The sequence below is a fragment of the Desulfovibrio psychrotolerans genome, from assembly GCF_013340305.1.
GTDB classification, from domain to species: domain Bacteria; phylum Desulfobacterota; class Desulfovibrionia; order Desulfovibrionales; family Desulfovibrionaceae; genus Halodesulfovibrio; species Halodesulfovibrio psychrotolerans.
The window spans coordinates 57672-115342 of sequence record NZ_BLVP01000005.1; the positions used below are offsets into that span (position 1 = coordinate 57672).

A 57671-nucleotide genomic window follows, 5' to 3' on the forward strand; every position below is an offset into this window, starting at 1 on the left:
GTCGGACAACGCCTTCGACATCACCGTCAAACCCGTGGTAGATCTCTACCGCGCCAAGAAAAACCTGAACGGCGCACTTACCCTCTCAAAAGATGAGTTCGAACATGCCCTGTCTCTGGTGGGACATGACGGCGTGCGGGTTTCCGGCAGCAACGTGCGCCTTGCCCGTCAGGGCATGGGCATCACGCTGGACGGCATTGCCAAGGGCTACATCGTGGATAAGGCTTCCGCCGTTCTCGCAGCGCACGGAGCCTCAAGCCACATGATCAACGCAGGCGGCGACATCCGTACCATGGGCGAAAACGCCAAGGGCACCGCGTGGACCATTGCCATTCAGGACCCGGACAAGCAGGGGGTGCATCCCGCTGTCATCACCATGAACACCGGTGCCATAGCCACCTCCGGCGGCTATGAGGTGTTCTACGATAAGCAGCGCCTCTACTCGCACCTTGTCAGCCCTGTTTCCGGCAAAAGCCCGAACAACATGGCTTCCGTGTCCGTCACCGCCCCCTCCGTCATGGAGGCGGACGCACTGGCAACGGCTGTCAGCATCATGCAGACCCGCGCGGGGCTGCAGTTCATGAACAGCCTGCCCGGACGCGAGGCCCTCATCATCACCAAATCCGGCGAGATGTTCCCCACGCACCGCTGGGGTTAGCATCCGCAGGCAAGACCATCCGACAACGCAACAAAGGCCGTCCCATCCGGGGCGGCCTTTTCTCATTTGATGCATCCATGCTGCACCTTACAACACGGGGCATAGCATCACCCCGCCAGTGCCAACGGCACGTCACCCCCTGCCCGGCAGAACAGGCCGAGGCGGTTCGGCAGCAGGTCTGGCAAAGAGATACCCCTGCACAAGACGCGCCCCATGCGCCTTCAGCCACTGCCACTCGGCCACCGTCTCCACGCCCTCGGCAATGGAAGGAATATCCAACCGGGTCGCAAGTTCCAGCAGGTTTTCCGTAATACGTGCCTTGTAGGAATCGGAATCCACATTCCGCACGAGCTGTATATCCAGCTTGATGTAGTCCGGCCTGAGCTGCGAAAGCAGGTTCAATGATCCGTAGCCCGCTCCCAGATCGTCCAGCGCCACGCGGAAACCTCGTTCCCTGTAGTAATCCAGCACAGAAAGCAGATGCCCCACATCGCCCACATGATCGCTTTCCACTACTTCAAAGACCACATTGGCCGGAGTAAAACCAGCCTCTTCCATGGCCTCCAATGTGGTGCGCAGACAGAACTCCGGCTTGTAGATGGCCGTGGGATTGAAATTGATAAAGACCATTGCATCGCCCCGACAACGCCGCGCATCGCGAATTGCCGCAAGACGGCATGCCCTGTCCAGATTGAACAGAATGTCGGCATCACGGGCCACGGAAAACATGCGGTCCGGAGCAATAATGCTGCCATCGTTCTCCATCCCTCTGGCAAGGCACTCGTAGGCATACACCTCAAGCGGAGCCTCGGCGCGTACAATGGGATGAAAGTATGTGACAATGCGCTCATCGGCGATAATGCCGGAAAGCCACCGCCCGTGCATCCGCGCAAGAAGGGCAGAAAGGGGCTGCGCACGAAGTATATCGCACACAGAAACAATGCTGCCCCGCTTCAGGGTCAGGGTACGTGTATCACGGGCTTCAAGAGCACCCAAGGTGCAGAAATAGTCTGAACAGAGCCGCTCCACCCCTCCCGGTCCGTAAGGAATGGCAAACACTCCGTGCGTGACCAGTTCATACGGCATTCCCGCGCCGTCAAGATACCTCCCAAGCGACTGACGGGCCTCGGTGATAGGCGGAACAACATACAAAACCCCCTCATCGGGCGGGGAATCGGGCAGCATCTCACAACGGGGACAGGGGGTGCGCATGGTTCGTTCTCCGGCTCAGCGTCCCGCCCCGGTCGGGCGGTTTCCCCAGTATATACCTAAGAGCACACGCCTGCGCAACGGCTCTGTCAATACCATGCATGTCCGGACATTCGGTTCTTGGCCCCTTGTCCCGGCTGCTATGCAAGCCCTCCCGCAGCCCGCAAATAATACTGGCAAAACTACGGCCTTCGCATACAGTAAGCACTCCATCACCAGCCCGAACGGAGGAAAAACGATGCGGAACATTCTTGTGGCAACTTTTGTCGCCTTGGCACTGCTCTTTTGCAACGCGGCTCCCGGCATGGCGGAATCACAACGCCATGTCTTTGCCAACATCACCACAAACGATACCAACCGGGCCGCCATGGCCATTCAGTTCACACGCGCCATCATGAAAAACAAAGGCATGCAGGCCACGCTGTTTTTCAATACCTACGGCGTGGAACTCGTGCATGCGGGCAAGCCCTCTCCCCGCTATGCGGACGGGCAGACCATTGCCGACATGCTGCGGCAGTTCATGGATGAGGGCGGCACCGTGCTTGCCTGTCCCATGTGCATGAAGCATGTGGGCAGCATGACCACAGCCGATCTGCTGCCCGGCGTCTCCGCGCGGGAAGGCGGCGGCGTGGAGGCGGTAACAAGACCGGACACGCTGGTGCTTTCCTATTAACCACAACACCTGCCCCGGACACGACATGGAAAAGGCCCGCCCGGTTTTTTGACCGGGCGGGCCATGTGCATACGCTGTTCTCCGGACGGACAGGCAGCGTCATTCTCATGACGTGGCATGCGGTCTTCGTGCCACCGTCCGGCAGCCTGTCAAACAGAGATCCGGAAGACATCCGAGAAATATCTGAGAAACATCTGAGGAATATCTGAGCGACACCCGTGAAATATCAGAAAAATATCAGATGGTCAGTGCCTTCTTGGGCTTCTCAAACTGCACGGCTGTTCCATAACAGCAAAAATATTTGCTTCCGTCAGGATGGAAGGCCACGTTCTCCTTGTAGCCTATGATAGCCTGCGCCCCCTTGTTCACGGCACGGGCCGCCATGCCGAAAAACGCCTCGTCGGAATCATAGCCCCGGCACACAACCAGACCGAGCACCTTGCCCAGCACCCTTCCTTCCATCGATTCCGTGGTCACCACGGGAAAACGTCCCGTCAGAAAAAGGTCCTTGACCACTTCCATATTTTCCGTGCGACCGTTTTCGGCCTTGCGGGACTTCTTTTCATTACCGCCGAGTAAAAAAAGCATGGGCTTCCTCCTTGGTATCAAGCGCCTTGCGTCATGATTTTGCCAGTGTGCATTCATCATTGCAAAGTGCTTGCCACTCAAGACGCCCGCTCCGCCCTGCCGGTTACACGGCTGCGAAAATCCGTGAAAAGATGCAGGGTTGCCGTGCAGTCCGCACCCAGCCACGTCAGCCCAGCAGGGAGCGGCACATATCCTCCAGCACCTCATACAACCCGCGCTCCACAGCCCCCAGGTCTTCGGGTGCAAGCCCGGTGCGACTCCACGCGTCCGGGCTCAGCGGCGGCACATACGCCTCCGGCGTGGCACAAATCCCCAGTGCCTTGGCCATCACATCCGCCACATGCACAATAAGCGGCTCCGTGAACTGCGCAGACTTTTCCGGCAGATGATGGTGCAGCACCCCCGCCGCCAGCGGGAAGGGGAAATTCCATTTGCGCAGCAGCATACCGCCCAGACGGGCATGGTCGTAACCCATCACTTCTGCCTCGGCAACAAACAGGGGAACGGACCGCTCCTGCGCCACGCGCAACACCTCGGCGGCTTTACGCGGTTTTGCCGCGCACAGCATCACAAATCCGATATCGTGCAGCAGGCCGCAGACAAAAAACCTTTCCGGCTCAGGCAGCCGCACGCGTTCCGCAAGGCGGCGCGAAAGCATACCCACGGCTATGGAGTGCTTCCAGAACGCCGTCAGATCCATGACCTTGCCCGGCACATGCCGGAACATGTCCATGACACAGGCGCCTAGAGCCAGTTGTCCCAGTTGCCGCGTGCCCACAATCGCCACAGCGCGGGATATGGTGTCTATCTGAGAAGGAAAACTGTAGAACGCGCTGTTTACCAGACGCAGCAAAAAAGCCGTCAACCCTGCATCCTTGGCAACCACGGCTGCCACATCGGCTGCGGAACTCTCCGGGTCAGCCACGGTCTTCTGCAGTTCCATCACCACCAGCGGCAGCGAAGGCAGGCTGAAGTCGGTCTGCAACACGTCCAGCGGGTCCTCCCGCTCACCGGCGGAATCCTGCAAGCCATGCACACTGGGCAAGCCATGCAGACCGGGCGCACAAGGACGTCCGCCCCCTTCAGCACCGCACGCTCCCGTTGCCTCCGGCGTATGCACAAACGCAAAGGGACGCCTGCCCGCCGTCAAATCTCTAACACACCAGCGTTCCGCCAGCCGTCGCAACTCCTGCGTTGCCGGATGTCCGGCATCGGCGTGGCGGAACCGCCTCTCGCATATCCGTCCGGCTTCTTCGGCCAGCTCCTGCCCGCCGCCCGTCCGTGCATTGGCGGAAAATCGCGTTTCCCACATCATCCGTAGCCCCCCTTATTCCACAGTGCGCGCACCGCCCTTGCGCGCATCATCCTGATTCCCATACCTATTGCAGGAATCGCGCGGCATGGCAAGAAAACCGCGCCCGCCCTGTGCTTCCCGTCCTTGACGGAACCCTCCGGCTGCATCATTAATACCCCTCCGGACCGGCAGCCGTCCCCCCTGCTTCACAGAACACGGACGATACCGTAGAATAGGCGCGTACCATCATCACATCCGGCAATGCCGGAACAAGACCTCCGAGACCCCATGCACGGCTCCCGCCCCGCCATATATTCAGCCCTGCTTTTCGCCGCGCTGCTCGCCGCGTTCCTTGTGGTGTCGCCCGCCCATGCGCTGACGCAGAAAGAACGCAAGAACATCCTGTTCCTGAATTCCTATCACAACGGCTACTCGTGGTCAGACACCATCTTCGACGGAATCAAACAGACGCTGGAAGCAAGCGGCTACAGCATTGTCCTGCAAGTAGAATACATGGACTCCAAAAAGTTCCGGTATGAGGAAACGGTCCAGCCGCTGCTCAGCCTCTACCGCGACAAGTTCAGGGGCAAAAAGTTTGATGTCATCATCGTTTCAGACAACGCCGCCTTCGATTTCATCCTCGAATACGGCGAGCAGCTCTTTCCCGGCGTGCCCGCCGTATTCTGCGGCGTAAACGACTTCAACCCCGCTTCGGTGGCATCACGCAACATCACCGGCGTGGTAGAAAGCTTCGACGTTGCCGCCAATCTGGAATTCGCCCTGCGCATGCACCCTGCCATGCGCCGCATGGTGGTCATCGGCGACCAGTCCGTCACCGGGGTTGCCATAAGCACGCAGATACGCGAGGCACTCCCCGCCTTCCGCAACAGGCTGACCATAGAATTCTGGAACGACTACTCTCTGGACCAGATGCTGAACTGGGTGCGCAACGCCGGACCGGACACCTTCTTCTATTTCATCCCCATGTACCGCGACATAGACGGGCAGTTTTACTCCGCGCAGGAACTGCTCCAGCTGGTACGGGCAAGCACCGGCGCACCGCTCTATTCCAACTGGGCATTCCTGCTGGGCAGCGGCATCACGGGCGGCAAGCTGCTCTCCGGCGAGGCGCACGGCTCCACCGCCGCCAAACTGGCGATAGAGGTGCTCGGCGGCACGCAGCCCCCCGATATCCCCGTTATCCTGAGCGGCGAAGAGCAGTGGAAATTCGACTACACCGAGCTGAAACGCCTGCACATAAGCGAAAACCTGCTCCCCAAGGGCGCAACCATCATCAATGCCCCCAACCGCTTTTACGAACTGAACAAGCAGGTCTTCTGGACCATCATCGTCAGTCTGGTCATCCTCACCGTCACGCTGGTCATGCTGGTCATGAATATTCTTGAAAAGCGCTCGGTGGAACAGAAGATCAAAGACCAGCTTTCCTTCCTGCGGCTGCTTATGGACACCATTCCCATCCCCATCTACTCCAAGGATAAATACGGGCGATACAAGGAATGTAACGTGGCCTTCGAGCGGTTCTTCAACGTGACGCGCGAAGAGATACTAAACCGCAACGAATGGCAGTTGCAGGGCATGGGCCTTTCACAACTGCACGATTCCGTAGACAGCGCCCTGCTGCGCGAACCCGGCGTGGCCATATACGAGCAGACCATCACCCCGCCCAGCGGGCAATTGCACAATATCATCCTGCACAAGGCCACCAACATAAACGCCCGGTCAGAAATCGCAGGCCTTGTGGGCATCATCTTCGACTTCACCGACCGTAAGAAGGCAGAAGACAGCCTGCGTGCGGCGGAAGAAAAATACCGCTCCATCTTCGTCAATTCACCGCTGGGCATCTTCCGGCTCAAGCCGGACGGCGACCTTGTGGACATAAACCCGGCCCTCGCGCACATGGCCGGATATGCCACGCCGGAGGCCATGCTCGAATCGGATTCAGACATCCCCCGCCGCCTCATCAGCGACCTTACCCTCACGGGAGAAGGAGAAACAGGCGAAGAGGTGCGCACCTACGAAAAGGCCTTTTCCCGCAAAGACGGCTCCACCGTCATAGCCAACATTTCTGTCCGCATCATCCGCGACAGGCTGGGCAACGTAGACCTGCTGGAAGGCTTCGCGGAAAACGTGACCAAGCGCAAACGCGCGGAAAAGGCACGGCGCGAGTCGGAACGCATGCTCCAGTTGGTGCTGGACAACATCCCCCAGCTGGTCTCGTGGAAGGACAAAACCCTGCGCTACCTCGGCGCAAACAAATCCTTCTGCGCGTTTTTCGGACTGGACGGGCCGGGAGAACTCGCGGGCAAAACCAACCGCGACATCATGCCCTACCCGCCGGATGCGGAAGAACTGTTCGCCGCAGAACAGCGCGTGGTGGCAGAAAACAACGCCCAGTACCAGACCCGGCTTGCCATCACCGGGCCGCACGGCGAAATGGTATGGCTGGAGACCAACCGCGTTCCCCTGCATGGCGACGACGGCGAGGTCGTGGGCCTGCTCACGGCGGCAGAAGACATCACCCAACGCATCAATCTGGAACGCCAGTTGCTCCAGTCACAAAAAATGGAGGCCATCGGCACCCTTGCGGGCGGCATATCGCACGACTTCAACAACATCCTCACCTCCATCATCAACTCCGTAGAACTGGCCCTGATGGATATTGAAGAAGACTCGCATACATGGACCGACATGGTGCGCGCCCTGCGCGCAGCCCAGCGCGGCAGCCAGCTGGTAAAACAGATACTCACCTTCAGCCGTCCCTCCATGGAAGGCTTCATCACCACAAACATCAACGACGTGCTGAGCGAGGCTCTGGGCATCATCAAGGCCTCCATGCCCCGCAACATAGATATCCGGGAACACACGGAGCAGGTGCAGGCCGTAACCATGGCAGACCCCACCCAGATTCATCAGGTCGTCATGAACCTGTGCACAAATGCCTTCCACTCCCTGCGCAACTACGGCGGCGTGCTGGAACTTTCGCTGGACAAGACCCGTCTGGACGAAGAGGACGCCAAACTCATCAACGTCACGCCGGGCAACTATTTTGTGCTCTCCGTGGCGGACAACGGTCCCGGCATCGCACCGGAGATACTGGACAAAATCTTTGACCCCTTCTTCACCACCAAGGGCAAGACAGAAGGCACAGGACTGGGGCTGGCCGTTGTGCACGGCATCATCAAGGCCCACCGTGGCGGCATTCTGGTGCACAGCCGCCCCTTCCAGCGCACTGCGTTCGAAATATACCTCCCCAGCATGGAAGACGCGCAAAACCCGCAGGAAGCAGGCGTAAGCCAACCCCTGCACGGGGCAGGGCGCATCCTCTTTGTGGAAGATGACGAAGACCAGCTGCAGACCATTCCCCGTGTGCTGGAAAACCTCGGCTATACGGTGCAGGCTGCCGCCCACCCGGCCGATGCGCTTGCCATGCTGCAACACACCCCCACGGCGTGGGACCTGCTCATCACCGACTTTGACATGCCCGACATCAACGGGCTGGAACTGGCGGAAGAGGTGCTCGGCGTGGCCCCCGGCCTGCCCGTCATCCTCGTTTCCGGGCGCGATGTGGCCTCGCAGGGGGCGGGCACCATTCCCAACATCCGCAGCGTGGTCAGCAAGCCGTACAACCGTAATACGCTGGCAGAAGCCATCCGCAAGGTGCTTACCCGAACATGAGACCGGCCAAGAGACCAGTTGTGCGTCTGGTCATACCCTTGGCCATACCCTTGGTCATATGCACAGACATGCGCCCGGGCACAATCCCGGGCACGATTTGAGCCACAATATGGGGCATGCTCGCGGGCATGCTCTCTATGACCTCAGGCAAAGCAGGCCATGCCTCCCCTCTGTATGCTCCGACACCAAACAGAGGCTTTACAAGCGACCCGTTTCTGGGAATGATGCGGATGTGAGCATCACTGGCTTTTTGTAGAGCGGCATATGTTTGACCGCTCAACCCAACCACAAGACTTCCCAAGCAGACACCCATGCCCAACATCCTGATCATAGACGACGACCTCCACGTGTGCGAAACCCTCCAGAGTCTCGTCGCGCGTCTCAACTATACCGGCAGGGCGGCAAACACCATTGCCGCCGGACTCAAGGCGTTGCAGGAAGAACAGTTCGACGTGGTGTTTCTGGATATCCGCCTCCCGGACGGAAACGGCCTGAACGCCCTGCCCCAGATCCGCAGTGCCAAAGATGCGCCGGAAGTCATCATCCTCACCGGAAGGGGCGACCCGGACGGCGCGGAACTGGCCATTCAGGGCGGCGTGTGGGATTATCTGGTCAAACCCACCCCCATAAAGCAGACCACGCTCACCCTCAAACGCGCCCTGCAGTACCGTGAAGAAAAGCTGAGCAAAAGTCCGGCACCCGTGGTGCTGAATCTGGAAAACCTCATCGGCATAAGCGCCGCCATGCGGGAGTGCTTCAATCTGGTGGCACAGGCAGCCTCCACAGATGCCAACGTGCTCATCACCGGAGAGACCGGCACAGGCAAAGAGCTTACCGCCCGCACCGTACATGCAAACAGCCTGCGCCGTGACAACCGCTTCGTGGTGGTAGACTGCGCCGCCCTTACGGAAACACTGGTGGAATCAACCCTCTTCGGTCATAAAAAGGGGTCCTTCACCGGCGCGCAGCAAGATCAGGACGGACTGGTCAAGGTGGCGGACAAAGGCACCCTCTTTCTGGACGAAGTGGGCGAGATGCCTCTCTCCATCCAAAAATCCTTCTTGCGTTTCCTGCAGGAGCGGGTCTTCCGCCCCGTGGGCGGCACGCAGGAAATAAAGAGCGATTTCCGCCTCATTTCCGCAACCAACAAAGATCTGGACCAGATGGTGGAACGCGGCGAATTCCGCAAAGACCTGCTCTTCCGCCTGAAGACCATGCACATAGAACTGCCCCCGCTGCGCCTGCGCTGCGACGACCTCAAGCCCCTTGCCATGTTCTATGTGAACAGGCTGTGCGAGCAGTATGGCGTGCCCAACAAGGGCTTCTCCTCAGACTTTTTCGGCACGCTGGCAGGCAACGACTGGCCGGGCAACGTGCGCGAACTGTTCAACGTGCTGGAACGCGCCTTCGTTTCATCCGGCATGGAATCCATGCTCTATGCCATGCACCTGCCGCACGACCTGCGCATAAAGGTGGCCAAGGCCAACCTTTCCCGCACCCCCGGCGAGACATGCTCAAATACCTTTTCTCAGGTGCCCGCACCACCTGCTGCATCGTCAGCGGCCGGGGCATCCCCTGCTCTTTCGTCTGAAAAAACAGACACAGATTTCGAACAATCCCTCGCCGCGTCCCTTGCCGCCATGCACCTGCCGGAGCTCAAAGATATGAAAAAACTGCTCGAACGCCTGTATATCGAGGCGCTTATCGTCCAGACAGGCGGCAACGTGCAAGAAATCATCAGCCGTTCCGGGCTGTCCCGGTCGCATTTTTATGCGTTGCTCAAAAAGAATAATATCAACCTGTAATGTGCAGGCGGTAGACTCTGCAGGCTCCTGCGAGCCGGCCCTGCATCGGTTTTAGATATTGTTTGCGCATTCACTTTGCAGTATGATGTCCCACTCTCGCAGGGTGCGTCCGTTTTTTCAGACACACACCGGAGCATGATTTTTTCCTTCAAAGCCGCATCTGGCAAGGATACAGCCCGCATCATGCCAGCCAGCTAAGTCAGGCGCGCTTCCGGGGCATGCTTTTTTTCAGACTCGCAAAGCGGCTCTAGCCCGGCCAAATTCTGCCCAAAGGAGGTAACAAGGCGAAATAAAAACATTTTCTCATATCGCGCAATATGGCATATTTTTTGTTAAAGCACCCACGGTTCACCAGCCAACCAAACAGCCGGGGCGAGACGGGGAAAAACTCGCGCCGAAGCCGATGATCATATCCTGATCACTGCCTGGGGATGGCAACCGGGGCAGCATGACACCATGCTTCAAGGTTAGACAAAGGAGTTATCGAATGGCCAAAACGATGAAGACTATGGATGGCAACACCGCCGCCGCGTACATTGCGTACGCACTGAGCGACACCGCCGCCATCTACCCCATTACTCCCTCCTCCAACATGGGCGAAGTCGCCGATGATTGGGCCGCGCAGGGCAAGAAGAACCTCATGGGCCAGACCGTGTCCGTCCGCCAGCTGCAGTCCGAGGCAGGCGCAGCAGGTGCAGTGCACGGTTCTCTGGCTGCGGGCGCACTCACCTCGACCTTCACTGCGTCGCAGGGTCTGCTCCTCATGATCCCCAATATGTACAAAATCGCCGGCGAACTTCTTCCCGGCGTTTTCCATGTCTCCGCACGCGCTCTGGCCTCCCATGCACTCTCCATCTTCGGTGACCATCAGGACGTCATGGCTTGCCGCCAGACAGGCTTCGCCTTTCTGGCATCCAACTCCGTTCAGGAAGCAATGGACATGGCGCTTGTCGCCCACCTTGCCGCCATTGAGTCCAGCGTTCCCTTCTGTCACTTCTTCGATGGCTTCCGCACCTCCCACGAGCTGCAGAAGATTGAAGTCATCGACTATGAAGACATCGCCAAACTGGTGAACTGGGAAAAGGTTGAGGCTTTCCGCCACAACTCCATGAACCCGGAACACCCGCATATCCGCGGAACCGCCCAGAACCCGGATATCTACTTCCAGGCCCGCGAAGCCTGCAATCCCTACTACATGGCAGTGCCCGGCCACGTAGAAGCGGCGATGAAGAAGGTCGGCGACCTGACCGGACGCAAGTACAAGCTGTTCGAATATGTTGGTCACGAGGAAGCCGAGCGCGTCATTATCTGTATGGGCTCCGCCAACGAGACCATTGAAGAAGTGGTCAACTACCTGCTCGCCAAGGGCGAGAAGGTGGGCCTCATCAAGGTCCGCCTGTACCGTCCCTTCTCCGCAGACCACCTGCTGCAGGTGCTGCCCGCCACGGCAGAAACCATCACCGTGCTCGACCGCACCAAGGAACCCGGCGCACTGGGCGACCCCCTGTACATGGACATCTGCACCGCCTTCATGGAACGCGGCGAAATGCCCACCATCATCGGCGGCCGCTACGGTCTCGGTTCCAAGGAATTCACCCCCGCCGACGTGCTGGCCGTGTACAACAACATGAAGGTGGCCGGTCCCAAGAACCACTTCACCGTGGGCATCACCGACGACGTGACCAGCTCCTCCCTTGAAGTGGGCGGCGTGCTCGACACCGTTCCCGCAGGCACCGTGCAGTGCAAGTTCTTCGGCCTTGGTGCCGACGGCACCGTGGGCGCCAACAAGGAAGCCATCAAGATCATCGGTGACAACACCGACATGTACGCGCAGGGCTACTTCGCGTACGACTCCAAGAAGTCCGGCGGCTTTACCGTTTCGCACCTGCGCTTCGGCAACCAGCCCATCCAGTCCACCTATCTGGTGAACAACGCAGACTACGTGGCCTGCCACAAGTCTGCCTACGTGAACCAGTACGACGTGCTGGAAGGCATCAAGCCCGGCGGCACCTTCGTGCTGAACTCCAACTGGACCCTTGAAGACATGGAGAAGGAACTGCCCGCCTCCATGAAGCGCACCATCGCCAACAAGGGCCTGAAGTTCTACAACATCGATGCAGTGAAGATCGCATCCGAAGTGGGCCTCGGCGGCCGCATCAACATGGTCATGCAGACCGCGTTCTTCAAGCTCGCCAACGTCATGCCCTTCGAAAAGGCCATCGAACTGCTGAAAAAGTCCATCCACAAGGCTTACGGCAAGAAGGGCGAAAAGATCGTCAACATGAACGTCCAGGCCGTGGACAAGGCCGTGGATGCCCTTGCTGAAGTGAAGTACCCCGCCGCATGGGCCACCGCAGAATGCTGCACCGCCGTGGCGGACGACGCTCCCGACTTCATCAAGAACGTGGTTCGTCCCATCCTCGCCCAGCAGGGCGACAAGCTGCCCGTCTCCTCCTTCGAGCCGGACGGCCTGTTCCCCGTGGGCACCGCCGCCTTCGAAAAGCGCGGCGTGGCCATCAACGTGCCGCAGTGGCTGCCGGAAAACTGCATCCAGTGCAACCGTTGTTCCTACGTGTGCCCGCATGCCACCATCCGTCCCTACCTTGCCACTGCCGATGAACTGGAAGGCGCTCCGGCCTCCTTCGTCACCGTGGAAGCCAAGGGCAAGGAACTGAAGGGCCTGCAGTACCGTCTGCAGGTATACGCTCAGGACTGCCTCGGCTGCGGTTCCTGCGCCGATGTGTGCCCCGCCAAGGAAAAGGCGCTGGTCATGCAGCCCATCGAAACCCAGCTCGGCGAGCAGGTGCCCAACCTTGCCTTTGCCGAAGCCAACATATCCCTCAAGACCGACGTCATGGAGCGCGACTCCCTTAAGGGTTCGCAGTTCCAGCAGCCGCTCATGGAATTCTCCGGTGCCTGCGCAGGCTGCGGCGAAACCCCCTATGTGAAGCTGCTCACCCAGATGTTCGGCGAACGCATGATCGTCGCCAACGCCACGGGCTGCTCCTCCATCTGGGGTGCCTCTGCGCCCACCACGCCCTACACCGTAAACCAGGACGGCCACGGCCCGGCATGGGGCAACTCCCTGTTCGAAGACGCAGCCGAATTCGGCTACGGCATGGGCATGGCGTTCAACCAGCGCCGCGCACGTCTGGCCGATCTGGTGAAGAAGGCCATAGACACCGTTGAAACCGCCGAAATGAAGTCCGCTCTGGAAGCATGGCTCGCCGCCAAGGAAGATGCCGATGGCTCCAAGCAGGCAGGCGACGAAGTGCTCACCCTCATCGAAGCCGGCGTGGAAGAAAGCGCCCTGCTGGATGAAATCCACTCCATGGCCGACCTGTTCACCAAGAAGTCCGTATGGATCTTCGGCGGCGACGGCTGGGCCTACGACATCGGCTTCGGCGGCGTGGACCACGTTCTCGCCTCCGGCGAGGACATCAACATCCTCGTCATGGACACCGAAGTGTACTCCAACACCGGCGGACAGTCCTCCAAGGCTACCCCGCTCGGTTCCATCGCCAAGTTCGCCGCCTCCGGCAAAAAGACCGGCAAGAAGGACCTCGGCCAGATGGCCATGACCTACGGCTACGTGTACGTCGCCTCCGTTTCCATGGGCGCGAACATGAACCAGGTCATCAAGGCCTTCAAGGAAGCGGAAGCGTATAAGGGCCCCTCGCTCGTCATCTGCTACGCTCCCTGCATCAACCAGGGCATCCGCAAGGGCATGGGCAAGTCCATGGAAGAAGGCAAGCTGGCCGTGGAAACCGGCTACTGGCCGCTCTACCGCTTCAACCCCGAACTGGCCGACAAGGGTGAGAATCCCTTCAAGCTGGAAAGCAAGGCTCCCAACGGCAAGCTGCAGGAATTCCTCTCCGGCGAAAACCGTTACGCCATGCTGGAAAAGATGGCTCCCGAAGAGTCCAAGCGCCTGCGTACCCTTATCGAGAAGGAATACGAGGAGCGCTTCCTCTACCTCAAGGCTCTGAGCGAACTGCCGGGCATACATGTTGACGCATCCGCGGCAACCCCCGGCTCCGCTGCCAAGAAGGACGGAGGCGAGTTCTGCACCACGACCGAGACCCCTGAGCACGCCAAGCCGGAATCCGGCGCAGCCTGCGACGATGGCCGCGGCGCGAAATAACTGATTAATGGCCGTGCGGGCATGCCGGGCCGGACGTTCCGGCCCGGCACCCGCACTTGAATTGTAGCAACCGTATAACTGCCTGAAGACTCCGAGCGCCTGTTCTGTGGGTGATGCGCGTCACGAAGCATATGCCGGCTTCCGTGAAAAGCGATCTGGGCGCAACCGGATATTCGGCACAACCGTACCCGTAAGGGATGTGTGGTTTCGTTAGGCAGTTCGGCAAGGAATACGCAAAAACAACGCCGGGTACCACGGTTCAGGAAAAGCACAGGGCATCGCTGCAATTGTTGCCCCGTAAACTGCCCCGAACAAGATTGCGGTACCTCAGCGTCACAGCCTTTCCTGATCGATACTGCAACAAGAATTAACAGGAGGAGTTGGAAAAATGCATGCTTTCTTGGCTTTTACACCAATCCTGGTCGTCTTCGTTCTGCTGGTTATGATGCGCTGGCCCGCCAAACACGCCATGCCCGTTGTTTGGCTTTACACCGGTGCCATGGGCATCTTCCTCTGGGGAATGGACGTCACCAGGGTTGTTGCCTCCAGCCTTCAGGGTGTTTTCATTGCCGCCACGATCCTCTACATCGTGTTCGGCGCAATCCTGATGCTTAACACGCTTACCTTCAGCGGCGCAGTGACCACCATCCGTCAGGGCTTTATGGATATCAGCCCCGACCGCCGCATTCAGGCAATCATCGTGGCCTTCCTCTTCGGTGCGTTCATCGAAGGTGCAGCCGGCTTCGGTACTCCTGCGGCCATTGCCGCCCCCCTGCTGGTCGTGCTGGGCTTCCCGGCCATCGCCGCCGTCCTCATGGCTCTGATCATCCAGAGCACCCCGGTGTCCTTCGGTGCCGTAGGTACGCCCATCCTTCTGGGTGTGCGCACCGGTCTGGATGCCGCCCCCGTGCACGCCATGCTCGGCACTGAAAAGTTCACCGACCCGGCCTTCATGGCTTACCTGCTGAAGATCGCCTCCAACGTGGCTATCTTCCACGGCATCATCGGCACCCTGATTCCCACCTTCCTGTGCATCATGCTCACCCGCTTCTTCGGACAGAACAAGTCCTGGAAGGAAGGTCTGGAAGCAGCTCCCTTCGCCATCTTCGCCGGTCTGTGCTTCACCATTCCTTACATGATCGTGGGTGTGACCCTCGGCCCCGACTTCCCGTCCCTCATCGCTCCCCTCTTTGCTCTGCCCGTGGTCATCACGGCTGCCAAGAAGGGCTTCCTGGTTCCCAAGCGTGTATGGGACTTCCCCCCGGAATCCCAGTGGGGCTCCGACTGGATGGGCAGCCTGAAGGCCGACTCCAGCGAAAAGAACGGCAAGACCAAGGTTTCCCTGCTCGCCGCTTGGGTTCCCTACCTGATCGTTGCCCTGCTGCTGGTGCTCAGCCGTACCTGGGCCCCGCTCAAGGCTTTCCTGACCAGCCCTGCGGTGACCATCAACTACAGCAACATCCTCGGCACCGGCCTGTCCACCAACGCTCAGATGCTGTACCTTCCCGGTACCATCTTCATCGTGACCGTGGCCCTTACCTTCTTCATCCAGAAGATGCGTAGCGAAGATATGGTCAAGGCCATCGGCGTTTCCGCCAAGACCATGGTCGGTGCCAGCGTGGCCCTCGGCTTTGCCGTGCCCATGGTGCGTATCTTCATCAACTCCGGCGTGAACGAAGCCGGCCTTGCCAGCATGCCGCTGACTCTGGCCAACGGCGTTTCCGCCATTGCCGGTACCGCATGGCCCGCCTTCGCATCCATCATCGGTGCTCTGGGCGCGTTCATCGCAGGCAGTAACACCGTCAGTAACATGATGTTCTCGCTCTTCCAGTTCGGCGTTGCCGACCAGATCGGTGCCCCCGCCACCATCATCGTGGCCCTGCAGGCCATCGGCGGTGCAGCGGGCAACATGATCTGCGTGCACAACGTCGTGGCCGCATGCGCCACCGTCGGCCTTGTGGGCGTGGAAGGCAAGCTCATCAAGTTTGCTCTTATCCCCATGACCTACTACGTGGCATTCGCAGGCATCCTTGGCCTCATCGCGGTTTCCATGGGTCTGGGTTTCTAGCATGAATACAGGGGCGCGGAACACCCGCGCCCCTGTCCTAAATTTTGCACCGCAGCACCCGCCTGTACCAGTGCACCTGCGGTGCCATGAAGTTGAAATAACGCCGTATTCTCCGCACAGTCGCTTTTTCCGGGTGGTGCGCCCACAGCACACGGAAAAGGGCTGGCAGAAAGAATAGGCAGAAAGAGCAGGCCGCATGACACGGCTGTAAACGGAAAGGGCGTAACGCGGACGCAAGCCGCCCACCTCCCGCAGACCCCATGCCCCCAAGCTCTTTCAAGATATGTTCTACCCCCCGTCTCTTGTCGGGAGCGGGATGCGCGATACCCGCTCCCGGCAATCAAGACGGTGGTGCTCCCAGCAAACGTTGGTCAACGGAGCGGTCTACCACAGGTTGCTCCGTCTTTTTTCACCGCTCCTGCCTCCCGTTGCCGGATATCGGGGCAGAAAGCGGCAGACCCTAAAACGCCCTTTCGGAGGAACTTCTCCATGCTCAGTGAATCGCTCATCAAGGAATTCAAGTCCATCGTAGGCGACGAAAACGTCTTCACCACCGAAGCCGACCGTCAGTCCTACTCGTACGATTCCGCCGTGCTCGAACCTGTTGTCCCCGCATTGGTTGTTCGCCCGACCAATTCCGAGCAGCTCGGCAAGGTCGTTGCCCTGTGTAACGAGAACAACAACCCCATCACCGTGCGCGGTGCAGGCACCAATCTTTCCGGCGGCACCATCCCGGACAAGCGCGACGGCATCGTGGTGCTCACCAACGGCCTGAACAAAATTCTGGAAATCAACGAACAGGACCTCTACGCCGTGGTACAGCCCGGTGTGGTCACCGCCAAATTCGCCGCAGAAGTGGCCAAGCGCGGCCTCTTCTATCCCCCGGACCCGGGTTCACAGGCTGTCTCCACCCTCGGCGGCAACGTTGCAGAAAACGCGGGCGGCCTGCGCGGTCTCAAGTACGGCGTTACCAAAGACTACGTCATGGGCATGGAGTTCTTTGACGTGAACGGCCAACTGGTCAAGACCGGCTCGCGCACCGTCAAGTGTGTCACCGGCTACAATCTTGCCGGACTCATGGCCGCTTCCGAAGGCACCCTCGGCGTATTCAACGAAATCATCCTCAAGCTCACCCCGCCCCCGGCAGCCTCCAAGGCCATGATGGCCGTGTTCGACGACGTGAACAAAGCTTCCGAGGCCGTGGCAGGCATCATTGCCGCCCACGTGGTTCCCTGTACCCTCGAGTTCATGGACCAGGCCTGCATGCGTTACGTAGAAGACTTCACCAAGGCCGGTCTGCCTGTAGATTCCGCCGCCATCCTGCTTATCGAGGTGGACGGACACCCCGCACAGGTGGCCGATGAAGCCGAAACCGTGGTCAAGGTGCTGGAAAAGACCGGCGCCACCAAGATCGTTGTCGCCAAGGACGCCGCAGAAAAGCTCAAGCTGTGGGAAGCCCGCCGCAACGCGCTGCCTTCCCTTGCCCGCGCCCGTCCCACCACCGTGCTGGAAGACGCCACCGTGCCGCGCTCGCAGATCCCGGCCATGGTCGCCGCCATCAACAACATCGCCAAGAAGTACGACATCCAGATCGGCACCTTCGGTCACGCCGGTGACGGCAACCTGCACCCCACCATCCTGTGCGACAAGCGCGATACCAAGGAATTCCACCGCGTGGAAGCAGCCGTGGACGAAATCTTCGACGTGGCCCTTTCGCTCAAGGGCACCCTTTCCGGTGAGCACGGCATAGGCATGGCCAAGTCCAAGTGGATGGAGAAGGAAACCTCCCGCGCCACCATCGAGTACTCGCTGAACATGAAAAAGGCCATTGACCCCAAGAATATTCTGAACCCCGGCAAGATCATTGCGGGGAGGTAAATCATGGCCGATCTGAACAAACTCGCAAAAATGCTCCAGGAACTGGACGACATGATGGTCGCCTGCATGAAGTGCGGCATGTGCCAGGCTGTCTGTCCCGTATTCACGGAAACGATGAAGGAAGCGGACGTTACCCGGGGCAAGATCGCCCTGCTGGAAAATCTTGCCCACGAGATGATCCGCGACGCAGACGGCGTGCAGGAACGGCTGAACCGCTGCCTGCTGTGCGGCTCCTGCGCCGCCAACTGTCCGTCCGGCGTGAAGGTCATGGATATCTTCCTGCGCGGCCGCACCATCGTGAACACTTACATGGGCCTTTCGCCCGTCAAAAAAGCTATCCTGCGCGGCATGGTGGGCAACCCCAAGCTGTTTAACATGCTGCTGGACGTCGGTTCCAAGTTCCAGGGCATCTTCACCTCGCAGGCCAACGAACTGCTCGGCTCCTCGTGCTCCAAGTTCCTTTCGCCCATCATAGGCGACAGGCACTTCTCGCCCCTTGCCAAGCAGTCGCTGCACAGCAAATACGGCACCATAGACATCCCCACGGGCAAGTCCGGCATCCGCGTGCTGTTCTTCCCCGGCTGCGTGGCGGACAAAATGTACACCAAGGCGGGCGAAGCCTGCCTTAAGGTCTTCCGCCACCACGGCGTGGGCGTGTGGATGCCCGCCGCACAGGCCTGCTGCGGCATTCCGGCCCTTTCCGCCGGTGACCGCGTGGCCTACGACAAGATGGTCAAGTTCAACGTGAACATCTTTGCAGACGGCGACTACGACTACATTGTCGCGCCGTGCGGGTCGTGCATTTCCACCATCCACGAGCTGTGGCCCCAGTTCGCAGGCGAATACCCGGAAGACCTGCGTAACAAGATCGACCGCATTGCGGCCAAGGCCATGGATATAAACAAGTTCGTGGTAGATGTGCTGGGCGTCAAGCCTGCAGAGGCACCCAAGGGCGGCACCAAGGTCACCTTCCATGACTCATGCCATCTGAAAAAGAGCCTCGGCGTGGCCACGCAGCCCCGCGACCTCATCCGCATGAACCCCAACTATGAACTGGTAGAGATGAACGAAGCCGACCGCTGCTGCGGCTGCGGCGGCACTTTCAACCTCTATCACTACGATCTTTCCAAGAAGATCGGCGAACGCAAGCGCGAGAATATCGTTGCTTCCGAAGCAAAAATAGTGTCCACAGGCTGCCCTGCGTGTATGATGCAGATGACGGACATGCTGTCGCAGCATAATGACAGCGTGGCCGTGAAACATAGCATTGAGATATACGCAGAAACGCTCTAATGTACTACAATGCATCCGCCCCTCACGGGAGGGGCGGATGCCTGTCCGTCTCGGGAATGGGTCCCGTTACGCCCCGGAGCCGGCATCACGCCCGGCAAGTGTCTGGATATGCAAGGAGCCTCAACCGTGTCCAACAACCTGTACATCACTGCCACGGAATCCAAGAGCGGCAAATCCGCCGTCGTGCTGGGCATGATGCAACTACTGCTCAGGGATGTCCGCAAAGTCGCCTTCTTCAGGCCCATCATCAACAACCTCAAGCAGGAAACGCGTGACCACGATATCAATCTCATCCTCACGCATTTCGGGCTGGACATCCCCTACGAGGATACCTACGCCTACTCCCTGCACGAAGCACGCGAACTGATCAACCACGGTCAGCACGCCACGCTGCTGGACAACATCCTCAACAAGTACAAGAAGCTCGCAGACAACTACGACTTCGTGCTGTGCGAGGGAACCGACTTTCTGGGCAAGGATGCGGCTTTCGAATTTGACCTGAACGCAGACATCGCCGCCAACCTGGGCTGTCCCGTGGTGGTGGTAGCCAACGGGCAGGGCAAGGGAACGGAAGAGATCATCAGCTCCACCCAGCTTACCATCGACTCGCTGGAAGAGAAGGGGCTGGATATCGTCTCCGCCGTCATCAACCGGGCCGATGTCGCCTCGGTAAACGCCGAGCAGATCATCGGCTCGCTGCTGTGCAAGACCCGCTGCACCAATCCCCTGTGCGTCTATGTCATTCCGGAGGAGCCCACCCTCGGCAAGCCCACCATGAATGACGTCAAAAAATGGCTCAAGGGCACCGTGCTCTACGGTCACGGCCGTCTGGACACACTGGTGGACGACTACCTCATCGCCGCCATGCAGATAGGCAACTTCCTCGATTACGTGAACACGGGCAGCCTCATCATCACCCCCGGCGACCGCAGCGACATCATCATCGCCACCCTTGCCACGCGCCTGTCCAACGCCTATCCCGATATTTCCGGCATCGTCCTCACAGGCGGCCTGGAACCTGCGCCCAACGTCCACCGCCTTATCGAAGGCTGGACAGGCGTCCCCGTGCCCATCCTGCTGGTGAAGGAGCACACCTACCTCACCACCCAAATCCTGAACGACCTGTACGGAAAGATTGACCCCGAGAACGATCGTAAGATAAACACCGCCCTCGGCGTGTTCGAGCGGCATGTGGATACGGCGGAAATCGCCCGCCGCGTCATCGGCCGCAAGTCTTCCAAGGTCACCCCCAAGATGTTCGAGTTCAACCTCATCGAAAAGGCCAAGCGCAACAAAATGCGCATCGTGCTGCCGGAAGGCACGGATGAGCGCATCCTGCGCGCTGCCGAAATTCTGGACCGGCGCGGCGTGGCCGAAATCATCCTGCTGGGTGATGCGGACGAGGTGGGCAAAAGGATTTCCGAACTGGGTCTGGACCTTGGCGATGTGCAGATCATGCAGCCCAATCTGTCTCCCAAGTTCAACCAGTATGTGGAAGCCTACTACGAATTCCGCAAGGCCAAGGGCATCAGCATGGAACAGGCGCGGGACGCCATGAGCGACCCCACCTACTTCGGCACCATGATGGTGAAGATGGACGATGCGGACGGCATGGTATCCGGTGCCATAAACACCACGGCCCACACCATCCGCCCGGCGTTCGAATTCATCAAGACCAAGCCTGCGGCCTCCATCGTCTCGTCGGTGTTCCTCATGTGCCTCAAGGACCGGGTGCTGGTGTTCGGCGACTGCGCCGTCAACCCCAACCCCTCCTCGGAGCAGCTTGCGGAAATCGCCATCAACTCGGCGGAAACCGCCCGCATCTTCGGTGTTGAGCCGCGTATCGCCATGCTCTCGTACTCCACCGGCTCGTCCGGCAAGGGCGCAGACGTGGAAAAGGTTATCGAAGCCACACGCATAGCCAAGGAACGCGCACCCGAACTGCTGCTGGAAGGCCCGCTCCAGTACGATGCCGCCATCGATGAATCCGTTGCCGCCACCAAGCTGCCCAATTCGCAGGTTGCGGGCAAGGCCACGGTCTTCATCTTCCCGGACCTGAACACCGGTAACAACACGTACAAGGCGGTGCAGCGTGCCGCCAATGCTGTAGCCATCGGTCCCGTGCTGCAAGGTCTTAACAAGCCCGTTAACGACCTTTCCCGCGGCTGCACGGTGCCGGATATAGTCAACACCGTCGCCATAACCGCCATTCAGGCGCAGGCGGAAAAAGGACTGCTGTAGCAGCCCCCAAGGAATCAGGAACCATGAACGTACTCGTTATCAACTCCGGCTCGTCTTCCTTTAAGTACCAGCTCATCGACATGAACACCGAGGCATCGCTGTGCTCCGGCCTTGTCGAGCGCATCGGCGAAACTCAGGGCAAACTTACCCACAAAGTCATGCCCGGCACCGCTGAAGAGAAGAAGTTCACCGTAGAACAGCCTTTCCCCGACCACGTGGCAGGCATGAAGACCGTGGTGGACATCCTCACCGACCCCGAGCGCGGCGTCATCAAGGACAAGTCGGAAATCCACGCCATCGGTCACCGCGTGGTGCAGGGCGGCGAAACCTTCTCCAAGTCCGTGGTGGTGGACAGCGTTGTCCGCGCCGCCATCCACGACAACATTCCCCTTGCCCCCCTGCACAACCCTGCCAACCTCTCCGGCATTGAAGTGGCGCAGGAACTCTTCCCCGGCGTGCCCTCCGTGGCCGTTTTCGACACGGAATTCCATCAGACCATGCCCGCCAAGGCATACCTGTACCCGCTGCCCACCAGCCTGTACAAGGAACTGAAGATCCGCCGCTACGGCTTCCACGGCACCTCGCACCGTTTTGTCACCAAGCAGGCAGCCAAGTTCCTCGGCAAAAAGGCAGATGAGGTCAACCTCGTCACCTGCCATCTGGGCAACGGCTGCTCCATGGCTGCGGTCAAAAACGGCCAGTGCATTGATACCAGCATGGGCATGACCCCCCTTGCCGGTCTGATGATGGGCACCCGCTGCGGCGATATAGACCCCGCCATCCTGCCCTTCCTCGCAGAGAACAAGGGCCTTACCATCAAGGAAATCGACGCCATCCTGAACAAGGAATCGGGCCTCAAGGGCGTGTGCGGCATGAACGACATGCGCGACATCCACACCGCCCGCCTTGAAAAGGGTGACGACAAGGCCCAGCTTGCCTTCGAAATGTTCTGCTACCGCATCAAGCAGTACATCGGCGCCTACATTGCCACCGTGGGCCCCATCGACGCCGTGGTCTTCACCGCCGGCGTGGGTGAGAACGATGAATACATGCGTGCCGAGGTCTGCAAAGACATGGAACATCTGGGCATTGAAATCGATCTGGAAGAAAACAATACCCGCCGCGGCGTTGCCCGCTCCATCAGCAAGGGCGGCAAGGTGCAGGTGCTGATCATTCCCACCAACGAAGAACTGGAAATCGCACAGGCAACCGTGGACGTGCTGAAGGGCTAATCCCTTTCAGACCGGTTCTGCATTCCCGGGGCGGGGCTGTGCGCAGCCCTGCCCCTTTGCCTTTACCCGCCGCGCGGCACGCACAGAAGGAAGAACGGCATGAACGGCATCTACATCGCCTCCACCGGGGTTTTTGCGGGCAAAAACATCACCACGCTGGCTCTGGGTCTCTCCCTGCAAAAGCAGGGTCTGCGCGTGGGCTACATGAAGCCCGTGGGCGCGCTGCCCGTCACCGTGGACGAGGTGCAGGGCGATGAAGACGCCATGCTCATCCGCGAGGTGCTGGGGCTGGAAGCCGCCCCGGACATGCTCACCCCCGTGCTCATCCCCCACAACCTGCGCGCCACCCGGCTGGGCGAATGCGGCAACTGCATGCAGCGGGTGCGCGATGCGTATGCCGCCCTCTCCCGCGACAAGGATGTCATGCTGGTCTGCGGCAGCGGCTCCTTCCTGTACCGGGGCAAGCATCTGGGCGTAGACGGGCTTGCCGTCTCCCGCGCGCTGGGGCTGCAAACCCTGCTGGTAGACCGTTACGACACCACCCTGCACTACGACGCGGTGCTCACCATCCGCGAGCAACTGAACGATTCCCTGCTGGGCGTGCTCTTCAACGACGTGCCGGACCACTTCATGCGCGATGCGGAAGAAATTCTGGTGCCCTACCTGAGAGACAAGGGCATAGACGTGCTGGGCATCATCCCGCGCGATCCGCTGCTCAACGCCATCAAGGCATCGGAACTGGCGTGGCGGCTCGGCGGCAAAATCATCTCCGGCAACGCCCACTCCCAGCGCATCATCGAAGATTTTCTCATCGGCACCATGCAGGTGGAAAACTTCATGGCCCATTTCCGCAGGCAGCAGCACTCCGCCACCATCGTGGGCGGCGACCGGACAGACCTGCAACTGGTCGCGCTGGAAGGCGACTGCCCCTGCCTCATCCTCACCGGCAACATCACGCCCAACGAACTGGTGCGCGCCCGCTCGGAACAGAAGGGCGTCCCCGTCATTCAGGTCAGTGCAGATACCTACACCGTTGCCAAGCACATGGAACACATTCTGGGCAGCCAGAAACTGCGCGAACTGGTCAAGATAGAGCGCGCCGCCTCACTGGTCGGCAGCGTGGTGGATATGCAGCGTATCCGCGCTGCCGTAGCCCCGTAGCATCCGTGTCCCCCGCTTTCCCCGTTTGCTCCTGCCCCTTCCCGCGCCCCTCTGCGGCGCAGCGTAACCGTTTTGCCATGCCTGCGTAACGCTACGGCGACTGCTCCATGAATATACTGTGGAAATCTGCATCTCATGCAGGGCCTGTCCTCGGTATTTCATAACAAAAGGAGCAATCGAGTCATGATGAAGAAGTTTCGCGCGTTCATGCACACGGTTCTGTCTGCGGCAGTGCTCTGCACCACGCTGCTGTTCTCATCGGTCGCCATGGCGAACGAAATCACCGTCTACACCTCCTACGAGGAAGACGAAGCCGCAGCATTTCTCGCCGCCATGCAGCGTGACCTGCCGGACCTGAAAGTCAACCTGCTGCGCCTTTCCACCGGCGACCTGCACGCCCGCATGCTGGCAGAAGCCGACAATCCCCGTCATGATGTCATCTGGGGCTGGGCCGTTACCAACATGGTAGACCCCCGCATCCTCGATATGCTCGAACCCTACAAGCCCAAAGGCATTGAACGCGTTCCCGCCCGCTTCCGCGATGCGCAGGACCGCTGGTTTGCCACCACCGGATACATGGCGGCCTTCTGCGTGAATAACGAAGTGCTTGCCCGCAAAAACCTCCCCATGCCCACCTCGTGGGAAGACCTGCTCAAGCCCGAATTCAAGGGCGAGGTGGTCATGCCCAACCCCGCCAGCTCCGGCACCGGCTACCTGCAAATCGCCTCTCTGCTTCAGATGAAGGGCGAAGAAAAAGGCTGGAAATACCTGAGCGATCTGGACAAGAACATCGCCCAATACATCAAGAGCGGCTCCCGCCCCTGCAACGCTGCCAGCGCCGGTGAATTTGCCGTGGGTGCCTCCTTTGCCCTGCGCGCCATAAAGAACATCAACGAAGGCTACCCCATCACCATGGTCATTCCCAAGGAAGGTGCGGGAAACGAGCTGGAAGCAACCGGTCTCATGAAGTCCTCGCGCAACAAGGCAGCCGCCAAGCGGTTCATAGACTGGGCGCTCAGCGACTCCGCGGTGGACGAGTACTATGTGTGGAAGGAAATCGTCACCGTCAGCGGCGGCTCCATGCCGGAAGCCTTCATTAACGCCGGGTTGCCCAAGGACGTCGGCTCCGTGATGGTGGATATGGACTTTGCGTGGTCAGCCCAGAACCGCGACCGCATTCTGCAACAGTGGCAGAAGACGCTGGAACGCTAAGCCCGTTCCATCCCATCGGCCATCCTGTAGCTTCGCTTTATTCACAGGCTGTGCGGCCCCGCAACACGGGGCCGCACCTCCCGTGTTTCACCGGACTGCATGTTGCACCCTGCCCGCCATCCTCACAGGGCAAACATGCAGACAAGCCTGATGCCTTGCGGTATCCGCAGCGGGGACTATCCATATGTCACTGGAACTCAGCAACGTTACAAAGTATTTCGGCCACACTAAGGCGCTGGACGATGTTTCCATCTCCATAGAAACAGGAAGCCTTGTCTGTTTTCTCGGGCCTTCCGGATGCGGAAAAACCACCCTGCTGCGTGTCATCGCCGGACTGGAATCACACGACAGCGGCTCCCTGCGCCTCGACGGCAACGACCTTTCCCCGGTGCCCGCGCGCAACCGCAACTTCGGCGTGGTGTTCCAGTCGTACTCCCTGTTCCCCAATCTGACCGTAGCGGCCAATATTGCCTACGGGCTGGAATGCCGCAAATGGACCAAAAAGGATACCGCTTTACGGGTTGGCGAAATGCTGGAACTGATACAGCTGCGTGATCACGCCGCCAAATATCCTCACCAGCTTTCAGGCGGTCAGCAGCAGCGCATTGCCTTGGCCCGGGCACTTGCCCCTAATCCCTCCGCCCTGCTTCTGGACGAACCTCTTTCCGCCCTCGATGCAAAGGTCCGTGAAGAATTGCGGGGAGAAATACGGTCGCTTCAGCAGCGGTTGGGCATTACCACCATTATGGTCACGCATGATCAGGAAGAAGCACTCACCATGGCGGACAGCGTGGTTGTCATGCAGAACGGCAAGGTCATGCAAAAGGGCAGCCCCATGGAGTTGTACCGCAAACCGCAGAACCGCTTTGTCGCAGAATTCATAGGACAAATGAACATCATGCCCGCCAACATCGGCCTGTCCGCAATGCTCAGCGGAACCCCGGCAGGCAGTGCGGCAGAACCCGCCGCAAAGCAGCCCCTTCTGGTGGGCATACGTCCTGAAGATGTCCGCCTTGCCCCCCGCAACGGTGCACCGCACCTTGCCGCTGTGGTGGACAGGGTTGTCCATCTGGGCAACCTGACACGGGTGAGCCTCAGGCTGCCCGCAGAGCATGACAGGCACATCGGAGCCGTCGGGCAGGTCCACGGCATGACCGCCCCGGCAACCGATGCAGACGGGATGTGCATCGTTGCAGAACTGCAGGGAGTCCATGAAGGTCTGCACGCAGGCATGCCGCAGGCCGTCACCTTTGCGCCGGAATCCGTTCACGTTCTGGAATGGCAATGACGGAACCGGCGCGTACGCTCTCCATCAATTACGAACCGCTGCTGAAGGTTCTTGTCGCGGCCATCATAGCACTTCCCCTGCTCATCTTTGTGCTCTATCCGCTCATAAGCATTCTCGGCTTCAGCTTCCACACGCCGGAAGGCTTCGGACTCCAAAACTACGCCGCCACCCTCAGCACAGACCGTTTCAGACGCCTGCTCGGCAACAGCTTTGCCGTCACCTCCGTCACAACGGCCATTGCCGTTGTGCTCTCCTACGGCTTTGCCTTTGCCGTGCAGCGCACCTGCCTGCCATGCCGCAATCTGTTCCGCCTCATCGCGCTTATGCCGCTGTTCGCGCCCTCACTGGTGCAGGCTCAGGGTCTGGTGCTCATGCTGGGGCGCAACGGACTCATAAACCGCATGCTGGGCACAGAAATATCCATCTACGGGTATTGGGGCATTGTCATCTCCAGCGTGCTCTATGTGTTCCCCTACGCCTTTCTCATCCTTTCCGCCTCGCTTTCGCAGGCGGATAACCGCCTCTACGAATCTTCGCGCATTCTGGGGGCAAGCCCCCTGCGCACCTTTCTCACCGTCACGCTTCCTTCCAACCGTTTCGCTCTTGTGGCCACATGCTTTGTCGTCTTCACGCTGGTGATAACGGACTTCGGCAACCCCATGGTCGTGGGCGGCGACTACAGCGTGCTCGCCACAGAGGTGTATAATCAGGTCATCGGGCAGGCCAACTTCGAACTCGGTGCCGTCATCGGTATGGTGCTGCTTATCCCGGTGGCTATCGCCGTGGGCGTGGAAAAGTGGTTCAACCGCCGCAGCTACGCGCAGATATCGGAAGGGTCGCAGCCGCTCAGCATACGGCCCCACGCCGTGCGCGACAGCCTGTTCACCCTCTATGCCCTGCTTCTGTGCGCTGCCATTCTCGCCGTGGTGGGCATTGTCGTCTTTGCCAGCTTCACCAGGCTGTGGCCCTACCGCATGGAGCTGACCCTGCTGCATTACGGTTTTGACGTACAAAACGGCATTCAGCCTCTCTGGAACAGCATATACACAGGTCTCATGGCCGCGCTTATCGGTGTCACCGTGACCGGGCTGGCAGCGTACGTCACGGAAAAATTCCGCACCATTCTGGACTCCCCCCTCTACTTCCTGTGCATCGTTCCCGCCGCCATCCCCGGCATGGTGCTGGGGCTGGGATACATCCTTGCCTTCAACTCACCGGATAACCCGATCTATCCCCTCTATGGCACGCTGGTGCTCATCGCCATCTGCAACGTCTACTACTACCATGCACAGGGCTTCCTCATCGCCTCCACCAGCATGAAACAGATAAGCCCTTCTTTCGACGAGGCATCCTCCTCGCTCGGAGCAACCTTCCTGCGCACCATGCGCAAGGTCACGCTCCCCCTCATGTGGCCCACCCTTGTCGGGGTTGCCGTGTTCTTTTTCATGCGCAGCATGGTCACCTTGTCGGCGGTCATCTTCCTCATCACCCCGTCCACGCAGGTGGCGGCGGTATCTGTCCTGCTGCTGGAAGACCGGGGAGCCGTCAATCAGGCCGCAGCCTTTTCCGTCTGCATCATGGCGGTGGTCATGCTCGCCCTTGCCGTTGCCCGGCTTGTGCTGAATGCCGCAGGCTTCCGCCACATCTCGCTTATCCGCTAGCGGAACCCGCACACCCGTTCCCGCACCAAAAGCAAAAGGGTATCGGACCATCGGCCCGATACCCTTTCTGAAAAACCCGGCAACTGTCTCCTGTCAGGACAGGGGCGTTCAAAAAATGAACTGCTCCGCAAGGCCGGAAATATCGTCCATCACCATGTCGGCATACCTGCCCAGCGTCTCCCGCGTTCCCGCCCCGGTCAGCACGCCTATGCACAGCCCTGCCCCGGCTGCGCGCCCCATGGCCATATCGTGGGCACTGTCGCCCACCACCGCCACGGCAGAAGGGGCAAGCCCCGCAACATCGCAAAAGGCCAGAGCCATTCCCGGCCCCGGCTTTGCGCCAAAGCCGCTGTCATACCCGGCAACAAACGAGACATACCGCTCCAGTCCGAACTGCCGTGCGGCGGATTGCGCCCCAGCAAGACTGTCGTTGGTGGCAATGCCCAGAACAAGCCCGGAGAGAGAAAGATCACGAAAAAGGTCTCGCAGTCCCGGCACAGGCGCGGAGCTTGTTTCCGCCTCACGCCTGAAAAGGGTGTCCAGCCCGTTCCTCAGTTCCGCCAGCGGAACCGATGCACCATGCCGCAACCAGAGTTCCGCCAGTTCCCCCGCATGCCCTGCCGCGATGACGGAATCGGGCAAAAAACGCCCGCTCGCCGCATCATATCCCCCAACATGCAGCATCTCGGCGGCAAGATGCGCGTCCCCTGCAGCGGCAAAGAGCGCCGCCTTGTGCATAATGGGCCGCCACGTTTCATGAAAATCAAAAAGGGTTCCGTCCTTGTCAAAAAGGACACCGCGTATGGGGGTTCCTGCCCGCTGCATTGCATTCTCCTCGGTATGTCCGTCCACACTGGTGCGCTCCCCGCCAACCCCTCCGGCAACGCAGGAGCGCGCAGTCTTCGCACAATACCTACCTGCCATACGTGACCGGTTGTTGACGGAACATGCCCTACTGCAACAGCCGTGCTCTAAGACAGGAGGAAGAAATACCCCACGCCGCAGCCCAGAAGCAGCAGGCAGGGCACCACCAGCCGCCGCCACACCGGCACGATATCCACATGAAAATAGCGGCAGGTGAGCACAAAGCAAATATGCAGCGGCGTGCACATAATGCCCGTAAAGCCGGAAAAGATGGCCAGCATCACATAGGCCATCTGGTGCTCCTGCATCCCCGTCTGGGCCAGCACCCCCGTCAGCAGCGGAAAGGTAGCCCCCACATAGGCAAGGGTAATGCCCGAAACCATGCCCACCAGAAAGGGCAGCAGCACGGCAGCCACCATCAGTGCCGTTGCCCCGCCCGCCAGCCGCGAGATTTCTTCCACCACCCCTGCCGCCGCCAGCACATCCTTGAAGATGAAAATGGCAAACACCACCCCCAGCATCTCCCACAAATGTCCGCGCACAAGCGATTGCCACGCCAGCGGGGCACTGCCCGGATTCTGCACCATGGCCACCCCTATGGCTGCCAGCAGCGCCCCCGTCACCCCCAGTTCAAACGGCACCTGCGGAGCCCACAGGGCAATGCCCACCTCCATGAGCACCGCGCCCGCTATGGCTACCAGCAGCGGCAGTCCCAGCCGCAGCACCTCGCGCCAGTTCCGTGCATGCGCGGCAGGGGTGGAAACCCCGCCTTCATCCGCCGCCACGGCTACGGGCAGAACGGTTTCCGCAAGGGGCAGCACGGCGGGGCGCAGCATAAAGAACCAGCCCAGTGCCAGCATCACCGCCATGCCGGGCAGCCCGTACAGGGCAATACGGCCAATGGAAATATTACAGATGGAAGCGGCAAGGATAATGCCCGGATACAACGGCCACCACGTCTCCCAGACATGCCGGAACCAGTAGTTCAGCAAGGCCCTGTCCGTCGGGGGCACGTCCAGCTTCTCCGAAACGCTGCCCAGCATGGGCGCAGAAAACACTGCCCCTCCCGGCATGGGCAAAAGCCCGATGAGCACGGGAAAAAAGACCAGTCGCAGGCGCGGGCGGGTCAGGTATCCGGTCAGGCTGTCCATAAGCCGTGTCGCCTGCCCGGTTTTCCCCAGCAGATCGCTGAACACCAGAATAAGGGCCACAATAAGGGCCAGAAAAACCGTCTGCGGATGCACCAGCGCAAGCCCCGCCGTTGCAGGCCATTGCGCCACGGGCAACCCGAACAGCAGCGCAAGCACAGGCTGCCCAGCGAGATGGAGAGAATAAGGCCCAGCCGCAGGCGGATACCGGCAAGCATGGCGAGAAAAACCGCTGCCAGCTTCATCAGGGGAACGGCTGCGTGAAGAGAGAACATGGCATTTCCTGTCGGCAAAAGGTGAAGCCATTTCTCATCCTCCCTTTTCTCCGCTTTGTAAACAGGCGGCACATGGCAGACGCTTAGAGCCGCCTGTGCCTACCCCGGCAGACCAAGGGCAAACCCCGCAGCCATGGCAATGCAGAACCACAGCACGCCCTTCATGCGCCACGCCAGCCCGGCAGCCCGGCCGGACAGCATCGGGTGCACATCCGGCCTCATCCCCATTTCGCCTGTGCGGGTATCCTCCGGCTGACACATAAAGCAGAACAACGCGCACAGAACACGGCATAACGAAACGTAAACACGGAGCATACGGCACCTCCCCGGCACCACCGGCCATCGGGCAACGTCATCATGCGCGCCGCCGTGCCGGTATTCACTTCCCGTAGCACCCCTCCCGTTTCACCTGCCAATGGATATTCCCCATGGGTGTGTTCTGTTTTTGCGATTGGCTTCCCGGCCCCATCCGCGCTACATCCTGTGTATCCACACGGCGCAGGGGAGAACACAACACATGGAACTGCACCAGCTACGGTCCTTCGTGGCCATTGCCGAAGAAGAAAACATGACCCGCGCGGCAGAGCGCCTCTTCCTCAGCCAGTCCGCCGTCAGCGGGCATCTGCGCGCGCTGGAAGAGGAACTCGGCGTCCCCCTCTTCCTGCGCACGGCCAAGGGCATGACGCTCACTCCGGAAGGCCAGCGGCTGCTCATACGCGCCCGCAGCATTCTCGATTCCGCCAATGCCCTGCTCAGCGAGGCACGCACGCTGGGCGGCAGCCTGCACGGCACCCTGAAGATAGGCTTTAATACCGACCCTGCCTTCCTGCGCGTGGCCCTGCTCTCCACCCGCATGCGGCAGCACCACCCGGAGGTGGAACTCAACCTCGTGCAGGCCATGACCTTCGAGGTGCTCGATGCCGTGGCAAAGGGCACCATGGATGGCGGGTTCGTCTACGGCACCACCGGCGCCAACCCCGCCCTCACGGGCCATGAGCTTGCGCGCGTTCCGTTAAGCATCGTGGCACCAGCCAGATGGCGCACCAGGATCGACGGGGCAGACATGCGCGGCATCGCGGAAATGCCGTGGGTATGGGTGCCCCCGGCGTGCCCGTTCCACAGCCTTCTGAACAGCCATTTCGCGGCACAGGGCCTCACCCTCAGGCGCGTGGTGGAAACCGATCACGAAGATATCCTGCGCGCTCTGGTCATCGCGGGCGAAGGCCTGAGCGTGCTGCGCCGCTGCGAAGCGGAAGAACTGGAAAGGCTGGGCCATGTGGCCGTCTGGCGCGGCGCGGAAATGGATATCCCCCTCACCTTTGCCTGCAAGACCGCACGCAGCGACGAACCGCTTATGCAGGCCATCCTGTCCGTGGTACAGGCGGTATGGGCCGACTCTGCCCCCGCCGCGGACGAGGCATGCTGGACACATGCCCCGCCCCACTATAGACAATAGAAGGAGCCCACGTCCAATCAGTTCCGCCCGCAGGCACAGCAGAAACGAGGAGAGCCCATGAACCTTACCCCCGTCACACGTACAGAAACCGACAGCATGGGACCGGTACAGGTTCCGGCAGACCGCTACTGGGGTGCGCAGACCCAGCGCTCGCTGCACTACTTCGCCATCGGCAGCGATCGCATGCCGCATGAGGTCATTCTCGCCTTCGGTCTGCTGAAAACAGCCGCCGCCCGGGCCAACAAAGCGCTGGGCAAACTCGCTCCAGACAAGGCAGACCTCATCATCGCCGCCGCCCGCGAGGTCGCGCAGGGCAAACTTTCCGATCACTTTCCGCTGCATGTCTGGCAGACAGGCAGCGGCACCCAGACAAACATGAACGTGAACGAGGTCATCGCCAACCGTGCCATAGAAATGGCGGGCGGCACGCCGGGCAGCAAGCACCCCGTACACCCGAACGACCACGTGAACATGTCTCAGTCGTCCAACGATACCTTCCCCGCCGCCATGCACATCGCCGCCGCCCTCACCCTCACGCGCACCCTCATTCCTGCCGTGCGCTATCTGCGCCTCGCCCTGCAGGACAAGGCCGCCCGCTGGGACCATATCGTCAAGATAGGACGCACCCATCTGCAGGACGCCGTGCCCATGACGCTGGGGCAGGAATTTTCAGGCTATGTGGCCCTGCTTGATGAAAATCTGGAACGCATGGAAGCCGCCCTGCCCCACCTCATGCGGCTCGCGCTGGGCGGCACGGCCGTGGGCACTGGGCTGCACACCCATCCGGAATTCGCCCCCGCCGCCATAGCAGACATCGCCGAAGAAACAGGCCTGCCCTTTGTACCCGCCCCCAACTACTTCGCCGCGCTTTCCGCCCACGATGCTGTTGTCATGACCTCCGGCACCCTGCGCACACTTGCCGGTTCCCTCATGAAAATAGCCAACGACATCCGGTGGCTGGCCTCCGGTCCGCGCAGCGGCATCGGCGAACTGGAACTCCCCGCCAACGAGCCGGGGTCCTCCATCATGCCCGGCAAGGTAAACCCCACCCAGTGCGAAGCCCTGACCATGGTTGCCACGCAGGTCGTGGGGCTGGATACCGCCGTGGCCATGGCGGGCGCACAGGGCCATTTTGAGCTTAATGTCTTCAAACCGCTCATGATACACAACCTGCTCACCTCCATGAACCTGCTGGCAGACGCCTGCCGCTCCTTCACCGACCACGCGGTAAAAGGGCTTAAGGCAGACGAGGCAGCCATCGCCCGCCATGTGGAGGCCTCGCTCATGCTGGTCACGGCACTCACGCCGGAGATAGGCTACGACAAGGCCGCACAGGTGGCGCACACAGCCCACACTCAGGGAACCACGCTCAAGGCCGCCTGCCTTGCGCTGGGCTATCTCACGGAAGAACGGTTCAACGCCATCGTGCAGCCCCTCGCCATGGCCAAACCGCACCAGGCCCCATAGCCGCACAAACAAAAAAGGCCGGAAGCAATCCGCTCCCGGCCCTTCTATTTCCCGTTTTCCGTTCAGCCGCTGGGGCTAATCCGCAAAAATAAAACTCTTGTCGTTCACATACACCAGTTCATTTCTGGTGTTCTCCGCCACGTCCACACGGGCAAACGGTCCCACCTGCACGCGCCACATACCGCTGTTCTCATCATACACCATACGGCTGGGCTTGTTGCTCTGCTGCATGGTACGCACCAGATTTTCCGCGTTTTCCTTCTTGCCAAAGGCCCCTATCTGCACAAAATAGCGTCCCTCGGGCAAAAAACTCTCCGGCCGTGCGGCAGGTCGCGGCTGCGCAGCCACCGCCTGCGTGGTCAGGGAAAAAGAAGACGACCGGGCTGCGGGTTCATCCGCAATATTGGCTTCCGCAAAGGTGTTCGACGTGTCGTTAAAGTTGTCCAGCGCCTCCACCCGCACGCGTGCCGTGCCCGTTTCCGCCATGCCTATTTCCTGCGCCGCCGTGTAGGTCAGGTCTATGATGCGGTCCTTGATAAACGGCCCGCGGTCATTCACGCGCAGAATGGTAGACCGGCCGTTCTCTAGGTTGGTCACCCGCACCGGCGTGTTAAAGGGCAGCAGCTTGTGCGCGGCAGTCATGCCGTACATATCGTACACTTCGCCGTTGGCGGTCTTGCGCCCGTGAAAATCCTTGCCGTACCAAGAGGCCACGCCATCTTCCACAAATCCTGCGGCTGAGGACATGGTGGTGTAGGTCTTGCCGTTTATGGTATAGGTCCGCGGCTTCTGCCAGCGCGAAGGGGGCTGAAGCGGCTCGGGCTGCCCCGGCTGCGTCACCGCCGGGGGAGTGGGCCTGTGTATGGTCTCCGGCGGAGATATCTTCTTCTTCGCGCAACCGGCGGAAAGCGCCACCGCCATCAGGAGCGTTGCGAGCAGAAGGAACGGCAGGCATTTTCTATGCATGGGTCCTCCGTTGTATATGTATCTTCTTAATTTCCTCAATATATACTCTAGAGTCCAATGCCGCAAGCTTCACGTGCAGGCACGGAAAGGCCAAAACCCGCCTTCCGTGCCTGCCGCAAAAATGCCCGTTGTGCCCTGTCCCTGCCCTATACGGTCAGCCAGACCTGTCACACGGGGCAAACGTATCAGCGCTCTATCTGCTGTATGCCTTCCAGCACCCAAAAATCTTCGGGGCGGTCGCGGTCGCGGCTGAAGTGCCACAGTTCGCGGTCCTGTCTGGAGTGCGTGTCACCATCTTCCCGCAGCATAACGTCATACAGCACAGTGGCAATAATCTGCTGCCCCACCTCGCGCGCTTCGATAAGCTGCGGGGTAATGAGCAGCAGTTCGGTCTTGCCGGGAGTGGGATCTTCCGTGGCCTGCCGCGCTATTTCTTCATACACCTCGTCCGAGGTAAACTGGCGGATATCGTCAATGTCGCGCTTGTCCCATGAGGATTGCAGACGCACATAGATAGCCTTGGCTCCCTGCAAAAACTCATCGGGATCAAACCCGGCAGGCAGATCGGGACCGTAAGCCGGTTCCGACGCCGTGGAAAGGTTGCCCCATGCATTGGCAGCCCGCTCATGCGTCTGCGCGCCGCCCGCCTGCGGTCCTGCACCTTCGGCAGCCATGCGCCGCGCACGCAGAAAGCGGAACAACAGGAACAGGCCGCCGCCTATAAGCAGCATATCCAGCATCCCCGGACCGCCTAACCCGGCTCCGCCGCCGAACAGCATGGAACCTATAAGTCCGCCCATAAGCATGCCGCCCAGCATACCGCCAAACCCGCTTCTGGCTCCCATGGGCGGTGCCGCGGCACCCTGCTGCGCCTGCTGGCCCTGCCGTGCCTGCTCATTGGTGTTCTGCGTCCGCGCAGGCGAGGTCGGGCTCTGCGCCGGCTGCTGCGTGCTGCGCTGGTAGCTGGGCTTGCTGCCAAACGACTTGCCGCCGCCCATCTTGCGGGCGTCCGCCGTGTCATGCATAAGCGCAAACGCGCCCAGCGTCATAAAAAAGATAATAAAGACGGATACCAGTCTTCTGTTCATGGTTCGGCACTCCCTTGTTTTCGTTGGTTAACGCTTCTTCTCCGGGGCAAGGGCCTCCGCCTTCCGGCATACTCTCCCTCACCTTGGCTGCACCGCCCACACGCGGCCAACTCCCGGACTCCGCTTGTGAAAAGCGGCCCCCCGTCCCGTTGCCGCAAAGCACACAGGGCGGAAGGCCGCAATGGTTCCAGTATGGCTGCCGTTAATACAGCTCGCCGGGATGCAGTTCGTCATCCAGCTCGCCCTGCCGCTTAAGCAGCTGTTCAAGCTGAATATCCGCCCCTATCACGCCGGTTATGTTGTCATTCTCATCCGTCACGGCGGCGGAAACCGTAAGGATGAGCTTGCCGGTAAAATAAGAGGAATACATGTCCGTAATATGCAGCTGCCCGGTACGCATGGGCTGGATGAACCACGAACGGTTGGAGAAGTCATACCCCGGCGCAAGGTCGGCATACTTGTGCTTGTTTGTCTCGTCCGTAATTTCCGCCGCGATAAGCCTGCCCTTGTTGTCCGTAAGGTACAGGTACTGGATGAAGGGGTATTCCTGCGCAAATTCCTTCAGGCAAAGCTGGTTTTCCTTGCCCAGACGGATTTCGCACTCCTCGGAAAGCCGCACGATAAGGTGCGCGGCAAGGTCGTTTGCCACCGCCTTCAAATGGTCGAAGTCAGAAGCAAAGAGCTCCGGCATGTACCGCTTGACCAGCTTGATCATTTCCTTATTGGAGAACGAGGTGTTACGCCCCTGTTCGTAGGCATGCATAATGCGGTCGTAAATCTTGCCCACGGCGGGATGCTTCTTGGAAACCTGCTTTTCCTCAGGCACCTTGAGGTACTGGTTAATCCAGTAGGCCACCCCTGCCCGGCCCGACTTGTCGGTAATGATAATGGGCACGGAGCGGTTCAGAATCTTCCGGGTATCGAAGATATTGTATATTTCCTCGTTCTTGGCCAGCCCGTCCACATGTATGCCCGCGCTGGTGGCGTTAAAGTCCTTGCCCACAAAGGGATAGTTGTCCGGAATGTTGTATGAAAGCTCTGTTTCAAAATACTCGGAAACAGCGGCAATCATCTGCGTGTTGGCGGCGTCATCTTCTCCCGTCAGGGATATGTACTCAATAATCAGCGCCTCAATGGGCGTGTTGCCGGTGCGCTCGCCAAAGCCCAGCAGGGTTCCGTTCACCCCCGCACAGCCGTAGAGCCACGCGGTAACGCCGTTCACCAGCGTTTTATGAAAGTCGTTGTGCCCGTGCCATTCCAGCCACTGCCCGGGAACCCCCGCCTCGTCCGTAAACGCCCGCACAATGCGGGGAACGGAGCGCGGCAGCGTCGCACCCGGATACGGCACCCCGTAGCCCATGGTGTCGCACAGGCGAATCTTGATGGGCAACCCGCTCTCCTTGGAAAGCTCCATGAGCCGCTCGGCAAAGGGCAGGCAAAAACCATGTATGTCGGCGCGGGTAATATCCTCAAAATGGCAGCGCGGCGATATGCCCCACTCCAGCGCCTGTTCCACCACATCCAGATAACTGCGCATGGCCCGTTCGCGGTCCAGCCCCAGCTTGAGATACAGATGGTAGTCCGAAACCGAGGTGAGCATGCCCACTTCGCGGAACTCCATGTCCTTGGCGATCTTCAGGTCGTCCTTATGGGCGCGTATCCAGCCTGTTATCTCCGGATACTTGTATCCCTTGGCACGGCACGCCTCTATGGCGCGGCGGTCTTTGTCGGAATACATAAAGAATTCCGAAGCGCGAATAAGCCCGCTCATGCCGCCCAGCTTATGCATAAGCTCAAAAATGGTCTCAATCTGCTTCACCGTGTAGGGCGGCCGGGCCTGCTGCCCGTCACGGAAGGTGGTATCCGTTATGAACATGGGGTCCGCAGGCCGGGGCATAAGAAAAATATCGTCAAAGGCGATACGGCTCACCTTGGTGTACGGAAACAGCTCGCGGTACAATTCCGCCTTTTCGGGGTTATCCAGAATGTGCTTGGATGTGGCCCGGTTCAAATGCAGCAGACTCATATATTCTGTACCCTCCTTGGGGAATTGGTCAGGAGCATGGCCTCGGCGTCGGCAAGGCACCGTTTGGCCCGCGTGCATGCAGGATTAAGCCGCACGCCCTCGGTGGCAGCACGGTGCGCCTCTTCCGGGCGGCCGCACTCCATCAGGCCTTCGGCGGCCAGAATGTACATACGCTCGGGAACATCCTCATACACGCTTGAAATCAGCGCCTCATACCGGGGGCCGAACACGGCACGCACCAGTTCGTTGCGGTCAAACAGCAGGCGCGCCAGCAATCTGTTTCCGCCATGCCGGGCATAATAGATACATATAAGCTCCCGGCATTGCTCAAGAATAAATTCTATCCGCCGCACTTCCCGCTCAATGCTCTGCCGCGTCTGGGTAAGCACCTCAGAAAGCGGGTCGCCCAGCCCGCGCACTTCTGCGTAGCCTTCGTGCTGCTGCAGGGTACGCAAAATGGGGGCATAGTGCTGTTGCTGGTAGGCGTCTTCCTTCAGCTTTATGCACTCATGAAATATATAGCCAAGCGCCCAGTCCAGCATCTTTGCCGTCACGTGGTCGTCCTGCCCGGTGCGGAAAAGATGATGTGCCGTGTCCTTGAGACGCCACAGAAGCCCCTTGTTCATCATGGTGCCCAAAAGGTCGCTCATGGTGGCAAAGCTCACCGCCCCGGTTTCTTCAAACCGGGCAAACTGCTCTTCCAGCACCTTGGTCGCCATGCAGAAATCCCGCATGACGTCACGTGTAAACTCGTTCCTGTTGGCTTCAATCCAGCGTCTGGACATGCTTCTCCTCGTTGGAAAAAAGGGTTATACACGCTTTTTGCAAAAACGCAAAATAGCCCCATTCCAGCATTTATTCAGCAAAATCAAACAACTGGCAGCAACTACAGCATGCATACCGAGGCATCGCAGCAGGTCTTAATGAACTCGCTGTAGGTGTGCAAAATCCGCCGCTCGCCCTCCTCCCGCTCAGGAGAAAGCGGGTGCACGGGGTGCGCCGCAACCAGCGCGGCAAGTTCGTTCCATGAAGGAACCGCCCGCATCCCCTCGCCCAGCACCACATCCTCCTGCACTCCCACAAGAATGGCTTCCCGTGTGTCCGTCACCAGTGCCAGCGGCACGGGACCGCCGGGAAAAAGCCGCGCTGCGGCAAGGCTTTCACGCCGGTAGGTATTCACCTGCCCGGGACAGAACAGCAGGATGAGCAGAGGGGTACCGTCGTCGGCATAGGCCGCCACATCCACGGTGCGGCAGTATTCCTCGGCTTCACCTGATGATGCTGCAACCACGGGAAACCGCACGGCAACCTTGGAGCGCAGTGCCGCAGAAGGATACCCCCGCTCCTCCACAAGCATCTGCGCCAGCGCCTGCCGCAGGTCCTCGTAGGTGGTTTTGTCAATATGCTCCCCGGTCAGATAATCGCGAATGGTCTGCCCCAGACTCACCTCATGCATGGCACCTCCTCCGGCGGACACCAGGCCCGACCATGACTCCACCAGATTTCGCCAAATTTCACCAAATTTCACCAAATCTCACAGGGTCTCACCAGACGCACGGTGATTTCCATACAGCATAAAACCTCACCACGGCCCTGTCCATGCTGTCCGCAATATCTGTCCCCTATCTTGCGGCACCCACCAAAAAAAGAAAGGGCAGCCTGCGCAGGCTGCCCGGAAATAACATAAACAACGGCGCGCTACCCTTCCCGCAGCAACACCTTGGCAACACCTATGTCGTACAGACGCATGGGGTCAGACGCCCGCCCCATCTCCTTGTACAGTCCGGCGGCCTGCTCGATGGCGGAATAGGGCACCCACCCGTGCCGGTCCCACACCTGCGGATGATCGTCCCGCCACACGCGAAAGTGCACTTCGTCGGCCTCCATGCACACATACACGCGGGTTTTCTTGTCCGCCGGGTCGGGATAGTAGTAGAGTCCCAGATTATCCTTCATGCCGAACCTCCGTTTTCTGGGACGGATGTGGCCTCTTTTCAGGCCAAGGTCAAGGGCATTCGCTCCCTTTGCAACACCGCGCGCAGGGACGGAGCACGCAGAAATGCCAACCCGCCTATGCACTCCGCAGAGTGCGGCGCAACACCACCGGCAAAACCGGAGCGGACAACATCCGGGCACAATGCCTCTCAGCCCCCGGACTGCAGATGTTGCCTGTGCCGATGTCAGCCGGAACACGGCGCGGACAAGCCCTGAAAACTGCCGGAGTCAGGCTGCAAACTTCAATTATAATATGCGCGATCAACCGATGTAAAAAGGGATTTGGGCTTGACAAAACGGGTACTTCCCAATAGCAAGGGAGTACTTTGTCCAAAAAATCACGTGACCTCGGTGCAGGTTACAAGACCGGTTCCTGCACACGTACGCACGACCACGCAGCCCGACCAGAATCGCCAATGGGCGTGCGTGGACTGTCTGGTTTTGAACTTAAACCATACCATTTGTGGAGGTAAGGCAATGGCGAAACATGCGACTCCCAAGTTGGACCAGCTCGAATCCGGGCCGTGGCCCAGCTTCGTGTCCGACATCAAGCAGGAAGCCGAATCTCGTGCCAAGAACCCCAAGGGTCTTGACTACCAGATTCCCGTGGACTGCCCCGAAGACCTTCTGGGCGTTCTCGAGCTTTCTTACAACGACGGTGAAACCCACTGGAAGCACGGCGGCATCGTGGGCGTTTTCGGTTACGGCGGCGGCGTTATCGGCCGTTACTGTGACCAGCCCGAAAAGTTCCCCGGCGTGGCGCACTTCCACACCGTCCGCCTGAACCAGCCCTCGGGCAAGTACTACACCTCCGAGTACCTGCGTGCCCTGTGTGATATCTGGGACCTGCGCGGTTCCGGCCTCACCAACATGCACGGTTCCACCGGCGACATCGTTCTGCTCGGCACCACCACTCCCCAGCTGGAAGAAATCTTCTGGGAAGTGACCCACAACCTGAACACCGACCTCGGCGGTTCCGGTTCCAACCTGCGTACCCCCGCAGACTGCCTGGGCGAAACCCGTTGCGAATACGCCTGTTACGACACGTCGGCTCTCGCTTTCGAGATGACCAACGAGTATCAGGACGAACTGCACCGTCCGGCGTTCCCCTACAAGTTCAAGTTCAAGTTCGATGGCTGCCCCAACGGCTGCGTTGCCGCCATCGCACGTTCCGACTTCTCCGTCATCGGCACCTGGAAGGACAGCATCAAGATCGACCAGGCCGCCGTTAAGGCGTATGTTGCCGGCGAATTCAAGCCCAACGCAGGCGCCCACTCCGGCCGCGACTGGGGCAAGTTCGACCTCGTCAAGGAAGTTGTGGAGCTGTGCCCCTCCGAAGCCATTACTTGGGACGGCGCAAAGCTCACCATCGACCGCAAGGAATGCGTGCGCTGCATGCACTGCATCAACACCATGCCCCGCGCCCTGCGCATCGGCGATGAACGCGGCGCCTCCATCCTCTGCGGTGCAAAGGCTCCCATTCTCGACGGCGCTCAGATGTCCTCTCTCGTGGTTCCCTTCGTGGAAGCACAGTCTCCCTTCGATGAAATCAAGGAAGTTGTTGAGAACATCTGGGACTGGTGGATGGAAGAAGGCAAGAACCGCGAGCGCCTCGGTGAGACCATGAAGCGTCTCTCCCTGCAGAAGCTGCTTGAAGTTACGGGCCAGCCCGCTGACCCCCGCCACGTCATGGAACCCCGCCACAATCCCTACATCTTCTTCAAGGAAGAAGAAGTACCCGGAGGTTGGGACCGCGACATCACCGAATACCGCAAGCGCCACCTGCGCTAGTCAAGAGAGGAGTACTAAACAATGGCATTCATCTCTTCCGGATACAATCCCGCGAAACCCATGGAAGGCCGTATTACTGACATCGGCCCCCGTGATTACAACGACTTCCTGCCGCCCGTCATCGCCAAGAACAAGGGTAAGTGGGCATACCACGAAATCCTTGAGCCCGGCGTACTGGTCCACGTGGCCGAATCCGGCGACAAGGTGTTCACCGTCCGTGTCGGCGCAGCCCGTCTGATGTCCGTCACCCACATCCGCGAAATCTGCGAAATCGCAGACAAGCACTGCGGCGGCCACCTGCGCTTCACCACGCGTAACAACGTGGAATTCATGGTGGACGACGAATCCAAGCTGGCAGGCCTGAAGGCTGACCTTGCTTCCCGCAAGTTCGCCGGCGGCTCCAACAAGTTCCCCATCGGCGGAACCGGTGCCGGCATCTCCAACATCGTTCACACCCAGGGTTGGGTTCACTGCCACACCCCCGCTACCGACGCCTCCGGCCCGGTTAAGGCGATCATGGACACCGTGTTCGATGACTTCCAGAACATGCGTATGCCCGCCCCCGTGCGCATCGCACTGGCCTGCTGCCTGAACATGTGCGGCGCCGTGCATTGCTCCGACATCGGCGTTGTGGGTATCCACCGCAAGCCCCCGATGATCGACCACGAGTGGACTGACCAGCTGTGCGAAATCCCGCTGGCCGTTGCCTCCTGCCCCACCGCCGCAGTTCGTCCCACCAAGGTCGAAATCGGCGACAAGAAGGTCAACTCCATCGCTATCAAGAACGAACGCTGCATGTACTGCGGTAACTGCTACACCATGTGCCCCGCCCTGCCCATCTCCGATGGTGAAGGCGACGGACTTCTCATCATGGTCGGCGGTAAGGTTTCCAACCGTATCAGCCAGCCCATGTTCTCCAAGGTTGTTGTGGCTTACATCCCCAACGAGATGCCCCGCTGGCCTTCCCTCACCGAGAAGATCAAGCACATCATCGAAGTGTACGCCGCCAACGCACGGAAGTACGAGCGTCTGGGCGAATGGGCCGACCGCATCGGCTGGGAAAAGTTCTTCGAACTGACCGGCCTTGAGTTCACCCACCACCTCATCGACGACTTCCGCGATCCTGCTTACTACACCTGGCGTCAGTCGACCCAGTTCAAGTTCTAAGCAGAGCCTGAGCAATCATTGTCGGGCGGGGATATTCCCCGCCCGCTTAAACGCTAAAGGGGCTTCCCATGGAAGACGCACAGAAGATTATTGTAGATTTCCTCCAGTCCAAGGCCGGAAGCAAGTCCAAGTTCTATTTCAACGACTTCCTTCCGCTGTTCCCCGACCTCAAGCCCCGCGAAGTAAAGAAGATTCTTTCCGAACTCGTGAAGACTGAAGTCATGGAATACTGGTCCTCCGGTTCCACCACCATGTACGGACTCAAGGGTGCAGGCAAGCAGGCCGCTGCTGAGCACGAAGAGTAGTCTTTCCGTCTTGGTCTCGCGTTAAGAAAAGCGTATGGACACCGTCCATACGCTCTTTCACTTTATGGCCCGGCCCCATCCGCCCACCTACGGGAGAACCTCCATGTTCCGTCCCCGCCTTATCATCGCCGGTCTGAACGGCGGCACCGGCAAGACCATCACCAGCCTCGGCACCACCCGCGCATGGATCCGCAAAGGCCTTGCCGTAAAGCCCTTCAAAAAGGGACCGGATTACATAGATGCCAAGTGGCTCGGTCTTGCCGCCCGCTGCCCCGCCACCAATCTGGACCCCTACCTGCTCCCGCAGGACATGCTGCGCGCCCTGTTCCGCACCTCTGTGGAGCCGTATGCCGGTGCGCTCATCGAAGGCAACCGGGGCCTGTTCGACGGCAAGGACCTCTCCGGCTCCTGCTCCACGGCAGAGCTTGCGCGCATCCTCCGCACCCCCGTGGTCCTCGCCATGGACTGCACCAAAATGACGCGCACCGCCGCCGCCATTGTCTCCGGCATTGCCGGATTCGAACCGGACATACACATCGCCGGGGTCATCCTCAACCGCACGGCCAATGACAGGCACCGCGCCATGCTCCGGCAGACCATAGAGCACTACACGGGCATTCCGGTTCTGGGGGCGCTCCCCAAAATGCGCACCAACCCCATTCCGGAGCGCCACATGGGGCTTATTTCCGATCAGGAATACACGCCGGAGGACGATCCGCTGGAAACCGTGGCCGACCTCATAAGCGAACACTGCGATGTGGACGCCCTGTGGCAGATAGCCTGCACCGCTCCCGCCGTGCCGGACGCTCCGCCCCTGTGGGACATGGTGCCCAAGGCTCCCGGAGACGAACCCCCTGTGCGCATCGGCTACGTGCGCGATGCCGCCCTGTGGTTCTATTATGAGGAAAATCTGCAGGCCCTGCGCCACGCCGGCGCGGAACTTATCGAACTTTCGCTGCTCTCGCCCGACCCTTGGCCCGCGCTGGACGCCCTGTACCTCGGCGGCGGATTCCCGGAAACACTGGCCGAGCGCATTGCGGAAAACACCCCCATACGCGACCATATCCGCCATCTCGCGGACTCCGGCCTGCCCATCTACGCCGAGTGCGGCGGCTTCATGGTGCTCTCCCGCAGCCTCGTGTACAAGGGCTGCGAATACCCCATGACAGGCGTCTTCCCCGTCAGCACCCACCTGTGCGACAGGCCGCAGGGGCTGGGATACATAGACGCCACCGTCACGCTGGAAAACCCCTACCACCCCGCAGGCAGCGTGATCAAAGGACATGAGTTCCACTATTCCAAATGCGTGGTGGATGCGGGGGCGCAACCGGCCTTCGGCCTGCGCATGGACCGGGGCTTCGGCATGGTGGCAGACTGCGACGGCCTTATCCGAAACAACGTCTTCGCCTCCTACACCCATCTTTTTGCCCTCGGCGAACCCCACTGGGCCGTCAATATGGTGCTGGCAGCCCGCCGCCACCGTTCGGAAATGCGCGGAGCAGACCACCTCGTCCCGCCAGCACCCGGCAGAAGCTGACAAAAAAACCGGGCACACAATGTGCCCGGCTGATGCTATCAGAGTCTCAGAGATTTTGCCCGTACGGGCGGATATCCGGCTCTCCCCGGTATGCCCCGGCTATCCCCGGTTGGTGATAATCACGCCGCTGACCACCAGCATGCCGCCAGCCAGCAGGGAAATGGATATGCGTTCGTCCAGCAGCAGCCAGCCGCTGATAATGGCGGTAATGGGCACAAAATTGATGAACACCCCGGCCTTGGATGCCCCCAGCGCCTTCACCCCCTCATAGAACCACGTAAATCCCGCCACCGTTCCCAGCACCCCCAGATACGCAAAGGCGAGCCATGTCTGTAGCGGATACTCTCCCACATGCGCAAGCATGCCCTCCGCAAGGGCGCATGGCAGCAGCAGTGCCGTGCCCACAAGGCAGGAATACGTCACGGCGGCAAGGGGAGTAAGGTTGCGCATCATGCGCTTGCCCAGCAGGGAATAGGCAACCCAGCTGGCCACGCACCCGAATATGGCCGCATCCCCCCAGCTTATGGCTGTGGAAAACAGCGCCACAAAGTCCCCGCGCGATATGGCCGTGGCCGCCCCTGCCACGGACAGGACGATTCCGAGCATCTTCAGGCGTGAAAGCCCCTCCCCGAAAAAAAGCGCGGCCAGCAGGGCGATGAAGATGGGATTCATGGCCACAATAACCGCTGCACGTCCGGCGGGAACCGTCTGCAACCCGGTAAAGAAAAAGGCGTTGTAAGCAAATATGCCCGTGGCCCCCAGCAAAAAAACGCCCATCCAGCCCCGCCTGTCCAGCGGCGGCAAGCCGCCCTGCCGGGTGTGCACCAGCCACAGCAGGCATACGGAAGCCATGAGAAAACGCCAGAATCCCGCCGCAAACGGCTCAGCGCTCCCCGCCAGCATGCGGCCCGCCACAAAGGTTCCGCCCCATATAAACGCCGTGAGCAGCAGCCGCGCATACACCATCATGACCGCTCTTCCTCTCCGGCACCGGATACGCGCCCCACCTGTTCCATATCGGCCCGCACAAGCCACAGCGCCATACGGGCGCAGTCATCCGCCAGTGGCAGACACACGGCCTCTTTAAGCCCCTGTTCACGGAACCTGTCCTGCCCGGCCTGCGTGGTAAAGTCACACCCGGTAAGCGCAAGGCACTGGCAGGTGCCCCATTTGGCTTCTAGCGCACGGCACAGGGCCGCCACCCGCGCATACGCGGGCTCCACCGGGTCTTCGCCGCAATCCCGGCCATGCACCAGTGAAACAGCCATCACGGCACCGGCCACCGCTCCGCACAGCCCCCCCGTGCGGGCCATGCCGCTGCAAAAGCCCGTTGCCATGCGCGGAATAACGCTTTCCGCAATTCCTTCGGCTTCCGCTACGGCTCCCAGCACACTCTCCGCACAATACAGCGCAGAAAAGCGATTTTGGGCATCCTTTCCACAGGCAGCTATCTCACCGTCATCGTTGATCATTTGGAATAGACTTGACATATGGCCCCGTATACGGAATTTTCCGTCACCGGTCGAGCGGAAACTGTGGGAATCGCTCTTCCGCCACACTCTTTTTCGCACATTCCCGGCCTGTGGTTGCGCTAACACGCAGTTACGGTCCGGGAGCAGTGCATAAATAGGCGCGTGATCCGTGCGTTCCGGTGCCTGCTTCCGCATCCGGCCCCGCATGCCTCGCGCCGTCATGGACGAGCAAAGGTGGCTTCCGCACACCCCCGCCGTCCGGGAAGAACGCAAACCGGCCCGTGCCCTTCCGCCCCGTGCCCATGCCCGTGGCGGGGAGGCACCCAAAACACAACCGGCAGCAAGGCGCACACCCATGCGCGCCAAACTGCCATGCCCGAACGGGCAGCCCCGGCACACAGGCAACGCATCTACGGCCCCGCGCGGAAGGAGCCGGAACGCGTGTACCCTACCCAGCCCGTGCCGCCGCTGACCACACGGACAACCCATGATCAACATCTGCGGCACATTCCATGTTCACATCGGCACCTTCGCGTGCCCCAAAGAGGCCCAAAAACTGGCGTCCACCCTTGTACAACAGGGTTTTTCCGCCAGCAATCCCGCTCCCATACATCGCAACGGCCACGCCCTGTGGACCGTGCGGGTAGGCAGCTATCCCAACATCAGACAGGCGCGCTCCGTAAGTTCATCCCTTGCGGAACAGCACCCGGACGTACGGATAAAACCGGCCATCTAATAAACAAAAAACGCCCGCGCATCTTGCCGAATTTGCGCGGGCGTTTTGCTCATTCTTCCTTCAGTTCGCGGGTCATCAGTTCCTGCCACACGCCCTGCGGATTCCTGCCGCAGTACATCACAGAATGCATGGCATTGGTAATGGGCAGGTCCACGCCCATGCGGCAGCCAAGGGCATGCACCGCCTGCGTGGTCTTCACGCCCTCCGCCACCTGATGCATCTCGCCGAGAATCCGTTCCAGCGGCACCCCCTGCCCCAGACGCAGCCCCACCTGCCGGTTACGCGAAAGGCTGCCCGTGCAGGTCAGCACCAGATCGCCCATACCGGAAAGCCCCATGAACGTCCCCGGACGCGCCCCCATGGCTTCGCCCAGACGTGACATCTCCGCAAGCCCCCGCGTAATCAGTGCCGCACGGGCGTTGTCGCCAAACCCCATGCCGTCCGACATGCCCGCCGCAATGGCGATAACATTCTTAAACGCCCCCCCAAGCTCAACCCCGCGCACGTCCGTGCACGAATACACCCGGAACCACGGGGTGGAAAACACTTCGCGCAATTCCCGCCCAAGCTCCGGGTCCGCGCAGCCCATGACTATAGCCGTAGGCTGCCCGCGCACCACCTCTGCCGCAAACGAAGGACCGGAAATCATGGCAAACCGCGCCCCCATGCCCGCCAGCTCCTCTTCCACCATCTGCGAGACGGTCTTGCCGGAATCCACCTCCATGCCCTTGTTGGAACACACCACCACTGCCCCCTGCGGCAGCAACGGCGCGGCATCGCGCAACGCAGCGCGAAAAAACTGGCAGGGCACGGAAAAAAGCGTCAGGGCGGCCCCGGTCAGGGCAGCCTGTGCATCCGTTGTCGGCACTATGCGCGCATCCAGCCGCACTCCCGGCAGATAGGCAGAATTCATGCGCGTGGCCGCAATAGCTTCCGCCACATGCCGCTGGCGCACCAGCAGCGAAACATCATACCCCTTTCCGGCAAGCACCTGCGCCAGCGCCGTGCCCCAGCTGCCACCACCAATAACGGCTATTTTCATGAACCATCCTTATGAGCCTGTTAACACGTCATGTCATTCAGGCAGTTCAGTGCGAAACAGTGCAAAGAGCAAACCATGTTCAGGCGCAGCCCCAAACAGCAGAACACCCGCCCGCGGCCTTCGCACACCGCATGAGGGATACCTTTTCACGTCCGTGCTTGCAACCCGCCTCCCTTCCGCCGTTCACAAAGCGCACATGCCCGCCGCTCACACGGGGCGGTTGCATCCCGCGCCGCGAACAGGTATCAACACCCTTTACGGCGCTCCCGCAACACCCGGTCGCACAACCGGGTGCCCCCGCACCAGCAACCCGCGCCCGCAAGCACCGGAAAGGATACGCCATGGCCAAAACCGAATTCACGGATATTGAAAAGCGCATACTGCACATCGTGCAGGCAGACCTGCCCGACAGCCTCACCCCCTATGCAGACATCGCCCGCGAGGTGGGAACAGACGAGGAAACCGTGCTCGGCCTCATCCGGCAGATGAAGGAAGAGGGCACCATCCGCCGCTTCGGGGTCAGCCTCAAGCACCAGAAAGCCGGATACAACCATAACGCCATGGTCGCATGGATCATCGCCGAAGACCGCATAGATGCCGCAGGCGAGCATGCCGCGCTCCATCCGCTCATCTCGCACTGTTACTACCGCCCCACCTCGCACCCGGAATGGCCCTACACGCTGTTCACCATGATCCACGGTCGGCACGAAACCGAGTACCTGGAAGTCATAGAGCAACTGCGCAGAGAGACGGAACTGGAAGAATACGCGGTACTCACCTCGCTCAAGGAACTGAAAAAAATTTCCATGACGTATTTCTAACGCGCCGCTGCCGCCCCGGCACCGCCCGCAAGCCCGCACAAGGAACCGCAACATGGCATACACCACCGCCCAATCCAGCACACTCTACGCCCGAGCCAAGGAAGTCATTCCCGGCGGGGTAAACAGCCCCATCCGCGCCTGCCTGAGCGTAGAGAGCGAACCCCTGTTCATCGCCCGCGCCCACGGCTCCAAGCTGGTAAGCGTAGAGGGCGACACCTACATCGATTTCGTGCAGTCATGGGGCCCCATGCTGCTCGGGCACGCCCACCCCGCCGTCACGGAAGCCGCGCAGAAAGCCTGCGCTGCCGGTGCCAGCTACGGTGCCCCCTGCCCCGCCGAACTTGAACTTGCGGAACTGGTCATAGAGGCCGTTCCCGGCGTGGAAATGGTGCGCATGGTCAATTCGGGAACGGAAGCCACCATGACCGCCCTGCGCCTTGCACGCGGCTACACCAAGCGTGACAAGGTCATCAAGTTCGAAGGCTGCTACCACGGCCATGCCGATTCCTTCCTCGCCGCCGCAGGCTCCGGCTACGCCGACCTGTGCATTCCCGGCACCCCCGGCGTGCCCGCCGACACGGTCAAGGACACCCTGCTTGCGCCCTACAACAACCTTGAACGCGTCAAGGCACTGTTCGAACTGCACCCGCAGGACATCGCCGCCATCATCGTGGAGCCCACGGCGGGCAACATGGGCCTTGTGCCCCCCGCCCCCGGCTTCCTTGAAGGACTGCGCGCCCTGTGCGACCAATACGGCGCCCTGCTCATCTTCGATGAGGTCATCACCGGCTTCCGCCTCTCCTACGGCGGCGCGCAGGCCCGGTTCGGCATCACCCCAGACATCACCACCCTCGGCAAGATCATCGGCGGCGGCTTCCCCGTGGGCGCATACGGCGGCAAGCGCGAAATCATGCAGCACATCGCCCCCTGCGGCACCATCTTTCAGGCGGGCACCCTGTCTGGCAATCCCGTGGCCATGGCCACAGGCATAGCCACGCTCAAGCTGCTCAGGCAGGCAGACTACGCCGCGCTGGAAAAACGCACGGCAGACTTCGCCCACGCCCTGCTCGGCATCCTCAAGGCCAAGGGCGTGCCGGTCACCATGAACACGCTGGCGTCCATGTTCACCATCTTCTTCACAGACACCCCGGTCACAGACTTTGCCACCGCAAAGACCTCCGTGCCCAAACTCTACACCGCCTTCTACAAGCAGATGCGCGCACAGGGCATTTACCTGGCCTCGCTCAGCTACGAGGCGGCCATGGTCTCCTTCGCCCACACGGACGAAGACTTCGAAAAAACGCTTGAAGCAGCCGCCAAGGTTACCTTCTAGCTCCGCACACAAACACGTCTGCGGCGGAACCGGCCCCGCCGCCTCCGCCGCAGACGCCTCACCATCACGCCATGCTGCACACCACCGCCATATATGCCCTCACTCCGCAGGGTGCCCAGCTGGCCCGCAGGCTGGCGGCAGAATACGGCGGGCTGGTCTGCCTGCCCCACCGCATGGCCCGCGAAGGCGAACACGGCTTTGCCGCCCTGCGCGAATGCGTGGCAGAAGGTTACGCCCGTTTCGGGCATCATATCTTCATAGCGGCGGCAGGCATTGCCGTGCGCTGCATCGCCCCACACCTGCACACCAAGAGCACAGACCCCGCCGTGGTGGCGCTGGACCAGCAGGGGCGCTTTGTCATCAGTCTGGTTTCCGGTCATCTGGGCGGTGCCAATGCACTTGCGCAGGATATCGCCCGCATCACCGGCGGCACCGCGATTATCACCACCGCCACAGATACGGAATCGCTCCCCTCGCTGGACATGGTCGCCATGGAGGCGGGCTGCGCCATTCACAATCCGCAGGCCGTCAAGCACGTCAACGGCGCACTGCTGGCAGACCTGCCCGTTACCGTCCACGACCCGCACAATGCCCTGCGGCTGCAGGAAGGACCGCACGCCCACCGCTTCCGCTTTGTGGAACACATGGAAGAGGCCCTCTGCGGCAGCGAAGAGCGGGCGGCAAACGATGCGGCGGTGCTGGTCACATGGCGCGACCCCATGCTCTTTTCTCCGGGCGAACACACGCTTGTGCTGCACCCCCGCGTGCTGCATCTGGGCGTGGGCTGCCGCAGCGGGCGTTCTGCGGACGCCATAGAATCCTTTGTGCGGCGCGAACTGGCCACCCGTATGATCGCGCTGGAAAGCGTGGCCTGCCTTGCCAGCGTAGATGCCAAAGCGGATGAAAAAGGGCTTCTGGAGGCCGCCCGGCGCATGGGCCTGCCTGTGCGCTTCTTTCCGGCAGACGCGCTTAAGGGCATCCCTGTGCCCAACCCGTCAGACAAACCCCTGCGTGCGGTGGGCACACGCAGCGTGGCAGAAGCCGCCGCCCTTGCCAGTGGTGCCGCCACAGGCAAAAACACCCTGCTGATACAGGAAAAAATAAAGGACAGCGGCACCACGCTGGCTGTCGCCATGGAGACGGTATGACCGGATGGCTGAAGGTGGTGGGGCTTGGTCCCGGCCATGCATCGCTGCTCACCCCGCAGGCGGCGCAGGCCCTTGCGCAGGCCGATGTGATTGTGGGCTACACCCTGTATGTGGACCTTGTCCCCCCGGAACTGAAGGCAGGCAAGGAAATCATCGCCACAGGCATGATGGGCGAGATGGAACGCTGCGCAGCCGCGCTGGCCTGCGCACAGGCAGGCCGCAACACGGCGGTGGTCTGCTCGGGCGACCCCGGCATCTACGCCATGGCCGGACTGGTCTTTGAACTGGCAGAAGAGAGGGCCGTATCCGCCGGGCAGGCACTGGCAAACGGACTGCCCAAAGCCAGCGGGCTCCCCAAAGACAGCGGACTCCCCAAGAACAGGCTGCACAAAAGCGTGCCGATTCAGACCGGGCAGCTTCAGGCCGAACAGATGCAGGCAGCCCGCCCCCCCCTTTCAGAAAGCAAGGGACAACCGGCAGACATGCCGGACATAGAAATCATCGCGGGGGTTCCCGCCCTGTCCGCTGCCGCCGCACTGCTGGGTGCGCCCCTCATGCACGACTTCGCCTGCATCAGCCTTTCCGACCTGCTCACGCCGTGGGAGGTCATTGAAAAACGCCTCGCCTGTGCCGCAGAGGGCGATTTCGTCATCGTGCTCTACAACCCCAAGTCAAAGAAACGCCACTGGCAACTGCCCCGCGCGCTGGAAATCGTCGCCACCCACCGCACAGCGGAAACCCCCGTGGGCATTGTCCGGCAGGCCCACAGGCCGGAACAGGCCGTGCTTGTCACCTCGCTGGCAGAGTGCTCACCGGAAGACGTGGACATGCTCTCCATCCTCATCATCGGCAACAGTTCCACCCGCCGCATGGGCAGGCACATGGTTACGCCCCGCGGGTACATGACAAAATACCGACACCGGGAATAATCCTCCGCACCTCCCTCTGTATGAGGATACAGAAACTTGTGTAAAACCGTGCACTAGTCCTGTCAAAAGGCGGCTATCCTTGACATGGCACGGTGCCTGCTATATCCATTGTGTGAAATTCTTAACATGCCTTGTGAAGGAGGTTACTCATGAGGAAGTCATTGTTCATTGCTCTGGTTGCTGCTCTGGCTCTGGCCTTCGCGTTGCCGCTGGTTGCTGCTGAAGCTCCCGCAGACGGGTACAGGATGGAAGCCACGAAGATGCCTGTGGTCTTCAACCACTCCACCCACGCGTCTGCACAGTGTGCCGACTGTCACCACCCCGTGGATGGCAAGGAAAACTTCGGCAAGTGCTCTACTGAGGGCTGCCACTCCACCGCCGAAGCCGACAAGAACGTCAAGGGCTCTTACTACAAGGTCATCCATGACCGTAAGGCTGGCACCGTTGCCACCTGTATTTCCTGCCACAACGACGTAGCGGGCGCAGACAAGGACAAGAAGAAGGCCCTCACCGGCTGCAAGCAGTCCAGCTGCCATCCCTAAGACTCAAGGATAATTGATTTGAAGAGGCCGTCCGCAAGGGCGGCCTCTTGCGTTATCGTCCGATGTATGGTTATTCTGGGTGGGATAGCGTGACAGAACCCTCCGCATAGGCCCGTGCGCCCTCCGTGGCTCCGCCCTGCCGGGGACTCCGGCGAGTCGCTTACTCGCTGTCAGGTTTGCAAACCAGAAAGCCCAAGGTACGCCATGTCACCGAAAGACACCCCCGAATTCGACGTCGAAGACGACATCATAGAGCTTACAGACATCGTGGAACACGGCACCCCGCCCGCCTCTGCAGGGGCGGAGGATCTGGCCGACGATCTCTTTGATGCCGGCGGTGACGAGGTGGACTTCGAGAAAGAACTGGAGGACCTCTTCACCGATGGAAACGGCGCAGCGGCCTCACCGGGCGCATCTGCAAGGGATGCTGACGAGGGGCTCGATTTCGAAGCCGACCTTGACGATTTGCTGGGCAGTCTGGACTCAGAAGAAGACTCTCCGCCCGCCGTTCCTTCAGCCGCAAAGGCTGCCGCGTCTCCGTCAGCCCCTTCCCCGGCGGATGACGACGATGACTTTGCCGCAGAGCTGGACGACCTGCTCGGCGGACTGGACAGCGCCGGTCCCGCCGCACAAGGCGCATCTCCGGCAGATGACGATGACATGGATGCCGACCTTGATGCCCTCCTCGGCAGTCTGGATGATACGCCCGCCAAACCCGCCAAGGCTCCTCAGCCGTCCAAGCCCTCCCCCGCCATGGAAGAGGTGCCGGACGATGACGTGGACGACCTGCTCAGCGAGCTTGGCCTTGCACCGGAACCGGGCCCCGCTCCTGAAAAGGCACCTGCCCCAGCTGCCAAGCCACAGACTGCCGGTGCCGATACCGATATCGATTTTTCCGAACTGGATGCCCTCATAGAAGGGCTTGAAGTTCCTCAGGGAAGAACAGCCCCCGCTCCGGCAGAGGATGACGGCCTGCCGGACCTTTCCGATCTGGACAGCCTGCTGGAAGAAGCGACCGGCGGCCTTCCGGAACCGGCAGCCACGCGGAGCGCCGCTCCTGCGGACATGGACGGGCCGGACAGCGCAGACGATCAGGCAGACATGGACAACCTGGACAGCCTGCTCGAATCCCTGCAGACCCCCGCTCCGGCGGCAGCGGCGCAGCCCCTCCCCGCTGGCAGGCAAGGTTCGCCAAGCTCCCCAGACTCCCCGGACTCCCCGGATTCCCCGGATATGACCGACACCATGGGGACAACGGACGATCTGGACGCCTTCCTCGATTCTCTGGGCGATGACGATCAAGACCTCCAGCAGGAAAGCTCCCCCGCTCCGGCACCTGCCGCCGGGGAGCCTGCCCTGCCCTTCGACCCCAACGAATCTCTCGATACGCCGGATATGGACGATCTGGACGCCCTGCTGGGCGATCTCACCCAACCGGAGCAGACGGCAGACCATCATCCGGCAGAGGCACCCGGCCTTTCCGGCTCAGCGGACCTTGGGGATATGTCTGCCGCAGGCGACGACGAAGATATTCCGGATCTGGATGACATTCTTGCCGCAGAAGAAGCCGCTTCCCCCGTGGCAGCCGGAGCAACCGGAACGGCAGGCGCACACCCGGCCGCAGTACCGGACGCTCTGGACGAACTGGAAGCCCTGCTCGGCAGCGCAGATGCGCCCGATATGGATACCGTTCAGCCCAATGGTCTGGCTGCCGATTTGACCGACGATTTGGCCGACGATTTGGCTGCCGACCTGCTCGGCGATGATGTACCGGACCATGCGCCCAATGCAGACATAGACGCCCTGCTTGCCGATCTGGACGCTTTACCCCCGCAGGATGGCGACGAAGACCCGCTTGCAGGCCTGTCGGGCAGCGATGCCCTCCATCTGGCAGACGATGACGGTTCGGACTTTGCGGATTCCGCAGATGCACCTGACGCGGACGATATGCTGGCAGGCGGCCTCACGCTGGACGACCTTTCCCCGGCCGAAGCCGCCCCCGCCTCCCCGGACGCCGCCTTCGCCGCTTCCGCGCCCGATATGAAGTCCCTGCTGCAGCGCATTGCCGCACTGGAAGCCGCAGCCCGCCTTTCCGAGGAGTCCGTGGAAGATATCGTGGCCCGCAAAATCGCGGAAGCCGCTGCGGAGGAAGAAGCCTGCCCGGTGCACACAGACCTGCACGCCGCACTGGAAAATGCGCTGGCGGAAAACAGCCCCGTCATGGAGCGCATCTCCGCCATGCTGGACGCCAAGCTGGACGCGCGGTTTGCGGAGCTGGAAGAATCCATGTTCACCCACAAGGACTGGAACATGCTTGGCCGTGAACTCAAGGACGAAATCAAGACCACGCTGGAAAAAACCGCCGCCAAGGCAGCCGCAGACATCATCCGCGAAGAGCTGGCTGCCCTTCTGGCAGAGGAATAGCCCGGCTCCGTGCCGCGCTTCTTTGGCGCATAACAAGCCGCGCATAACAAGCCGCACACAACATCCACGCATAACAGTCCGCACATACCAACCGCACGCAACAAGGGCCGCTCCATACGGGGCGGCCCTTGTTTACATTGCGTCACTGCCGGAGCGGTCAGCGCACGTAGTTGGGAATATTGATGAATACGTCACGGGTAAACGTCACCATGCGCTCCATGAGCCACGGAAACGAGAACAGCAGGGCAATAAATATGGAGACGATCTTGGGAATGAACGAAAGGGTCATCTCCTGAATTTGCGTTGCCGCCTGAATCACAGAGACAAACACACCCACGGCAAGTCCCACGCCCAACATGGGCAGGGCAAGCATCAGGGCCAATTCTATGGACTGTCTGGCAAAGCCAATCACAAATTCGGGCGTCATGGGGCGGTCTCCTTGCTATAAGAGAAAACTGTTCACCAAAGAGCCGGTCAGCAAACTCCATCCGTCCACCATGACGAAGAGCAGCAGCTTGAACGGTGCGGAAACCATCATGGGCGGCAGCATCATCATACCCATGGCGAGCAGGATGCTGGAAATAACCATGTCGAGGATGAGAAACGGAATGTAGATGAGAAACCCTATGGTAAAGGCTGTCTTCAATTCGCTGATGATGAACCCGGCCGCCAGCATAAAGGTGGGCACTTCGTCCTTGTTCTTCGGGCGCTCCATCTTGGTGATGGTATAGAAGATGGAAAGGTCCTTCTCCCGCGTGTGCTTGAACATGAACGTGCGCAGCGGCTGCTGCGCCGTATCCAGCATTTTGGAAAACCCTATTTCTTCGTTCAGATAGGGCTGCACGGCGTTCTGGTTTATGTCGGTCACCACAGGCATCATAATGGCAACAGTCATAAATATGGCAAGGCTCGCCAGCACCTGGTTGGGCGGCAGCTGCTGCACGCCCAGCGCCATGCGGATAAAATGGAAGACGATGATGATGCGGGTAAAGGAGGTTACTGTCAGCATTATGGCCGGAGCCAGCGACAGTATGGTGAGCATGAACAGGATTTCAAAAAGGACAGAAACCTTCTCCGGCTCAGTCTCTCCCCCGGCAAGCTGTAACGAAAGCGTGGGCAGGGCAAGGTCCTGCGCCGCTGCTGCAAGAACTGGCAGCCCCAGCAGCAGAGCTAGGCTAAGAAGAACTCTCCCCGTCGCCCGCTTTTTCCAACATGGCCCTGAAGTCTGCTTTGTCCGATTCGCGTGTCCCGTCATGGTCCGCTTCCGTCTCCGTTAAAAGATTGATGTTGTGGTCAGTGACCCCCAACAGCAACCGTTTATTCAAGAAGCGTACCACCACCAGAGATTTCTTGGGACCAAGGTGAAACTGCCCCTCCACGGCCAACCCCTGACGTCCAAGGCTGCCCATGGCCCGCAGCTTGCCGAACCGCTTGAGCGCCCACAGGCCCATGTACAGCGCGCCCAGAATGAGCAGCAGCACGCCTATGGCCTGAAAATACCCACCCCAGCCCATTATCTGGGGAGCCGCCTCAAGGGGTGCGGTGCCGGAAGAAAACAGCGTCGTTGCGTTGACACCCTCTTCCACCGCCCGCGCAACAGGGCTGCCAGGCCCGACAGCCCCTACAGACCCGATAGGCCCGCCAGGCGCAACCATGGCTTCTGCCGTGGCGTTGTGTGCCACGGCTGCCCGAAAAGTCGCATTTGTCGCGTTTGCCGCATCCGCCATGGCGGCGCTTATCTGCGTTGCGTTAAGCAAGCTGTTTCACCCGTTCAATGGGACTGATAATATCCGTGAGCCGCACCCCGAACTTTTCGTTAATAACCACGGCCTCACCGCGCGCCACAAGCTTGCCGTTCACAAAAATCTCCAGCGGTTCCCCGGCCAGCTTGTTCAGTTCCACCACCGAACCCTGACCGAGCTGAAGCAGTTCGTTTATGAGCAGCCGGGTGCGCCCAAGCTCCGCAGAAACATCCAGCGGGATGTCCAGAATGAAATCCAGCTCGCGCTTGCCGCTGTCGGGCCGGGGGTTCTTGGCTTCTTCCGTCAAATCCTTGAACGTGGCTTCCCGCGCAGCAGAGGCAAAAAAGGCCTGTTCCTTCTCCTTCTTCACCTGATCCTGCTCGTCAGAGGCAAGGGCTGCTGCCCATTCTGCGGCAAGCCGTTCATCATCGCTCATACCGCCTGCCTTGCCGTTCTTCTGCGCTGCCGCGGGAGCTGCCGCCGGAGCGGCTGCCGCAGCGGCTGCAGCCGCCTCAAAGGGATCGGGATCGCCCTCTTCCTGCGCTTCCAGCGCTGCCGCCCATTGTGCCGCCAACTGATCCTGATCGAGTTCGTCAGCCATATTCCACCTTCCTGCGTGAAAGGATGTTCGCCGTTACTGATCGGTACTTGCCACTACTGAATGACCAGTTCCGTAAAATACACCCGCACCACCTTGGAGCCGCCCATAATCTGGTTCAGCCGCGTCACAATCTCGTTCTTGAGCAGAATCTTGTTCTCCAGCGGGGCAAGGTCCACATACGACTTGCTGGAAAGCAGCAGAATAATCGCGTCCCGCACCTTCGCCTGCGATGATTCCAATTCCGCGGCAGCGGCGGGGCTCACCACCTCCACATCCAGCGTCAGCTTAATGTAGCGGCGACCAAGCGGGTCCGCAAGGTTCACAAGAAACGTGGGCAGCGTCACCACGCGGGCATCCTTGGGGCTTACTTCGCCCGCGGCACCCGCATCAAGGGGCAGTTGCTGCCCTGCGGGATCCTCCGGCGCGCTCAGAAAAAACTTCCACGCCGCAAAACCACCCGCCCCCAGCACAATAACCAGCAGCACAAGCACAATTATCCACTTGAGCTTGCTCTTCTTCTTTTCCGGCTGTCCCGCATCGGCCATAATCGCCTCCTTGTCGCGCCCGCCTGCCAAGGCGACAGGCTACATATATCGTCCCATCCACTGGGAGGTCTTAATCAGAATCTCCACACGCCTGTTCTGCGCCCTTCCGGCTTCCGTCATGTTGTCCATCGCAGGCTTGTCCGGCCCGTA

At 60.4% G+C, this 57671-nt stretch carries 47 protein-coding genes (2 of these 47 cut by a window edge); 27 read left to right on the top strand and 20 right to left on the bottom strand.

Annotated features, from left to right (window positions below):
* Window positions 1-658, top strand: the 3' portion of a protein-coding gene (locus tag HUV26_RS04880) for an FAD:protein FMN transferase (RefSeq protein WP_243451267.1). It extends 356 nt beyond the left edge of the window; 658 of the gene's 1014 nt are visible here — the last part of the coding sequence; the start codon falls outside the window, past its left edge; it ends in the stop codon at window positions 656-658.
* A gap of 132 nt (window positions 659-790) precedes the next feature.
* Here the strand turns inward: HUV26_RS04880 and HUV26_RS04885 are convergent, their stop codons facing one another.
* Entirely contained in the window at window positions 791-1870 is a 1080-nt protein-coding gene (locus tag HUV26_RS04885) for an EAL domain-containing protein (protein WP_174408994.1), read from the bottom strand.
* Window positions 1871-2105: 235 nt separating this feature from the next.
* Between HUV26_RS04885 and HUV26_RS04890 the strand changes: the two genes are divergently transcribed.
* Window positions 2106-2540, top strand: coding sequence for a DsrE family protein (locus tag HUV26_RS04890; RefSeq protein ID WP_174408995.1), 435 nt, complete (start codon window positions 2106-2108; stop codon window positions 2538-2540).
* A 237-nt stretch (window positions 2541-2777) separates the two neighbouring features.
* Here HUV26_RS04890 and HUV26_RS04895 read toward each other — a convergent pair whose 3' ends face one another.
* Together HUV26_RS04895 and HUV26_RS04900 are read right to left on the bottom strand one after the other, a co-directional pair.
* Complete coding sequence (locus tag HUV26_RS04895; RefSeq protein WP_174408996.1) at window positions 2778-3128, bottom strand: YbjQ family protein; 351 nt, start codon at window positions 3126-3128, stop codon at window positions 2778-2780.
* A gap of 166 nt (window positions 3129-3294) precedes the next feature.
* On the bottom strand, window positions 3295-4443 hold the full coding sequence (locus tag HUV26_RS04900; protein ID WP_174408997.1) for an HDOD domain-containing protein: 1149 nt from the start codon (window positions 4441-4443) through the stop codon (window positions 3295-3297).
* A 267-nt stretch (window positions 4444-4710) separates the two neighbouring features.
* On the opposite strand from HUV26_RS04900, the gene HUV26_RS04905 reads away from it, so the two are divergent.
* The 12 genes from HUV26_RS04905 (at window position 4711) to HUV26_RS04960 (ending at window position 28101) form a co-directional block, all read left to right on the top strand.
* On the top strand, window positions 4711-8118 hold the full coding sequence (locus HUV26_RS04905) for a PAS domain S-box protein (RefSeq protein ID WP_174408998.1): 3408 nt from the start codon (window positions 4711-4713) through the stop codon (window positions 8116-8118).
* Window positions 8119-8429: 311 nt separating this feature from the next.
* The gene (locus tag HUV26_RS04910) at window positions 8430-9923 is read left to right on the top strand and encodes a sigma-54-dependent transcriptional regulator (RefSeq protein WP_174408999.1); all 1494 of its coding nucleotides are present in this window, start codon (window positions 8430-8432) and stop codon (window positions 9921-9923) included.
* 487 nt (window positions 9924-10410) lie between these two features.
* The gene (gene nifJ, locus HUV26_RS04915) at window positions 10411-14067 is read left to right on the top strand and encodes a pyruvate:ferredoxin (flavodoxin) oxidoreductase (RefSeq protein WP_174409000.1); all 3657 of its coding nucleotides are present in this window, start codon (window positions 10411-10413) and stop codon (window positions 14065-14067) included.
* A gap of 388 nt (window positions 14068-14455) precedes the next feature.
* Window positions 14456-16135, top strand: coding sequence for an L-lactate permease (locus tag HUV26_RS04920; RefSeq protein WP_174409001.1), 1680 nt, complete (start codon window positions 14456-14458; stop codon window positions 16133-16135).
* A gap of 489 nt (window positions 16136-16624) precedes the next feature.
* Window positions 16625-18013, top strand: coding sequence for an FAD-binding oxidoreductase (locus HUV26_RS04925; RefSeq protein WP_174409002.1), 1389 nt, complete (start codon window positions 16625-16627; stop codon window positions 18011-18013).
* A gap of 3 nt (window positions 18014-18016) precedes the next feature.
* A complete protein-coding gene (locus tag HUV26_RS04930; RefSeq protein WP_174409003.1) occupies window positions 18017-19306 on the top strand; it encodes a (Fe-S)-binding protein in 1290 nt (429 codons plus the stop codon).
* Window positions 19307-19432: 126 nt separating this feature from the next.
* The gene (pta, locus tag HUV26_RS04935; protein ID WP_174409004.1) at window positions 19433-21547 is read left to right on the top strand and encodes a phosphate acetyltransferase; all 2115 of its coding nucleotides are present in this window, start codon (window positions 19433-19435) and stop codon (window positions 21545-21547) included.
* Window positions 21548-21570: 23 nt separating this feature from the next.
* Window positions 21571-22779 carry an acetate kinase gene (locus tag HUV26_RS04940; protein WP_174409005.1) on the top strand — a complete coding sequence of 403 codons (1209 nt, stop codon included), beginning with the start codon at window positions 21571-21573 and terminating at the stop codon, window positions 22777-22779.
* 99 nt (window positions 22780-22878) lie between these two features.
* Window positions 22879-23940, top strand: a complete 1062-nt coding sequence (locus HUV26_RS04945; RefSeq protein ID WP_174409006.1) for a phosphotransacetylase family protein — start codon at window positions 22879-22881, stop codon at window positions 23938-23940.
* A gap of 183 nt (window positions 23941-24123) precedes the next feature.
* Window positions 24124-25152 carry an ABC transporter substrate-binding protein gene (locus HUV26_RS04950; RefSeq protein WP_205245117.1) on the top strand — a complete coding sequence of 343 codons (1029 nt, stop codon included), beginning with the start codon at window positions 24124-24126 and terminating at the stop codon, window positions 25150-25152.
* Window positions 25153-25336: 184 nt separating this feature from the next.
* Window positions 25337-26440, top strand: a complete 1104-nt coding sequence (locus tag HUV26_RS04955; protein ID WP_174409007.1) for an ABC transporter ATP-binding protein — start codon at window positions 25337-25339, stop codon at window positions 26438-26440.
* Window positions 26437-28101 carry an ABC transporter permease subunit gene (locus HUV26_RS04960; RefSeq protein WP_174409008.1) on the top strand — a complete coding sequence of 555 codons (1665 nt, stop codon included), beginning with the start codon at window positions 26437-26439 and terminating at the stop codon, window positions 28099-28101. The genes HUV26_RS04955 and HUV26_RS04960 overlap by 4 nt, the downstream gene beginning before the upstream one ends.
* Window positions 28102-28209: 108 nt before the next feature.
* On the opposite strand, the gene HUV26_RS04965 is transcribed toward HUV26_RS04960, so the two are convergent.
* Together HUV26_RS04965 and HUV26_RS04970 are read right to left on the bottom strand one after the other, a co-directional pair.
* Window positions 28210-28926: an HAD family hydrolase gene (locus HUV26_RS04965; RefSeq protein WP_205245118.1), complete on the bottom strand. Its 717-nt coding sequence runs from the start codon at window positions 28924-28926 to the stop codon at window positions 28210-28212.
* Window positions 28927-29072: 146 nt separating this feature from the next.
* Window positions 29073-30272 (bottom strand): DUF401 family protein, encoded by a 1200-nt coding sequence (locus HUV26_RS04970; RefSeq protein ID WP_243451268.1) that lies wholly within the window; start codon window positions 30270-30272, stop codon window positions 29073-29075.
* Window positions 30273-30905: 633 nt separating this feature from the next.
* Between HUV26_RS04970 and HUV26_RS04975 the strand changes: the two genes are divergently transcribed.
* Window positions 30906-31844, top strand: a complete 939-nt coding sequence (locus HUV26_RS04975) for a LysR family transcriptional regulator (RefSeq protein WP_174409010.1) — start codon at window positions 30906-30908, stop codon at window positions 31842-31844.
* A gap of 57 nt (window positions 31845-31901) precedes the next feature.
* Window positions 31902-33311: a class II fumarate hydratase gene (gene fumC, locus HUV26_RS04980; RefSeq protein ID WP_174409011.1), complete on the top strand. Its 1410-nt coding sequence runs from the start codon at window positions 31902-31904 to the stop codon at window positions 33309-33311.
* Between the two features lie 75 nt (window positions 33312-33386).
* Here the strand turns inward: fumC and HUV26_RS04985 are convergent, their stop codons facing one another.
* The 6 genes from HUV26_RS04985 to HUV26_RS05010 all read right to left on the bottom strand — a co-directional run bounded on the left by HUV26_RS04985 (window position 33387) and on the right by HUV26_RS05010 (window position 39347).
* Entirely contained in the window at window positions 33387-34277 is an 891-nt protein-coding gene (locus HUV26_RS04985) for a septal ring lytic transglycosylase RlpA family protein (protein WP_243451269.1), read from the bottom strand.
* Window positions 34278-34462: 185 nt separating this feature from the next.
* Window positions 34463-35365: a Tim44 domain-containing protein gene (locus HUV26_RS04990; RefSeq protein WP_243451270.1), complete on the bottom strand. Its 903-nt coding sequence runs from the start codon at window positions 35363-35365 to the stop codon at window positions 34463-34465.
* Between the two features lie 202 nt (window positions 35366-35567).
* Entirely contained in the window at window positions 35568-37391 is a 1824-nt protein-coding gene (locus HUV26_RS04995) for a triose-phosphate isomerase (protein ID WP_174409012.1), read from the bottom strand.
* The gene (locus tag HUV26_RS05000) at window positions 37388-38176 is read right to left on the bottom strand and encodes a hypothetical protein (RefSeq protein WP_174409013.1); all 789 of its coding nucleotides are present in this window, start codon (window positions 38174-38176) and stop codon (window positions 37388-37390) included. The genes HUV26_RS04995 and HUV26_RS05000 overlap by 4 nt, the downstream gene beginning before the upstream one ends.
* A 101-nt stretch (window positions 38177-38277) precedes the next feature.
* On the bottom strand, window positions 38278-38847 hold the full coding sequence (locus HUV26_RS05005) for a type I restriction enzyme HsdR N-terminal domain-containing protein (RefSeq protein WP_174409014.1): 570 nt from the start codon (window positions 38845-38847) through the stop codon (window positions 38278-38280).
* Between the two features lie 242 nt (window positions 38848-39089).
* On the bottom strand, window positions 39090-39347 hold the full coding sequence (locus tag HUV26_RS05010; RefSeq protein WP_174409015.1) for a hypothetical protein: 258 nt from the start codon (window positions 39345-39347) through the stop codon (window positions 39090-39092).
* Between the two features lie 516 nt (window positions 39348-39863).
* Between HUV26_RS05010 and dsrA the strand changes: the two genes are divergently transcribed.
* The 4 genes from dsrA to HUV26_RS05030 all read left to right on the top strand — a co-directional run bounded on the left by dsrA (window position 39864) and on the right by HUV26_RS05030 (window position 44186).
* Window positions 39864-41177 carry a dissimilatory-type sulfite reductase subunit alpha gene (gene dsrA, locus HUV26_RS05015; protein WP_174409016.1) on the top strand — a complete coding sequence of 438 codons (1314 nt, stop codon included), beginning with the start codon at window positions 39864-39866 and terminating at the stop codon, window positions 41175-41177.
* Window positions 41178-41198: 21 nt separating this feature from the next.
* Entirely contained in the window at window positions 41199-42344 is a 1146-nt protein-coding gene (gene dsrB / locus HUV26_RS05020) for a dissimilatory-type sulfite reductase subunit beta (RefSeq protein ID WP_174409017.1), read from the top strand.
* Window positions 42345-42412: 68 nt separating this feature from the next.
* Complete coding sequence (locus tag HUV26_RS05025; RefSeq protein WP_174409018.1) at window positions 42413-42649, top strand: dissimilatory sulfite reductase D family protein; 237 nt, start codon at window positions 42413-42415, stop codon at window positions 42647-42649.
* A gap of 103 nt (window positions 42650-42752) precedes the next feature.
* Window positions 42753-44186, top strand: coding sequence for a cobyrinic acid a,c-diamide synthase CobB (locus HUV26_RS05030; RefSeq protein WP_174409076.1), 1434 nt, complete (start codon window positions 42753-42755; stop codon window positions 44184-44186).
* 99 nt (window positions 44187-44285) lie between these two features.
* Here the strand turns inward: HUV26_RS05030 and HUV26_RS05035 are convergent, their stop codons facing one another.
* Together HUV26_RS05035 and HUV26_RS05040 are read right to left on the bottom strand one after the other, a co-directional pair.
* Window positions 44286-45155, bottom strand: coding sequence for a DMT family transporter (locus HUV26_RS05035; protein ID WP_174409019.1), 870 nt, complete (start codon window positions 45153-45155; stop codon window positions 44286-44288).
* The gene (locus HUV26_RS05040) at window positions 45152-45676 is read right to left on the bottom strand and encodes a C-GCAxxG-C-C family protein (protein WP_174409020.1); all 525 of its coding nucleotides are present in this window, start codon (window positions 45674-45676) and stop codon (window positions 45152-45154) included. The genes HUV26_RS05035 and HUV26_RS05040 overlap by 4 nt, the downstream gene beginning before the upstream one ends.
* A gap of 469 nt (window positions 45677-46145) precedes the next feature.
* On the opposite strand from HUV26_RS05040, the gene HUV26_RS05045 reads away from it, so the two are divergent.
* Window positions 46146-46394, top strand: a complete 249-nt coding sequence (locus HUV26_RS05045; protein ID WP_174409021.1) for an SPOR domain-containing protein — start codon at window positions 46146-46148, stop codon at window positions 46392-46394.
* 49 nt (window positions 46395-46443) lie between these two features.
* Here HUV26_RS05045 and HUV26_RS05050 read toward each other — a convergent pair whose 3' ends face one another.
* Window positions 46444-47436, bottom strand: a complete 993-nt coding sequence (locus HUV26_RS05050; protein ID WP_174409022.1) for an NAD(P)H-dependent glycerol-3-phosphate dehydrogenase — start codon at window positions 47434-47436, stop codon at window positions 46444-46446.
* Between the two features lie 341 nt (window positions 47437-47777).
* On the opposite strand from HUV26_RS05050, the gene ahbB reads away from it, so the two are divergent.
* The 6 genes from ahbB to HUV26_RS05080 all read left to right on the top strand — a co-directional run bounded on the left by ahbB (window position 47778) and on the right by HUV26_RS05080 (window position 54633).
* Window positions 47778-48257, top strand: coding sequence for a siroheme decarboxylase subunit beta (gene ahbB, locus HUV26_RS05055; protein ID WP_174409023.1), 480 nt, complete (start codon window positions 47778-47780; stop codon window positions 48255-48257).
* Window positions 48258-48309: 52 nt separating this feature from the next.
* Window positions 48310-49590, top strand: coding sequence for a glutamate-1-semialdehyde 2,1-aminomutase (gene hemL, locus HUV26_RS05060; protein ID WP_174409024.1), 1281 nt, complete (start codon window positions 48310-48312; stop codon window positions 49588-49590).
* A gap of 71 nt (window positions 49591-49661) precedes the next feature.
* Complete coding sequence (locus HUV26_RS05065) at window positions 49662-50738, top strand: cobalt-precorrin 5A hydrolase (RefSeq protein WP_174409025.1); 1077 nt, start codon at window positions 49662-49664, stop codon at window positions 50736-50738.
* Window positions 50735-51667 (top strand): precorrin-3B C(17)-methyltransferase, encoded by a 933-nt coding sequence (locus HUV26_RS05070; protein WP_174409026.1) that lies wholly within the window; start codon window positions 50735-50737, stop codon window positions 51665-51667. Before HUV26_RS05065 ends, HUV26_RS05070 begins: the two co-directional genes overlap by 4 nt.
* 149 nt (window positions 51668-51816) lie before the next feature.
* Complete coding sequence (locus HUV26_RS05075; RefSeq protein ID WP_174409027.1) at window positions 51817-52209, top strand: cytochrome c3 family protein; 393 nt, start codon at window positions 51817-51819, stop codon at window positions 52207-52209.
* A 204-nt stretch (window positions 52210-52413) separates the two neighbouring features.
* Entirely contained in the window at window positions 52414-54633 is a 2220-nt protein-coding gene (locus tag HUV26_RS05080; protein WP_174409028.1) for a hypothetical protein, read from the top strand.
* 157 nt (window positions 54634-54790) lie between these two features.
* On the opposite strand, the gene fliQ is transcribed toward HUV26_RS05080, so the two are convergent.
* The 6 genes in view from fliQ to HUV26_RS05110 are tightly spaced (at most 53 nt apart) and all read right to left on the bottom strand, a layout consistent with a single transcriptional unit that may run on beyond the window.
* Entirely contained in the window at window positions 54791-55060 is a 270-nt protein-coding gene (gene fliQ, locus HUV26_RS05085) for a flagellar biosynthesis protein FliQ (RefSeq protein ID WP_174409029.1), read from the bottom strand.
* Window positions 55061-55075: 15 nt separating this feature from the next.
* The gene (gene fliP, locus HUV26_RS05090) at window positions 55076-55888 is read right to left on the bottom strand and encodes a flagellar type III secretion system pore protein FliP (RefSeq protein WP_174409030.1); all 813 of its coding nucleotides are present in this window, start codon (window positions 55886-55888) and stop codon (window positions 55076-55078) included.
* Window positions 55809-56390 carry a flagellar biosynthetic protein FliO gene (fliO, locus tag HUV26_RS16785; protein WP_243451271.1) on the bottom strand — a complete coding sequence of 194 codons (582 nt, stop codon included), beginning with the start codon at window positions 56388-56390 and terminating at the stop codon, window positions 55809-55811. Before fliO ends, fliP begins: the two co-directional genes overlap by 80 nt.
* Entirely contained in the window at window positions 56383-56976 is a 594-nt protein-coding gene (fliN, locus tag HUV26_RS05100; protein WP_174409031.1) for a flagellar motor switch protein FliN, read from the bottom strand. Before fliN ends, fliO begins: the two co-directional genes overlap by 8 nt.
* A gap of 53 nt (window positions 56977-57029) precedes the next feature.
* On the bottom strand, window positions 57030-57521 hold the full coding sequence (locus tag HUV26_RS05105) for a flagellar basal body-associated FliL family protein (RefSeq protein ID WP_174409032.1): 492 nt from the start codon (window positions 57519-57521) through the stop codon (window positions 57030-57032).
* A gap of 39 nt (window positions 57522-57560) precedes the next feature.
* Window positions 57561-57671, bottom strand: partial view of an OmpA/MotB family protein gene (locus HUV26_RS05110; RefSeq protein WP_174409033.1) — the final stretch only. The gene runs 618 nt beyond the window's last position; 111 of the gene's 729 nt are visible here — the last part of the coding sequence; its start codon lies off the right edge, out of view; its stop codon occupies window positions 57561-57563.

What these genes read in the sequence shown, in the direction of transcription:
- HUV26_RS04885 (WP_174408994.1), bottom strand. Translation starts at nt 1,870, where the DNA reads ATGCGCACCCCCTGTCCCCGTTGTGAGATGCTGCCCGATTCCCCGCCC.
- HUV26_RS04890 (WP_174408995.1), top strand. Translation starts at nt 2,106, where the DNA reads ATGCGGAACATTCTTGTGGCAACTTTTGTCGCCTTGGCACTGCTCTTT.
- HUV26_RS04895 (WP_174408996.1), bottom strand. Translation starts at nt 3,128, where the DNA reads ATGCTTTTTTTACTCGGCGGTAATGAAAAGAAGTCCCGCAAGGCCGAA.
- HUV26_RS04900 (WP_174408997.1), bottom strand. Translation starts at nt 4,443, where the DNA reads ATGATGTGGGAAACGCGATTTTCCGCCAATGCACGGACGGGCGGCGGG.
- HUV26_RS04905 (WP_174408998.1), top strand. Translation starts at nt 4,711, where the DNA reads ATGCACGGCTCCCGCCCCGCCATATATTCAGCCCTGCTTTTCGCCGCG.
- HUV26_RS04910 (WP_174408999.1), top strand. Translation starts at nt 8,430, where the DNA reads ATGCCCAACATCCTGATCATAGACGACGACCTCCACGTGTGCGAAACC.
- nifJ (WP_174409000.1), top strand. Translation starts at nt 10,411, where the DNA reads ATGGCCAAAACGATGAAGACTATGGATGGCAACACCGCCGCCGCGTAC.
- HUV26_RS04920 (WP_174409001.1), top strand. Translation starts at nt 14,456, where the DNA reads ATGCATGCTTTCTTGGCTTTTACACCAATCCTGGTCGTCTTCGTTCTG.
- HUV26_RS04925 (WP_174409002.1), top strand. Translation starts at nt 16,625, where the DNA reads ATGCTCAGTGAATCGCTCATCAAGGAATTCAAGTCCATCGTAGGCGAC.
- HUV26_RS04930 (WP_174409003.1), top strand. Translation starts at nt 18,017, where the DNA reads ATGGCCGATCTGAACAAACTCGCAAAAATGCTCCAGGAACTGGACGAC.
- HUV26_RS04940 (WP_174409005.1), top strand. Translation starts at nt 21,571, where the DNA reads ATGAACGTACTCGTTATCAACTCCGGCTCGTCTTCCTTTAAGTACCAG.
- HUV26_RS04945 (WP_174409006.1), top strand. Translation starts at nt 22,879, where the DNA reads ATGAACGGCATCTACATCGCCTCCACCGGGGTTTTTGCGGGCAAAAAC.
- HUV26_RS04950 (WP_205245117.1), top strand. Translation starts at nt 24,124, where the DNA reads ATGATGAAGAAGTTTCGCGCGTTCATGCACACGGTTCTGTCTGCGGCA.
- HUV26_RS04955 (WP_174409007.1), top strand. Translation starts at nt 25,337, where the DNA reads ATGTCACTGGAACTCAGCAACGTTACAAAGTATTTCGGCCACACTAAG.
- HUV26_RS04960 (WP_174409008.1), top strand. Translation starts at nt 26,437, where the DNA reads ATGACGGAACCGGCGCGTACGCTCTCCATCAATTACGAACCGCTGCTG.
- HUV26_RS04965 (WP_205245118.1), bottom strand. Translation starts at nt 28,926, where the DNA reads ATGCAGCGGGCAGGAACCCCCATACGCGGTGTCCTTTTTGACAAGGAC.
- HUV26_RS04975 (WP_174409010.1), top strand. Translation starts at nt 30,906, where the DNA reads ATGGAACTGCACCAGCTACGGTCCTTCGTGGCCATTGCCGAAGAAGAA.
- fumC (WP_174409011.1), top strand. Translation starts at nt 31,902, where the DNA reads ATGAACCTTACCCCCGTCACACGTACAGAAACCGACAGCATGGGACCG.
- HUV26_RS04985 (WP_243451269.1), bottom strand. Translation starts at nt 34,277, where the DNA reads ATGCATAGAAAATGCCTGCCGTTCCTTCTGCTCGCAACGCTCCTGATG.
- HUV26_RS04990 (WP_243451270.1), bottom strand. Translation starts at nt 35,365, where the DNA reads ATGAACAGAAGACTGGTATCCGTCTTTATTATCTTTTTTATGACGCTG.
- HUV26_RS04995 (WP_174409012.1), bottom strand. Translation starts at nt 37,391, where the DNA reads ATGAGTCTGCTGCATTTGAACCGGGCCACATCCAAGCACATTCTGGAT.
- HUV26_RS05000 (WP_174409013.1), bottom strand. Translation starts at nt 38,176, where the DNA reads ATGTCCAGACGCTGGATTGAAGCCAACAGGAACGAGTTTACACGTGAC.
- HUV26_RS05005 (WP_174409014.1), bottom strand. Translation starts at nt 38,847, where the DNA reads ATGCATGAGGTGAGTCTGGGGCAGACCATTCGCGATTATCTGACCGGG.
- HUV26_RS05010 (WP_174409015.1), bottom strand. Translation starts at nt 39,347, where the DNA reads ATGAAGGATAATCTGGGACTCTACTACTATCCCGACCCGGCGGACAAG.
- dsrA (WP_174409016.1), top strand. Translation starts at nt 39,864, where the DNA reads ATGGCGAAACATGCGACTCCCAAGTTGGACCAGCTCGAATCCGGGCCG.
- dsrB (WP_174409017.1), top strand. Translation starts at nt 41,199, where the DNA reads ATGGCATTCATCTCTTCCGGATACAATCCCGCGAAACCCATGGAAGGC.
- HUV26_RS05025 (WP_174409018.1), top strand. Translation starts at nt 42,413, where the DNA reads ATGGAAGACGCACAGAAGATTATTGTAGATTTCCTCCAGTCCAAGGCC.
- HUV26_RS05030 (WP_174409076.1), top strand. Translation starts at nt 42,753, where the DNA reads ATGTTCCGTCCCCGCCTTATCATCGCCGGTCTGAACGGCGGCACCGGC.
- HUV26_RS05035 (WP_174409019.1), bottom strand. Translation starts at nt 45,155, where the DNA reads ATGATGGTGTATGCGCGGCTGCTGCTCACGGCGTTTATATGGGGCGGA.
- HUV26_RS05040 (WP_174409020.1), bottom strand. Translation starts at nt 45,676, where the DNA reads ATGTCAAGTCTATTCCAAATGATCAACGATGACGGTGAGATAGCTGCC.
- HUV26_RS05045 (WP_174409021.1), top strand. Translation starts at nt 46,146, where the DNA reads ATGATCAACATCTGCGGCACATTCCATGTTCACATCGGCACCTTCGCG.
- HUV26_RS05050 (WP_174409022.1), bottom strand. Translation starts at nt 47,436, where the DNA reads ATGAAAATAGCCGTTATTGGTGGTGGCAGCTGGGGCACGGCGCTGGCG.
- ahbB (WP_174409023.1), top strand. Translation starts at nt 47,778, where the DNA reads ATGGCCAAAACCGAATTCACGGATATTGAAAAGCGCATACTGCACATC.
- hemL (WP_174409024.1), top strand. Translation starts at nt 48,310, where the DNA reads ATGGCATACACCACCGCCCAATCCAGCACACTCTACGCCCGAGCCAAG.
- HUV26_RS05065 (WP_174409025.1), top strand. Translation starts at nt 49,662, where the DNA reads ATGCTGCACACCACCGCCATATATGCCCTCACTCCGCAGGGTGCCCAG.
- HUV26_RS05070 (WP_174409026.1), top strand. Translation starts at nt 50,735, where the DNA reads ATGACCGGATGGCTGAAGGTGGTGGGGCTTGGTCCCGGCCATGCATCG.
- HUV26_RS05075 (WP_174409027.1), top strand. Translation starts at nt 51,817, where the DNA reads ATGAGGAAGTCATTGTTCATTGCTCTGGTTGCTGCTCTGGCTCTGGCC.
- HUV26_RS05080 (WP_174409028.1), top strand. Translation starts at nt 52,414, where the DNA reads ATGTCACCGAAAGACACCCCCGAATTCGACGTCGAAGACGACATCATA.
- fliQ (WP_174409029.1), bottom strand. Translation starts at nt 55,060, where the DNA reads ATGACGCCCGAATTTGTGATTGGCTTTGCCAGACAGTCCATAGAATTG.
- fliP (WP_174409030.1), bottom strand. Translation starts at nt 55,888, where the DNA reads ATGACGGGACACGCGAATCGGACAAAGCAGACTTCAGGGCCATGTTGG.
- fliN (WP_174409031.1), bottom strand. Translation starts at nt 56,976, where the DNA reads ATGGCTGACGAACTCGATCAGGATCAGTTGGCGGCACAATGGGCGGCA.
- HUV26_RS05105 (WP_174409032.1), bottom strand. Translation starts at nt 57,521, where the DNA reads ATGGCCGATGCGGGACAGCCGGAAAAGAAGAAGAGCAAGCTCAAGTGG.